The following is a 57671-nucleotide window of genomic DNA, read 5'->3' on the forward strand; positions in this document are numbered from 1 at the left end:
CGCGCGCAGCGTGTAGCGGTTGGAGACATTGTAGAAGCACAGCGCACTGATCGTCATGTGCAGCCCGAGCGGATCGACGCCCTCGCGGAACACCCCCTCCGCAACGCCGCGATCCAGCATCCGCTTCATCGCGTTCAGCACGCTGCGGTTGCGGTTCTTGATCCCTTCGACGCCCTCGATATGCGCGCCGTGCAGGATGTTCTCGTTCATCACCAGCCGCACGAAATCGGGGTGCGCCATGTGATAGTCGAACGTGTGCACGACCATTTCGCGCAGCGCGTCCTCGGCCGACATCGCGTCGAAATTCTGCGCCTCTTCGCGCTCGCGGATACCGCCATAGGATTGTTCGAGAACGGCCTGGTACAGGCCCTCCTTCCCGCCGAAATAATAATAGATCATCCGCTTCGACGAATTGGTCTTCTCGGCGATCTCGTCGATCCGCGCGCCGGCAAAGCCCTTGTCGGAGAATTCGCGGGTCGCGACGTCGATGATGTTGGCGCGGGTGTTCTCGGCCAATGCGGCGCGGAGGCTGGCCTTGGATTGCTGGACGGTCACGCTTCCCCCGCTGGTAAATCGATCAATACGCGACCTCGGCCTTGAAGCGGGATTGCGCCGCGAGGCGGATACCGGCGTTGGCCGCGCCATATCCTCCATAGCCGCGCCGTTCGACGATTTCAAAGAAGACGCGCTTTTCGAAGGCGCGGCTGTAGAACTGGAAATATTCGGCCTCCCCGTCGCGGTCGTACAGGATGCCGAGCGATGCCATCCGGTCGATCAGATCGGCGCCCAGCCCGAAGCGCGCGTCGAGATCGTCATAATAGTTGCGCGAGATCTCGAGCATCTCCAGCCCGTTCGCCCGCGCCCGTTCCGCCGCGGCGAACACGTCCGGGCAGGAAAAGGCGATATGCTGCACCCCCGCGCCCATATATTTGGTCAGGAAGCGCGAGGAGAGGGTCTGCTGCGCGACCGAGCTGTTGAGCGTGATGCGCAAGGACTTGTCGCGCGACTCCACCGCCTGGCTCTGCACCAGCCCGAGCGGATCGGGAATCTGCAGCTGCACCGTCTTGGTCACGTCGAACAGGGTGACGTAATAGAGGATCCAGCTCAGGAACTCCTCATAAAAGGTCGTCTGGGCGATATGGTCGATCGTCTCCAGCCCGATGCCCGCCCTGGCACTGTCCAGCGCCTCGAACTCGGTCGCCCAGACATCCTCCTCGCTGCCCTGCTCGATGAAATAGATCAGGCTGCCGCCGACGCCGCGCACCGAGGGGATCTGCATCTCGCCCGGCCCGACCGACTGTTCGAAGCGCGGGATCGACAATACCTCCGCCCGGGCCAGCGCCGCGGGTACATCGGGCACGCTCAGCCCGATCGCGCAGACCGACGCGCCGTGGACCATGTCGAAGCTGTGCGCGAACCCCTCCTGCTCGCGGTTGATGACGATGTTGATCGCACCCTGCCCCCAGCGCTCGACGGCCTTGCGGCGATGCCTGCCGACACAGGCGAACCCCAATGCGGTCAGGGTCCCGCGCAGCATCGCCGCTTCGGCCTCGTCAGCCGCGAACTCGATAAAGCTGACCCGGGTCGGCGACACGCGCGGTGGCATGGTCGGCGCGACGGGGGTCCGCGGCCGCCGGCCTACCTCGTCCTCCAGCGCGATCAGCGAGCGATAGCCGTCGAGCGCCACGACATGCGCCGACCCCGATCGGAACCGGTCGTTGAAGATCTCCAGCGACCAATAGCCCTGATAGCCGATCCGTAACAGCTCGGCGGCATATTCGCCGATCGGGAAGTCGCCCTGCCCGGGCATGTTGCGCAGGTGCCGCGCCCAGGACAGATAATCCATCTCGACGAACGGCGCGTCGGCGACCTGGACGATGAACAGCTTCGCCGGGTCGATATCGCCGATGCTCGACGAGGGGATGCGCCGGGCGAGCGAATGGAAGCTGTCGAGGATCAGCCCGAGCGCCGGATGGTTCACATCGCGCACCACGCTCCACGCGTCGCGGTGGTCGTTGACATGCCGCCCCCAGGCCAGCGCCTCATAGCCCACCCGCAACTGCCGCGCCGCCGCCCGCTCGGCCAGTTCGGCGAAGTCGTCGAGGATGCGGTCGCGGTCGGGCAGCGAGAGCGGCGAGCAGTTGGAGCAGACCAGGATCAGGTCGGTGCCCAGTTCGTGCATCAGGTCGAACTTGCGCTCGGCCCTGTCGAAAGTGCGGTCGCGCAATTCTGTCGGCATGCCCTCGAAATCGCGGAACGGCTGGAACAGCGTACAGGCCAGCCCGAGGTCGCGCAGCATCGCCCCGATCTCGCGCGGCGACGAGGCCGCGGCGAGCAGGTCGTTCTCGAAGATCTCGACCCCGTCATAGCCGGCATCGGCAATCGCGCGCAGCTTGTCCTCGAGCGTACCGCTGATCGAGACCGTGGCAATCGAGGTAAGCAAAGGGCGGCTCCGATGTTGTGTACTAACTGGTTACCACCAATGCGGGCCGGGTGTCGATAGCGCCGCCATCGACACCCTAGGCATCAGTCGCGCGGCGAGCCGGAACGCGGCGGCGCGGGCTGAGTCGCGACATTATGCGCCATCAGCCAGTCCTGCCGTTTGGGATCGAGCTTCACCAGCGACACCTGGTCGCCGAACATGATCTTGCGCTCGTCGCCCGGCTTCCAGGCCGGCCAGGGCATCGCCGGCGTGCTCGGGTTGCCGGTCGCGGCAAAGGCGATCAGCGCGCCCATCATCTGCTGCGACAGGGTGCGGTCCCATGCCGTCCAGTTCCGCGTCGGCCGCTGCCAATTGTATTTGTCCTGCGTGCCGAACCAGTAAGGGATGTCGGCGGTGTGATAGGCGCCGACCGTGGCGGTGTCCTGATCGGCAATGCGCACGCCCGGCACATAAGGATGAACGCGCGTATATTCGTCGATATAAGCCGGCTGCCCCACCGCGGCCTGCGCCCTCGCGCAGAAGCGCGCGCTGGATTGCAGTCCCGCCTCGGTCGCCGCGACCCGGGCCACGCCCGGCACTTCGGCATCGGTCTTCACCGGGTAGAATTTCAGGAAGGCATCGGCATCCGCCCCATAAAGCTTGCGCGCGCCTTCCTGGAATTCGGCGATCGTCTTTGCCGACAGGATCGGCTCCAGCCCGAAGCTCAGATCATTGGCATTATAGCTCGCGATGATCGGCACCTGGTTGAAATTGCCCGCCGCCAGCATCGTCGCCTTGGGCGCGGGCAGCACATAGCCGTCGACGATCGGCCCGCCGACCCGCACGCCCTCGACGCGCACGCCGAGTTGGTTCTCCGACTGAGTCGCCAGGATGCGGTCGGCCGGGATCTGGCGTAAAGCGTCGACGCTCGTGACCTTGAGCCGCTCCTGCAATTGCAGCCCGACCTTCTCGGCATCGGCGAGCGACGGGCCGTCGCCGCGGAAATTGCACCCGCTCGACATCACCGCCGCGCGGAACAGCCCCTTGGCCTGCGGGCTGAAGATCTGCGCGATGACGGAGCCGGCACCGGCGGACTGGCCCATGATCAGCACCTTGTCCGGATCGCCGCCGAACCGGGCGACATTGTCGCGGATCCAGCGCAGCGCCAGCGTCTGGTCCATGATGCCATAATTGCCCGAATGCCCGCCCTGCTCGCGCGTCAGTTCGGGGTGCGCGAGGAAGCCGAACGCGCCGACGCGGTAGTTGAAGTTGATGAACACCGCCCCGGCCCTGGCCATCGCCTCGCCGTCATAATTGGCCATGCCCGACGATCCGATGGTGAAGCCGCCGCCATAGAGGAACACGATTACCGGCAGTTTCGACGCCGGCGTCGCCTGGGCCGGCGTCCACAGGTTCATGTAGAGGCAGTCCTCGGACGAAGGCTCCTCCCCGAAATAATGGTTGATGTCGTGCGGGCGCAGCACCTGGATGCATTCGGGGCCCTTGCGGTCGGCATTCCACACGCCCTTCCAGGTCGCGGGCTGCGGCGGCGCCCAGCGCAGCGGCCCGACCGGCGGCGCGGCAAAGGGAATGCCGAGATAGGCACGGACACCCGAATCGAGCTGCGTGCCGGCGATGCGCCCGCTCGCCGTGACAACCGGATCGCTCGCAATCGGCGTCATCGAGCGGTCGACCGGCGCCATCCCCATCAGCGCCGACGCGCCCAGCAGCATGCCCAGAATCCTGTGTTTCGACCCGATCATCCATCCATCTCCCACTGAGCGCCTGTCGCGCCTGCTTGTTTATATGTACTAGTTCGTTACATAGCTGGCGGTCGCCGGCTTTGCAAACGGGATGTTCGAGATCCTGAGACTGCACGACGAGAGGATGAGGGCGGGAATGACGATCGGACGCACGAGCTTCTGGCTGACGATCGGCGGGCCGCTGGCCCTGCTCGCACCCGCCCCCGCGCCCGCCCAGCCGAAGGCCGAGCTGCTGCTGTGGCGGCTCGATTGCGGCTCGGTCGACGTACCCGATCTCGACTTCCTGTCGGACAGTTTCGCCTTTTCCGGCATGTCGAAGACAGTGTCGGTCAGCTGCTATCTGATCCGCGACGGCGACCGCTATCTGCTGTGGGACACCGGCCTGCCCTTGTCCCGGCTCGGTGCGGGACAGACCAGCGTCGGCGGCGGCCGCGCGCGGCTCGCCCGCTCGATCACTGACCAGTTGCGCGACATCGGCGTGCGCCCCGACCAGATCGGCCTCGTCGCGCTGAGCCATTACCATGCGGACCATGCCGGCCAGGTGGCGAGCTTCCCCAAGGCGACCTTGCTGATCGGTGCCGAGGACATGACCGTGGTGCGCGGCACGGGCAAGACCTTCAATCTCGACCGCGACCAGTTTGGGCCCTGGACCGGGGGCAGCGCGCCGATCGACCAGGTCTCGGGCGATCGCGACCTGTTCGGCGACGGACGGGTGATGATGCTGGCGACGCCCGGGCACACGCCCGGCCATCATTCGCTGCTGGTGCGCCTCGCCGGCGGCCCGGTCATCCTGACCGGCGACCTGTGGCATTTCGCCGAGCAAAAGGCCGCCAATGGCGTGCCGAAGATCAACACCGGCCGCGCGGATACCCTCGCCTCGATGGATCGCATAAACCGGGTGGCCGAGGTGCTGCATGCCCGTATCATCATCGGCCACGAGCCAGCGGATATCGGCCTGTTGCCGGCTTTTCCGCAGTCCGCCCGCTAACGGTATCCTCCCCGGAGCAACGCCATGACTGAAGCCCCGATCCTCACCCGCCGACAGGCAGCGCTTGGTGCCGTGCTGGCGGCGGCGCTGCCGCGATCCGCGTTTGCCGCGGCCGATAAGACCCCGGCAGCGCCGACGCTCGAATTCGTCTTCGAGGCCGTGATCCTGCTCGCGCCGCCGGTCGAGCTGGGCGTGGTCGACGGCTCCCGGCGGCGGCTGGTGCCGATCACCGGCGGCACGGTCAACGGCCCCCGGCTCAACGGCACGGTGTTGCCCGGCGGCGGCGACTGGCAGGCGATCGGCAAGGACCGTACCGTCATCCATGCGAAATACACGCTGGAGGCATCGGACGGCACGCGCATCGCCATCGACAACCCGGGCGTCAGGGTCGCCGCGCCCGACATCATCACCCGGCTGACCGCCGGCGAGGATCTCGACCCGGCGCTCTATTATTTCCGGACCACGCCGGTCTTCGAAGTCCAGGCCGGGCCGCATGACTGGATGACCCGCAGCGTCTTCGTCGGACAGGGCATCCGTCATCCGAGCAACGTCGTCATGCGCGTCTTCCGCGTCACGTGACGCTAGGCTGAGGCGTCAGGCCCGGCCGAAAACGCAATCGTCAGGATCATGGTCAGCAGCGCCAGCAGCGCGATCGCCACGGCGACCGGCAACGGGCTGTGCGGCGCGAGCGCGGCGACCAGCGAACTGACCGCGGCGTTGCCCAGCATCTGCAGCGCGCCAAAGGCGCTGACCGCAGTGCCGACCCGGTCGGGACTCCCGGCCAGCGCGGCGACGAACGCGTTGGGCACGACCAGCCCGCCGCCGAACGAGAAGACCGCCATCGGCACGATCATCGCGACGATCTCATGCCGCCCGAGCGCCGCGCCGACCAGGAATCCGATCGCTCCGGCCGCGGCGAGCGACGCTCCCAGCCGCATCAGGCTGCGCGAACCAAGGCGCCCCGCCAGCCGGTTCACCGACAGCGCGCCCGCCCCCGCGCCAAGCGCAACGGCGCCGTAATAGATGCCGAGCCCGTGCGGATCGGCCCCGTAGAAATCGACCAGCAGGAAGGGCGACGCACCAAGAAAGACATAGAGCCCGGCAGTGAACGAGGTGCCGAGCAGCAAATTGCGCAGGAAGACCCTGTTCGTCAGCACCTGCGCCCAGTTCGTCAACAGGCTCGTCCCGCCGGCGGGACGCGGAACGAAGGTCTCGGGCAGCCAGCGCATCGCGGCGATCCCGCACGCCAGACCGAGCAAGGTCAGCACCGCGAAGATCGCGCGCCATCCGCCGCTATCGGCCAGGACGCTGCCGAGCAGCGGCGCAATCATCGGCGACAGCATGACGATCGCGGTGAGCAGCGCCATGTCGCGCGCGCCGCGCCCCTCCGCCGTATCGCCGGTCATCGCGCGCCCGACGACCAGCCCCGCCGATGCGCCGAGCGCCTGGATCAGCCGCCCGGCGAGCAGCAGCCACACCGATCCCGCGGCCCAGCAGATCGCCGAGCCGAGCACGAAGATCGCGATCCCGCCGAGCAGCACCGGCCGGCGTCCGACATGATCGGCCAGCGGTCCGCTGACGATCTGGCCGGTACCCACGCCGACCAGATACAGCGTCAGGGTGAGCTGCATGACCGAGGGCGAGGCCTGCAGCATGACCGCAGCAATCGGCATGGCCGGCACGAACATATGGATCGCGAGCGAGCCGAGCGCGGTAATCGCGCCGAGCAGCATGACCTGCCGGTGCGGCGATGCTGAAGTCGCTGGTGGCAAGCCGGTCAGGGCCGGACGAGAATGTCGACGCGCCGCCGCGACGGCTCGGCCAGCCCATCCGCCGTATCGACATCGATCGCAGCCGCCTTGCCCTCCGCCCGCACGGTGATGATGTGCCGGTCCACCCCGAGCCTCACCAGCGATTCAGCGATCCGGTCGGCGCGGGCGCGGGCGATCGCCGGATCTTCGGCGATGCTGCGCCCCGAAACCGTCACCGGATCGGTCGCCGCGCGTCCCGTCACGACGATCGACCTGGGCTTTGCCGCGCGAATCCAAGTGATCGCCTGATCGAGCAGGTAATCGTCATATTGATAGATCAGGAAATCCCGATCGAAGTCATAATAGAGGTGGAACGTCGTCGGCGCATAGGGCCCCGGCGGGACGGCGCGCTCCGCCGACATCGGCGCGACGTTACGCTTGGGCAGCACGAACGGACGCCCTTTGTAGCTCTCGGCCGGCAGCATGTGCCGTGTGCACGCACCCGGCAGGATCGACGTACGCACTGGCTCCAGCACCACCCCACCGCACGGATCGCCCGGCGCAGCGCTTACCCTGCCCTCGACCAGCACTTCATGGTTCCAGTCGGGCTTGGACGGTGCCTGGCTGACGTCGAAGCGGCGCCCGTCCGCGTGATCGTCCGCCAGCCAGCAGCCGGATTTCTTGCCGCTGTCCGTATCGCGATAGACCGGGCAGGCAATGAAGCGGACCGTCTCGGGCGCGCTGCCCCCGGTCACCGCGGCCATGGCGAGCAGGGCAGCGACCGTCTTCACAGCGCGCTCATCAGGTTGACCAGGTCCTGCTTCTCCTGCTCGGTATAACCGATGGAATAGCGCCGCTCGTAGAAGTCGACGATGCCGCGCAGATCCTTCGCCAGCCCATTGGAGAAATAGGGCGCCCGCGCCGACAGGCCGCGCAGCGACTGCAGGGTGATCTTGCCCACATCGGCGCAGCGCCCGGTGGTCAGCGCATAGCCCGGATCATTGGTCAGGATGACGCGGCCATAATGCGGATGCGGCGGCCCCTTGCAGGTCACGCGGAACAGCGGCAGCCACGGCATCGGATCGGCAAAGGGCTGGTTGGTCGTGCCGAGATCGACCTGGCCCGGCGCGACATCATTCCCCATCTGCGACATGTTGTGGCAGAACGCACAGCCGTTGCGCACCGGGTTACCGAAGCCGACCGGCGAGTTGATCCCCGCGCTGTCGGTGATCAGGAACGTCTTGTCGCGAAAGATCTTCGCGCCGCGTGCGACCGACGCGCGGAACGCCGCCTGTTCCGGGCTGAGGCCCGGCGCCGGCTTCTCCCAGGCCTCGAACTCGCTCCACACCGGCTTGCCGATGCTGCCGAGCTGCCCCGGCTTCGACATGGCGAGCTTCTCCGCGCCGCCCTCGGCGCCCGCGACGTTCAGCGCGCCGCCCGTCCTGTCGACCTGCTGCGCGGTATAGACCCGGCTCTCGAAGTCGACGATCCGCGCCATGTCGACCGCGTCCATATGCTTGAGCAATTCTAGATGAGTCGCCGACGCGTCGGTCATCTGCGCGTTCAAGGTGCTCGCGCGGCCATCGGCCATCAGATTGCCCGACAGCGGCTTGCCAGTTTCGGGATCGAGCGGCAGCGGCATGCCCTGTTTGGGATCGTGGTAGAAACCGACCGCCAGCAGATATTTGAGGTTCGCGACCGGCCGCGGGCGGCGGTAGACCGAGACGCTGTCCTTCGCCGCATTGCACCCCGTCGGATCGCGCACGACCTCGAGCGTGAAATCGGGGGTCATCGCCTTGCCCGCCACATCCCTGGGTGGCCAGGGGCGCTGGATGCGGATCAGCCCATGGTCGAGCAGCAGCGAATGCGACGCGCGCTCACCCTGCGGAAGGGTCGGGCAGTTCGACCCGTCATAGGCAGCGAACAGCGGGTCCTTGCCCCCCGTCGCGTCCCAGCGCGCCTGTGCGGTCGCAGCGGACAGGCTCATCGCATCGGCCGGCTGATGGCAGGTGACGCAGGCGCGACCATGCGGCCCGGTCGCGGTGAAGAAGGGATGGCCCTTCGTCTCCATCGGCCCGCCGGTCAGCAGCACGCGCAGGCTGCCCGTGCTGTCGGCATAATCGACCTGCGCGGGGAAGGTCCGCCCGCTGTCCGGCGCCCACCAGGCATCGCCATAGTCGGCCTGCGCCGCGACGCCCGAGGCGAACGCGGCGAGGGAGAGGCACAGTGCGATCGGAGCGGCGCGGAGCTTCATCCGAACGTGTACCTGTTTTCAGCCCTTGTCCCTTCCCCGGCGAAGGCCGGGGTCCAGTTGGGATGGCCGGAGCAACTACGCGCAGCAGACATTTCCTTCTGCACTCCAACTGGACCCCGGCCTTCGCGGGGGAGGAAGGATGAGCAGTTGCCAATCATCCTCAGAACTTCGCCACCGCGCGGATGCCGTACGTCCGCGGCGCGCCATAGATGCTGCCGCCATCGGCGCTCGAGGAGTTCTGGATCTGCGAGGCGATGTACCGCGTGTCGGTGAAGTTCGCGACATAGCCTTCGAGCTTGTAGTTGCGGTTGATCTGCAGGGTAAGCCGCGCATCGAACACGTCGCGCTTCGGTACGATCGTGTTGAAGCTCGGGAACGGCGTCGCGACCTGTTCCGACAGATGCGACCATTGCACGCGCGGCGTCAGCGAGCGCTCGTCGCCGCCCAGCGGGATTTCGTACTGGACACCGGCATTGATCGTCCATTCGGGCGAGAAGGGCAGCACCCGGCCGTCCGGCACAAGCCGCAAATTGGTCGGGCAGCCGGCATCGGTGCCCGCCGAATTGGTGTCGGTGATGCAGGTGCTGCCGTCGAACCGGGCATGGAGATAGCCGCCGCCCGCGTTGAAGCTCAGCCCGCCGAACTGGCCGGTGACCTCGAGCTCCGCGCCATAGGATTTGCCGGCGGCCGCGTTCTGCGTGACCGGCAGGCCGTTCAGCAGGCTCGACAGCTGGATGTCGCTATATTCGGAATAGAAGACGTCGCCGTTCACGCGCAGGTGATTGTCGAGGAACTGAGTCTTGAATCCGGCCTCGTACACGCGGTTGGTTTCCGGCCCGAAATTGGGCGTGCCGATGGTCAGGTTGACGCCGCCCGCCTTGTAGCCCTGCGACGCCGTCACATAGAGCAGGTTGCGGCCGAGATGGTAGTTGATGCCGACCTTGCCGGTCACCTTGGTCGAATGCTGCGTCGCGACCAGGCTCGCCCCGGCCGGCACAGCGCCCGCCGGGATGAGGCGGTTGTAGATCTGGGTATCGTCGGAATAGCGCGCACCGGCGACGATCTCGAGCGGCGACGTCACGAACCAGTTGACCTGGCCGAACACCGATTTGGTGATGTTGTTCGCGCTCGTCTTGAAGGTCGAGGTCGACGAGATGAAGTCGGTCGTGTGGTTGTTGTCGCGCTGCGAGAAGGTGTCGACCGTCTCGTCGAGATAGAAGCCGCCGACCACCCAGTTGAAATTGCCCTTGCCGGTCGACAGCAGGTTCACTTCGCCGATGAAGGTATTGATATCGGTCGAGACCAGGCTGACGCGACCGACCGCATTGGCCGGTGGGCGCGGCAGAGCGGTCGCGGTGCGATCGCCGTCGGTCTGGTCGATCGTATGGAGATCCTGGTACGACACCATGGTGCGCAGATCGACGCCGTCGAGGATCTTGATCTTCACTTCGCCCGACAGCTTGCCGCCATGCTGGTTCTGGAAGGACCGCGCATCCTCCTCGATCACGAACGGGTTGGACGAGACCAGATCGTTGCGGCGCTTCACCGCATTATTGTCGGACTTGGAATCGAAATAGTCGACGCGAAGATTGGCACGCAGCACCTCGTCGGGCGAGCGCACCGCGAGGTTGAAGCGCCCGGCATAGAGGCTGCTATTGCCCGGGGTGCTCGGGCTCGGCCCGATATTGTCGGTGAAGCTGCCGCGCTCGTCATGAGTCGCCGCAACGCGGAACGCCACCTCGTCGCTGATCGGCACGTTGATCGCGCCGACCAGCTTGAACGTGTCGTAATTGCCATAGGTCGCATCGACGAAACCGGAATAGGCATCGAATTCGGGCTCGGGCGTGCGCACATAGATCGCGCCGCCGGTCGAATTCTGCCCGGTCAAGGTGCCCTGCGGGCCGCGCAGCACTTCGATCGACGCGATGTCGAAGAAGCTCTGCCCGATGAACTGCTCATGCGGGATCAGCTGGCCGTCGATATAGAAAGCGACGCCCGGGTTGGAGGTCGGCGCTGACTGCGCGATGCCGACGCCGCGGATGTTGATGAAGGTCGACCGGTTGAAGGTGTTGATCGCGATCGACGGCGCGACCTGCTGGATGTCGGCGAGGTTGTTGACGCCCTTGCGCGAGATATCGGCGGCGTTGAGCACGGTGGCCGAGATCGGCACGTCCTGCAGGCTCTGCGTCCGGCGCTCGGCGGTGACGACGATATCCTCGAGCCCGCCATTATCCTCCGCCTGGGGCTGGAGATCGGCGGCGGGTGCCGACGGGCTGGCAACCTGGTCCTGCGCGGCGGCGCTCTGCGCCTCGGCCGGCATCGCGGCCAGTGCGACGGCAAGGCTGGTCACGCTGGTGAGAAGAATCGCCTTTGAAAATGGGGTCACGGACATCCTCCTCGCTTGACCGCCGGCGCCCTTGCGTCGCCCTGGCTAAGGCCGCTTACTACCATTGTGGTGCGAAGCTGCAAGCGTTTTCATTATGGCATATAACTAATAGCGGACAGGGCCTTTGCGGCGTCGGGCGCCGTGTCGAGCGACCAGATCGCCGCCGCCAATGCCGACGCCGCGTCCGCCGTCAGCGCCTGGTGCGCCCGGCCCGCGCAATCGACGAACTTCGCCTCGAGCGCGGCATCGTCGATCGGGCGCGTGACATGGCCCGCAGCCATCTCGACCCAATGCTCCAGCCGGGTCCCGTCGTTCAGGATGATCGCCAGCCCGCCCGACGCGGCGCGCTCGCGGCCCCAGTCGGGATGCCGTTCGAAGCTCACCTTGGCTGCTTCGGCAAGCTTGCGCGGATCGGCGAGCGACGCGGCGCCATAGCTGTCGAGCGTGACCTCGTCGTCGATCAGCGCGGCGGCGATGGTGAAGGGAATCGAGAATTTCGCGTCGATCGCCGTCGCCGGCGCGCGCTTGCTGGCGGCGGGCTCGGCCAGCATCACCTGCACCTCGCCGCCCGTCGCCACGATCGAAGCGACATCCCCCGGCGCAAAGCCATGCGCGGCGCGCAGCGCTTGTACTGCCTCGATATAGGCATGCGTGCCCCGACAGGCCGGCCATTTCTTGAAGCTCAACTGCTCGATCCAGAACCGCTCGCCCAGCCCGTCAAGGAGATCCGACGGCTCATACAGTCCATCGGCGTAAAGGCGGAAGAACCCACCCTTGCCCTCGAACGGCGCGTCGAAACCGCGCACGCCGAGTGCCGCAAGCGCGGTCGCCCGCACCGCCGCCTCGGCCGGCAATGCCTCGCGCACCGCACGGATCACGGTGTCGCGGCTATATTTGATCTCGCCCGGGCAGCTTGCCTGGCACAAAGCCAGCGACAAGGCATCGAGCGTCTGGCGCGCGGACAATCCCCGCAACCGCGCCGCGGCCGCGGTCGCGCCGAACACACCGAGGATCGGCGGCGGATACCAGCCGCCCGCCTCCATCTCGCGGCGCAGGCTCAACCCCAGCCGGCAGACCAGGTCGCACCCGATCGCGATCGCGCCAAGCAGGTCGCGGCCGGACACCGGCGCGCCGGTCTGCAACACCGCGAGCACCGCCGGCAGCAGCGACGCATTGGGATGGCTCGGCGCCGCGTCGAACGCATCCTCGAAATCCAGCGCATGCGCCATCGCGCCATTGGCCAGCGCAGCGAGCGACGCATTGGTCGTCATCCCCCGCCCCAGGATACTCGCCGCGCCCGGCCCGCCGGCGCTGGCATAGCTGATGAAGGGCTCGACTTCTTGGCTTGTCCCGCTCGCCGCGAGCATCACACCAAGACCGTCGAGCAGCGCGCGCTTCGCTGCGTGAAGCGTCGCGTCGCTCAGCCGTCCGGCATCGAAGCCGGCGATGTGATCGGCGAGTCTTTCGCTCAGTGAGCCGGCCTGATCCACGGAAATCCTCCAATGTAAGCGCTTGCGTCGCCTTGCCGCATCGGCAATGAGCCTGTCGAGCACATAATGGCGATTCTGGCGGGAGCGGGACATATGGAAGCTGGATTGCAGGCGATGGCGGGCAAGATCCGGTGGCGGCTGATCCTGCCGACGATCCTGTTCATGCTGCTCAGCTCGATCGACCGAGTGAATGTCAGCTTCGCCGCGCTGCAGATGAATGCCGATCTCGGCTTCACCCCCAGCCAATATGGTTTCGGCGCGGGCATCCTGTTCGTCGGCTTCCTCGCCGGCCAATATCCCAGCGTGTTGCTGCAACAGCGTATCGGCATGCGGCGCTGGATGGCGGCCTGTGCCCTGTTGTGGGGCGCCTGTGCCGGCGGCATGGCCTTTATCGAGACTCATTGGCAATTCTACACGCTGCGCGTGCTGCTCGGCCTGGCCGAGGGCGGCCTCGCGCCCGGCATCGTGCTCTATCTCAGCCAGTTCGCCACGGAGCGCGAGCGCGCGACGACCTTCGCCATGCCGATGATCGCCATTCCCCTCTCGATCGTGATCGGCGGGCCCTTGTCGGGCTGGCTGATGAGCATGGACCCGCCCTTCGGTCTGGCTGGCTGGCGCTGGATGTTCCTGGGCGAGGCACTCCCGACCCTGGTGTTCGGTATCGCCGCCTATTTCTATTTCCCCGACCGCCCGGGCGACGCCACCTGGCTCGATGCGAAGGAAAAGGACTGGCTGTCGCGCAACGCCGCCAATCGCCGCGACACGGCGCAGGCGAACGACTGGAGCGTGCTGCGCAAGCCGCTGGTCTGGGCCTCGGCGCTGTTGTGGTTCTGCCTGTTGTCGGGTTCCTATGGCGTCATCTTCTGGCTGCCGCAGATCGTGAAGCAGATGACCAGCCTGACGCCGTTCGAGATCGGCCTGGTCAATGCTCTGCCCTGGATCGGCAATGTGCTGGGCATCTATTTCAACTCGAAACATTCGGACCGCACCGGGGAGCGTTTCTGGCACATCGCCATCCCGGCGACAGTGGCCGCGCTCGCGATTCTCAGCGCTGCCGCGGCGGGCGCGACGCCGCTCGGCCTGGTCGCGCTGTTTGTGGCGGGGACCGCGCTCGGCGCGGCGCAGGGCGCCTTCTGGGCATTGCCGACGCGGATGTTCACGCCCGCGACCTTTGCGGTAGGGGCGGTCGCGATCAACATCGCCGGCAGCTCGGGCGGGTTGATCGTGCCGCATCTGGTCGGGCTGGTGCGCGAGAAGACCGGCGCGTTCACCGCGCCGATCTGGCTGATCGCCGGCATATTGCTGCTCGCCGCGACGATCGTCCTGATCCTGCGCCGTTCGGCCGGCAATGAGGCAAAGGCCGCCGCGTGATGTCCGGTTTCGCCATCCTCGCGGTCGGTGATGTCGGGGCGAAGCGCGACGATCTCGCCTCGATGTTCGCGCCCCTTGCTGGCTTGCTCGAACAAGCACCGGTGGTGTTCGGCCAGCTAGAGACGACCGTGTCGGATCGCGGCGCGATCGTGCCCAATGCGAAGCTTGCGATGCGCGCGCCCTCGGTCCTCGCCCCCGCCCTGGCCGAAGCCGGCTTCACCATGATGTCCTTCGCCGGCAATCATTGCCTCGACTGGGGCTATGACGCGTTCGACGACACGCTGCGACACATGGCGGATGCCGGCGTACTGCTGGCCGGTGCCGGCGCCAGCCTGACCGAGGCGCGCGCGGCGGTGATCCAGGAGCATGACGGCGTCCGCATCGCGATGATCGCGGCCAGCTCGATCCTGCCGGAGGGGTATGCCGCCCGCACCGACAAACCCGGCTGCGCGCCGTTGCGCGCCCACACCTTCTACGAGCAGATCGAGCATGATCAGCCCGGCACCCCCGCCCGCATCCGCAGCCATGCCGACCGCGCCGATCTCGCCGCCCTGCTCGCCGCGATCCGGTCGGCCCGGGCCCGGGCCGATATCGTGCTGGTCTCGCTGCACTGGGGCATCCACATGGTGCGCGGCAGCCTCGCCGAATATCAGATCGAGGTCGCGCATGCCGCGATCGAGGCCGGCGCCGATGCGATTCTCGGCCATCACCCGCATCTGATGAAGGGCGTGGGCTTCCACCGCGGCAAGCCGATCTTCTACAGCCTGGGCAATTTCGCGATCGAGCAGCCGCATGTGTGGGACCCGGCGATCGTCGACACCGACTCCTTCCGCCACCTCGTCAGCCTCAATCCAAGCTGGACGATGGACGCGACATACATGCTGCCGGCGGAGACTCGGATCACAGGCATCGTCCGGCTGGTGGTGCGGGATCGGAGCGTGTCGGAAGTACGCTTTCGGCCATGCTGGATCGGAGACGACAGTGCGCCGCGGCCGCTAGCGGCGAGCGATCCCTTGTTTGCGCGGGTGTTTGACTATCTGGTGGAGGTGACGGCGGCCGAGGATTTGGCTACGAGCATCGCGATTGATGGCGACGAACTGTTGCTGGCGTGTCAGGATATTCCAGAGTGCGTGAAATCATTCCCCGCCGTTCGTCCTGAGTAGGGGCTGAGCGAAGTCGAAGCCCCGTATCGAAGGACATGGGTGAGGCCTGTCCTTCGATACGCCATTTCGACAAGCTCAATGGCTACTCAGGACGAACGGAGTGGCTCATGTACGTACACCCTACTTAAACGTCAACGGCACGCTCAGCGCCCCGATCTCCGGAAAGCGCGTCGGCACCACCTCGCCCGCCAGATCGAACCTCGGCAGCCGCGCCATCATCTCCTCCAGCGCCACGACCAGTTCCAGCCGCGCCAGCGCCGCACCGACGCACATATGCGTGCCGCGCCCGAAATGGACCGAATCCTTCATGTTCGGCCGGTCGATCCGGAAGCTCTCGGCGTCCTCGAAAACATCCTCGTCGCGATTGGCCGAGGCATAGACGAGCGCGATCGGCTCGCCCTCGGGAATGACACGCCCATGCAGCTCGATGTCGCGCGTCGCCGTCCGGGCAAAGCCACGATAGGGCGTGTAGAGCCGCAGGAACTCGTCCACCGCCGCCGGGATCAGCGCCGGCTCCGCGCGAAGCTTTGCCTGCAATGCCTGGTCGCGCGACAGATGCACCGCGATCGAGCCGATCATCACCGTCGGCGCGATGATGCCGACCACCAGCACCTGGCGGATCGTGCCGACGATCATTTCGTCGGGCAGCGGCTCGCCATCGACCCGCGTCGCCAGCAAGGCACTGGTCGCGTCGTCGGCCGGATCGAGCGGCGCGGCCTTGCGATCGGCGACGAGCTTGCGCGCCATCTCGTAGAGCAGCAGGCTGGTTTCCTTGGTCGCAATCATGTCGTTCGACTGGACCGCGATATTGTAGCGCCGGCCGACTTCGGCGAGCGAATCGATCTGCTCCTGCGGCAGGTTCATCCAGGTGGCGAACACCCGGATCGGCATGCGCGCGGAGAATTCCTCGCAGATATCGCCACCACCCTTCGCCGCCATCGCGTCGAGCAGGCTGATGCAGATCTCGCGGATCACCGGCTCGAGCGGCGCGACCTTGCGCTCGGTCAGCAACGGGCTGAGCGCGCGGCGATAGGGCGTGTGCTCGGGCGGATCGAGATGGAGCGGCGGCCGGCGGCCGGTAAAGGCGACCGCGGGCACGACATTCTGCTTCGAGGTGATGAAGGTGGCGCTGTCGGCCGCCGCCGCCGCGACATCGGCATGCTTCATCAGCGCCCAGAAGCCGCCCCAGGCGTCGCTGTGCGCCACGGGGCAGCGGTCGCGCAGGTCGCGATACACGGCCTGGGCGCTGTCGAACGTCTCGGGAAGCAGGGGATCGAAGTCTTGCATGGCTTCGCTTAAGCGATGATGAAAGCGCTTGCAACGGCTTTCGGCGCCAGTCTTTCCCGGTTAGCGTAGGAAAATGACCGACAGCCCCAAGATTCCGAAACTGGAGGATGTCGCGCAGATCGCCGGTGTTTCGTCGGCGACCGTATCCCGCTTCTTCAACAACCCGGCGATGGTCGCGACCGCGACCGCGGATCGCATCCGCGAAGCCGTCGCCGCCACCCATTATGTTCCGAACCTGATGGCCGGCGGCCTCGCATCGAGCCGCAGCCGGCTGGTCGCCCTGCTGGTGCCCGATGTCGCCCAGTCGATCTTCAACGCGACGGTCGAGGCAATGGTCGACGAATTGTCCGCCAGCGGCGACATCGTCATGCTCGGGCTGACCGGGGTCGACAATGTGCGCATGCCGAGCCTCATTTCGGCCGCGCTCGCGCGCCGCGCCGATGCGATCATCCTGACCGGCATCGTCTCCGATCCCGCCACGCGTGATCTGATGCGCCGGCGCGAGGCGACGGTGATCGAGACCTGGGGCCTGCCGACCGACCCGATCGACGTCGCGGTCGGTTTCTCACACCGCGCGGTCGGGCAGGATATCGCGCGCTTCGTCCATGGCCGCGGCTATCGCCGGCCGCATCTGCTGACCGCTTCGGGCACGCGCGCGATGGAGCGCCGCCAGGGTTTCATCGACGACTGGGCCTCCGCCGGCGGCGATACCCCGACCGAACAGATGTTCGCCAGCCAGACGCGCTTCGGCCATGGCCGCGCCGCCTTCCGCGCCCTGCGCGAGCTGGACAATCGCCCCGATGTCGTCGTGTGCAGCTCGGACTGGCTCGCCCAGGGGCTGCTGGTCGAGGCGATGGCGGCGGGCGTGCGCGTGCCGGACGAACTGGCCGTGGTCGGCTTCGGCAACCTCGCCGTCGCCGCCGAGATGCGCCCGACCATCACCACCATCGATATCGACGGCGCGCGCATCGGCCGCGAAGCGGTCAGCCTGCTCCGCCGCCGCACCGCCGGCGAGAAGATCGAGAACCGCCTCATCGATGTCGGCTTCCGCCTGATCGTCCGCGAAAGCGCCTGACAATGTTCAGGCGAGCCTGGACTCAACCGTCAGATACTCGGGGGTGAGAGCCCGGAGCAGATCCGGTGCATCGAAGGCAGCGCCCGGCGCCAGCACCCCGGCACCCTCGAACCGCCCGTCGAGGAGGCGCTCCACCGCTTCGCAGATCTGCGGCGCGAACGCGGTGAGGCGACGCCACTGCTACGACAGACGGCGCACAGCCTGATCGCTGGCGACCTGACGCCACCACCCCCAACCGTTCGTTTCGAGCGAAGTCGAGAAACCTTGCTCAGCACTTGAGGCCTGTTTCTCGACTTCGCTGGAAACGAACGGGGTATTGAGTGCAGGCTAAGGACCCGTCAGCCCTCCGCCCGGGCCTCGACCTTCGCGCGCGAGAAACGCGGCGCCACCGACAGCAATATGATCGCCGCCACCAGGATCGCCGCCCCGATCGTCTCGGCCGCGGTCGGTGCCTTCAGGCCCCAGAACCATGCCAGCAGATAGGCGGCGGCAATGCCCGCGAGCAGGCTCGATGCCCGCTCGAGCGGCACGCAATAACTGTTCTCCCGCGCATCGAGCAGGATCACCGCGGCAAAGATCGAAATGATCGTCAGCGTGGTGCCGATGCCGATCAGCCACCACACCACCGGATCGCCCCACACCGCGATGAAGCCCCAGCTCAGCTGCCCGGCCTGTGCGCCGATCCCGCTCCACGACAGAATGGCGAGCGCCGCCACCGACAGCGGCAGCGCGACCAGCTTCTCCTCGACGAAATAGCGCCGCACCAGCGCCGGATCGCCGCTCTTCGCCGTGCTCGTCATCACCGCGAGGCGGATGAAGTAACCGACCGTGTAGAGAATGACCGTCAGGATCGCGAGCGGCGGCAGATGGAATCCGCCGCGCTGCTGCACCACGAACGCGAGCGACACCGCGACCATGAACAGCGCGACCCAGCTCCACCAGCGCACCCGCCGCCCGAACATCAGGTCGACCAACGGCGCGATGATCAGGATGTCGCCGCGCATCAGCAGCTGAATGAACGGGATGCTCACCCCTTCGAAGGTGAAGGACAGGGGCACGGTGAACAGCACCAGCGCCGTGCCGATGCCCGACAGGAAGGTCGACCGCGTCCACACCGGCACGCGCAGCCCGCCGATCGCTTTGCCATGCGCATCGCGGTGCCAGCCCGACACGAAGATGAAGATATAGGTCAGCACCAGGCTGACGATCAGCGACGCGGGCAAGGTCTCCAGCCCCGTGGGCGGCTGCCCCAGCCCGGCATTGGGCGCGGTCGTGACCAGCTTGGTCATGATGATGTTGGGCAGATAGCTCAGGAAATAGAGCAGGGTGATCAGCTCGATCGGCAGGCGGCGGCTCATTGCGCCGGACCCGCGATGACGACATGGTCGCCAGCGGTCTCGTACCGCGCGTTGAGCCCGGCCTCGGCCGTGATTGCGGTCATGTAATCGATCACCTCGCCGAAGCGCGGATCCTCCGGCGGCACGATACGCGGCACCGCGTCGCGGTCGATCCACAAAGGCAGGAATCCCGTCTCCACGACCTTGCCTTCCCTCACCTCGATCCGCGCGATCATCGACATGCGCGCGGCGGGCGGGAAATTATACAGGCTGTCGAAATCGGGCACCCAGTCCTCGGCCAGCGCCTGGATCTCCTTGAAGCTCTTGCTCGCGGCATGTGCCGGATCCATGCGCAGGTCGCAGGCGAAATTGCACAGGCTGTAATAGACCGGCTTGCCCTGGATGAACTCGATGCCCTTCAGGATATGCGCGTGCCCGCCCAGGATCACATCGGCGCCGGCCGCGATCGCCGCCCTCGCCACGTCGCGCTGATAATCCGCGATCGAGGCGCGCACGAAATGAATGCCCCAATGCTGCGACACGATGACCACATCGGCCTGCTGCTTCGCGGCCCGGATATCGGCCTCCATCGCCGCGAGATCGTCGCGGTGCGGATAGCTGTGCACGCGCGGCGGGGTACCCGGCTGGTCATGCTCGATCTGCTCGTAAATGGTGTGCGCCCGCATCGGCGCGCAGCCGGGCCGCCGCTCATCGGCCCAGTATGACATGGGCAGGATCGAACAATAAGCCAGCGTCGCGATCCGCGTGCCATCGCTCAGGGTCGAGAAAACGGGCTTGCGCGCTTCGGCGATAGTGGCGCCGGCGCCCACCACCGTGATGCCCGCCGCGGCGAGGTTGCCCATCGTCTCGAACAGCGCCTCATTGCCCCAGTCGAGCACATGATTGCCCGCCATCGAGATGATATCGAAGCCGGCGCGCCCAACGGAGGCTGCAGCGTCCGGCCTGGTCAGCACGGCGTGCCGTGCCTGGGGCAAACGGGTGCCGCGCTCGGCAAAGCTGGTCTCCAGCTGGCCGAACACCAGGTCCGCCTCGCGCAGCACGTCGCGTGTCGCCGCGAAGCATTCGTCCGCATCGTCCCGGTCTGGGGCAATGTCACCGGTCGCCAGAATCAGGGGCATGCAGGATCCTCTCGCCTCCGCCGCTAAGGGATTATGCAAGCGCTTGCAATATCTCGTCGCCAGGCCATGAAATTTCGTTTCGTAATATAACCGTTGAACATATCCACTAAATATGGTCTTTGCTGCTCAGGCAGCGACGAGTCTCTCGGCAGAAGAGGCGTGGAATGCCGCGATGGAGGAGATGCCGGTGATCGGACAAGGCCCTGTGTCGGGACGTGCGCGGATCACCGCAGCGCTTGCTTGTATCTCCCTTCTGGCCACGCCGATGAGCGCGATCGCCGCATCCGAACCCGCCGCTGCAATGGCTTACAGCGATGTGACCCGCAGCTCGCTCTACGTGCCGGTGCGCGACGGCACGCGCCTCGCGGTCAATATCTATCGCCCGGTGGTCGACGGGAAGCCGGTCGAGACGCCGCTGCCGATCGTCTTCGCCTTCACCCCCTATCGCGCGCGTTATTTCGACAAGGACCACAAGCCGGTCGAGCTGGTCGATTCGCCGATCTTCGGCCTGCGCACGCTGGTGAAATCGGGCTATGTCGTCGCCACCGCCGACGTGCGGGGCAAGGGTGCCTCGTTCGGCGCGCGGCGCGGCTTCCTCGACCAGACCGAGGCGCATGACGGTTACGACCTGATTCAGTGGCTCGCGGGCAAGTCCTGGTCCACCGGCAAGGTCGGCATCACCGGCTGCTCCTATCTCGGTGGCACCTCGATGCTCGTGGCGGGCGCTTCGCCACCGGCGCTCCGTGCGGTGTTCGCCGCCGCGACCGACATCGACAAATACAGCTTCGTGCGCAACGGCGGCATCACCGGCCAGTTTAACACCCGCCCCGACGAGCCGCTCGATGTCGATCTCGCCAGCGTGCCGGTCGACGCGGACAGCGACGGCACAATGCTCAAGACCGCGGTCGCCGAGCACGCGGGCAACACGCCGATGGCGAAATTATGGGAGACCATGCCCTATCGCGACAGCGTGTCGCCGCTGACCGGCAACCGCTATTGGGAAGAGGTCGGGCCTTATACCCATCTCAAGGCGCTCAAGGACCCGAAGCTCGCCTGGCTGCTGTGGAGCAACTGGGAGGACGAGCCGACCGAGCAGATGATCCTCAACGCCGTCAACATCCCGTCGCGCATGCTGATCGGGCCGGGCAGCCATTGCGTCGGCCCGAAGCAGTTCGACATCGCCGGCGAGCAGCGCCGCTTCTTCGACCATTATCTCAAGGGCATCGACAACGGCTTCGAACGGGGCCCGCGCTACAGCTGGTATCACGAGGCCCCGGGCGGGACCGGCGCGATGGTCGCGTCGGCGACGGCACCCGGCATCGGCGTGGCCCGTTCACCGCTCTACCTCTCCGCGACGACGCAGGGCGACCTGTCGCCCGCCAGGCCAGGCAACGGCAAGCGCATCTTCACCGTCGATTACGATGTAGCGAAGGGCGAATATTTCGCCTTCTGGCCGCCCTCGCCCTTCGGCAAGGGCCCGAGCTTCACCAGTCCGCCGCTCGCCGCCGACGCCGCGATGACCGGCTATCCGATCGCGACCATCACCACCGCGCTCGACCGCCCGGACGCGAACCTGTTCGTCTATCTCGAGGACGTCGATCCGGCGGGCAAGGCCTATATGGTCTCATTCGGCCGGCTCGCCGCCTCGCACCGCAAGCTGTCCAGGGCGCCGTACGACCGGCTCGACCTGCCCTATCATTCGGGGCTGAAGGCGGACGCCTTGCCAATGGTGCCGGGCAAGCCGGCGACCCTGACCTTCTCGATGGTGCCGCGCGCCTATACCTTCGCCGCGGGCCACCGGCTGCGCGTCACCCTGGCCGGCGCCGATCCGCGCCAGCGTAATCTGGCCCAGATCCGCCAGGATCCGCCGCCGGTCTTCACCATCGTCAGCGGCGGCACGGACGCCTCGCGCATCGACATTCCATTCACGACGAAACCGACGTTCCGCTGAGCAAGGCGGGCGCACCAAGGGGAGAGACAGAATGAAGGCTCACACCGCTAAGATCTTTGCCCGATCGGGCGTCGCCCTGCTCGCACTGGCCTGGGCAACCGGCGTACAGGCACAGGAGGCGCCGACCACCGGCCAGCAGGAAGCCGCCGGCCCGACGACCACCACCGCCGAGGACGAAGTCGCCGGCGAAGTCGTCGTCACCGGCAGCCGCCTGCGCGGCGCGGCGCCGGTCGGCTCCTCGGTCATCGCGCTTGGCCGCGAGGACGTGATCGCTTCGGGCGCGGTCACCACCGACCGGCTGATCAAGCAGATCCCGCAGGTCTTCGATCTCGGGGTCAGCGAGAATTCGCGCGGCCAGTCGGGCGGCAATGGCAACATCACCTATGGCAACAGCGTCAATCTGCGCGGCATCGGCCCTTATGCGACCCTGATCCTGGTCGACGGCCACCGCGCGGTGAACAACAGCCGCGCCTTCGATCCCTCGGCCATCCCGACGCTCGGCCTGGAACGCGTCGAAGTCGTCGCCGACGGCGCGTCGGCGATCTACGGATCCGACGCGGTCGCCGGCGTGGTCAACCTCATCCCGCGCCGCACCCTCGACGGCGTCGAGGCAAGCGCGCGCTACGGCGTCGGCGGGCGCGGCGATTTCTCCGAATATCAGCTCGGCATCGCGGCCGGAAAGGTCTGGGACACGGGCCAGGCAATGCTCGCTTATGAGCATGTCTATCGCTCCGCCCTCAACGGCGACGACCGTGATTTCTTCCGCTCGGACCAGCGCGCCTTCGGCGGCAACGACTATAGCGTCACGCGGTGCGCGCCCGGCACCATCACCGCCGGCGGCGTCAACTATGCGATCCCCAAGGCCGGCGTGACCCAGGCGAGCGCGGCCAGTCTCGTCGCGGGCACCACCAACCGTTGCGACGACCTGATCGGGCAGGATCTGTTCCCGCAACAGACCTATGACTCGGTCAACGGCACCTTCACGCAGGAGATCACTCCCTGGCTGACGGTCTTCGCCGACGGCTTCTATTCGAAGCGCAAATTCCTGCGCTATCCGGCGGAGTCGAGCGCGACGCTGACGGTCCCCCAAACCAATGCCTTTTTCGTGCGCCCGGCCGGCTTCGCCGGCACCAGCTACACCATCGCCTATAATTTCATGAACGACCTGCCGCGCAACGCCAATCCGGGGTCGGCCGAGAATTGGGAGATCACGCCGGGTGTCCGCATCAAGCTGCCCGGTGACTGGCAGGTGGAAGGCATCTTCACCTATGGCCGCGGCAACGACCAGGCGGACCAGACGCGCGGCCTGAACAACGCGGCCCTGAACGCGGCACTCGCCAGCAGCAATCCCGCCACGGCCTTCGACCCCTATGGTCTCGGCCGCACCAGCGAGGCGACGTTGCTGGCCATCAGCAACTTCGTGTCCTTCTCCCCCACGCTCAACAAGTTCAACGGCTATGAGGCGCGGGTGAACGGCACGCTGTTCCGCCTACCCGGCGGCGGGGTGAAGGTCGCGGCGGGCTATGAAGGACAGGAGATCACCGTCGATCTCGGCTCGGCGCGCGGCGTGCCCACCACGCCCATCGTCTTCCGGCATTTCACCCGCCGCGTGGACTCGGGTTATGCCGAACTGCTCGTGCCGATATTCGGTGCGGACAATGCGATCCCGTTCTTCCGCAAGCTCGAGATCGACGCCGCCATCCGCTACGACAAATATAGCGATGTCGGGTCGACCACCAATCCGAAGTTCGGCGTCAACTGGTCGCCGGTTACCGGCCTCACCCTGCGCGGCAGCTACGGCACCTCGTTCCGCGCCCCGCTGATCTCGCAGATCTACGGCAACAGCAACGCGCTGTTCATTCAGAACTACCAGAACCCGGCCGGCGGCGCGCCGCTGGTCGGCGTGGCCTATTCCGGCCCCAATCTCAATCTGCAGCCGGAAGAAGCGACCACCTGGTCGGTCGGCGGCGACTGGGACATCACGCCGGGCCTCCGGCTCAGCGCCACCTATTTCAACGTCGAATATATCAACCAGGTCGACACCTATCTCTCCGATCTGGCGATCCTGACGCGCGAGGCGCAGTTTGCGGGGACCGGCATCATCCTGCGCGGAACCCAGGCGCGCGACCGCGTGCTCGCCCTGCTCGCGCAGGGCGTGGGCATCGGCGGCGGCGTCTTCCCCGGCGGCGATCCCAACAACGTCACCCTGTTCGTCGACGGACGGAACAACAATCTCGGCCGCTCCAACACCGAGGGCATCGACGTGACCGCCAACTGGCGGCTGGCGACGGCATCCGCCGGCACGTTCAATGTCAACGCCAGCGGGACCTATCTGACCCGGTTCGAGGCAGCGATCTCGCCCGCGGGCACGCCGATCAACCGGCTCAACACCATCTTCTTCCCGCTGAAGTTCAAGGCCCGCGGCAGCGTCGCCTGGGACATCGATCCGTTCCGGGTGCAGCTCACCGCGACTCATGTCGGGGGGTACACCAACAACGCGGTCACCCCGAACCAGAAGGTGGCGAGCTACACGCCCGTCGATCTCAGCCTCGCCTGGACGGTCGGCGGCGCGGACAAGGGCCCGTTCGGCGGCAAACTCACCGTCGGCCTGGAGGTCCGCAACCTGTTCGACGCCGATCCGCCTTATGTGAACCTGACGCCGTCGGGCAATGGCAGCGGCGGTTATGACGCCTCCGCGTCGAACCCGATCGGCCGGCTGTTCGCGGCATCGGCCCGCATGAAGTTCTGAGGTCAAAGGGGGCGGAGCGCGCGCTTCCGCAAGGGAGCGCGCGCTCTGGTTACTCCTTCGCGCGGTAATAGGCCGCGAGCACGTCGAACGCCTGTTTGCGCTGCCCGGTCTCGGAGATCAGCCCCTTGCGGTTCCAGCCCTGCTGGAAGTCGGGATTCTGCCGGCGCGGCGAGCGGAAGTCCTTGAGGATCCAAGGCGACATGCCGCGCAAGGTCGGCACCGAATCCGCCATCTTGAGCGTCGCGCGGTAATAATCCGCCTGATATTCCTCGGAGAATTTCTGCGGACCGGTCAGGTCGTGGAACCCGGCCCGCGCGTCGGCGCCGAATTCGGAGAAGACCAGCGGCTTGTCGGCGGGCACTTTCCAGACGCTGCCGGGCAGGTCGGTCAGCCGGTCGTTGGTGTACCAGCCATTATAGGTGTTGATCGCCAGCACATCCAGGACCTCGGCGAGCGGATCGGCCATGGTCATGGTCGGCGTCTTCGCGTCCTTCGAGCGCTCGACCAGCAAGGCCGCGCTGACCAGCCGCGTATCGTCGAGGCCGCGGACATCGCCGACCAGCGTGCGCAGGAAGATGTTGCGCGCCTCGCTGACGGGCGTCTCGTTGGCGACGCTCCAGATCGCGATCGAGGCGCGGTTGCGGTCGCGCAGGATATTCTCGGCCAGCATGTTGCGCGCGGTCGCCAGGGTATCCGGGTTGGACCAGGCCACCAGCCAATAGACCGGCACTTCGCTCCACACGAGCAGGCCGAGCTCGTCGGCGGTGCGCGTCATCATTTCGGAATGCGGGTAATGCGCCAGGCGGACGAAATTGCCGTGCAGCCCGTGCTTGATCTCGCCGAGCAGGGCGCGCGCCGCCGCCGGGCTGATCGCGCGGGTCGGCTCGCTGCCCAGCTCCTCCTCGTGCAGCGAGATGCCGCGCAGGAAGATCGGCTTGCCGTTGAGCAGGATGTCGGCCCCATGCACCTCGATGGTGCGGAAACCGATGCGGTCGCGCCACTGGTCGTCGCCGCTCGCGATCGTCACCTCATAGAGTTTGGGACGCTCGGGCGACCAGCGGTCCAGCGCGCGCGGCGCGGCCATGGTCGCGCGCCAGTTGCCGGCGGCGTCGGTCGTGCCCGCCTGGTCGAGGCCGAGCTCGGCGACGCGCAGCCGGACCGCGCGATTGGCCGCCTGCGGCCCGTCCAGATGCACGTCGACCGCCATGCGCCCGTCGCGGGTCAGGCGGACCCAGGCATCGTCGACATAGGTGTCGGGCGTCGAGATCAGCCGTACCGGCCGGGTGATGCCGCCATAATTCTCCCAGTCGGTGACGGGCGGCGGCACGGTCGCCGCGGTCGCCTGCGAATCCACGCCGACGGTGATCTGGTTGTCGCCGTCACGCAACAGGCGCGTCACCTCGAAGGCGAAGGGGGTGAAGCCGCCTTCGTGGCGCCCGACCGGCTGGCCGTTGAGATAGACGACGGTGGCGTAGTTGGCCGCGCCGAAGCGCAGGAACATCCGCCCCTTGCGCTGCGCGGGGACCGGGAAGCTGCGCTGATACCACATCAGCCCCTGATAATAACGCAGCTCGGGCGCCTCGGTCAGCCAGGACGACGGCAGGGTCGTGACCGGCGACCGGGCAAGGTCGAACTCGTACAGGACCCGGCTGTCCTGCGCCATTTCCTTGCGCACATCGACATCGCGGTAACGCTGCTGGCCCTTGTCGGGCGTCTCGCCATGGAAGCCGGCCAGGCCGGAGCGGTACGGATCGATCGAATAATGCCAGGCGCCGGACAGATCGGTGCCCTGCCGCATGTCGGCGGAAACCAGCAATGGTGAGGTCTGGGCCGTCGCCTTCGGCAGGGCGGGGGCGGCGGCTTGCTGCGCGGCGCCCGGAGCGGCCCATAACATGGCGGCGGTGAGCCATGCTGCCTTCATTCGGTTAAGCACATCCGTCTCCCATCGCCGTTCGTCATGATATTCCGGAGGTCGCGTGCGCGATCCCGCGTTCGAGCCCGCGCAGTTCCGCCAACCCGCGCATGCGGCCGAGCAGCGAATAGCCGGGGTTGGTGACCTTGGTCAGGTCGTCGAGCATCTGATGGCCATGGTCCGGGCGCATCGGGATCGAGCGGCCGCTTCGCTGCTGCAGGCGGTGGACCGCCGCCACGATGTCGACCATCCCGGCATCACCCTCGAGATGCGCTGCCTCGTGAAAGGCGGTGTTCGGTTCGCGCTGCACGGAGCGCAGGTGGAAGAAGCCGATCCGGTCGCCCAACCGATCGACCATGCCGGGCAGATCGTTGTCGGCGCGCACGCCGAACGATCCGGCGCAGAAGCACAGGCCGTTGGAGGGGTTGGGCACGCGCGCGAACAGCAAGGCGACATCGGCCTCGGTGCTCACCACGCGCGGCAGGCCGAAGATCGGGAAGGGCGGATCGTCGGGGTGGACGACCAGCCGCAGGCCCAGCGCATCGGCGACGGGGCAGACCGCGGCCAGGAAGTCGGCATGGTTCGCGCGCAGGCGCTCCGCATCCACATCGGCATAGGTCTCGATCGCGGCGAGCAGCGCGGTGGAGGTGAAACTCTCCTCGCTGCCCGGCAAGCCGGCGATGATCGTCCGCTCCAGCCTGTCGCGCGTCGCCTCGTCCATGGCATGGAAGCGCCGCGTCGCGCCTTCGACCATGGCCGGCGTATAGGAAGCGTCGGCGCCGGGCCGGCGCAGGATGTGGAGATCATAAGCCGCGACCATCTCCAGCTCGAAGCGCAGTGCCAGCGCGCCATCGGCAAGCGGCCAGGCCAGATCGGTCCGTGTCCAGTCGAGGATCGGCATGAAATTATAGGTCACGGTGGTGATGCCGCACGCCGCGAGGTTGCGCAGGCTTGTGCAATAGCGCTCGACCAGTCGGTCCCATCCGGGCCCGCGGGTCTTGATCTCCTCGTGCACCGGAAGGCTTTCGACCACGGTCCAGCCAAGCGCCGCCTGCTCGATCTCACCCTTGCGCGCCGCGATCGCCTCGCGAGTCCAGACCTCGCCGTTCGCGACCTCGTGCAGCGCGGTCACGACCTCGGCCGCGCCTGCCTGGCGGATGTCGCGCAGCGACACCGGATCGGACGGCCCGAACCAGCGCATCGTCTGCGTCATCAACATACGCCTTTACTCCCTGGCCGGCGCGCGCACCGCGCGAGGCCGGCTGTTTTACGCGTCACGTCTAGGACGCAGGCTTGAACTCGAGCGACATGCCCGAGGCTTTGTTCGGCTGGAACCCCTTCCACAAAGTGGCGGCGGGAGGCCCGGGGCTGAAGCCGGCATAGCGGCCTGGCGGCGCGCTGGCCCAGACCCCCTCGTTCGAATTGGGCACGAGACCATCGATATAGGCTGCCCTGGTCATGTCACCCTTCACATAGCGATCGAGAAAGGCGGTGATGAAATGCGCCTCGATCGCCATCAGCCGGTCCTTGCGCCACACCGAATCCTCGAACCAGTCCTGGTCCCAATAGCTCTTCCGCATTTCCGGCGGCGCGCCGATCAGGGCGATGCTGTGCCCCGCCTCGCGAAACGTCAGCAGATAGCGCGCCGCGTGCACCTCGTCGTCGAACAGCGTGCGCACGCCGGGATCATAACCGACGGTACGATCCTGGCTGCCGGCGATGAACAGGGTGGGTGCCTGAATCGCGGCGACGCCGGGTGCCGCCCACATGGCGGCGCCGCGCACCGCACGCGGCGGCGAGATCGCGACCACTGCCTTCAGGCCGGCAACCTTCAACTCGCCCGCCTTCGGTCCGCCCGCGACATAGGGCGCGAGCACGTCGCGCGTGGCCCCGGCCAGCGCGGGATCGAGCGGAGCGCCCGCGGCCGTGAGCACGCCGTACCCGCCCATCGAATAGCCGATCAGCGCGGTACGACCGGCATCGGCGACGGCGAACGGCCCCTGCCCGGCGCGCGCGCGCCGCTGCGCCTCGGCGGCGACGAACGCGATGTCGAGCGGCCGCCGCGCGATCGGGCCAGCGGCGGCGGCAGCAGTACGGATGGTGATCGGCGGATCGCGAAAGGCCGGGGCGACGACGACATAGCCCTTGCTGGCCAGATTCTCGCCAAGCCACGATAGAACCTCTGGCGTGTTGCTGTATCCATGCGCGAGGATCACGAGCGGGAACCGGCCCCGGGCGGCACGCGCGTCCGGTGTGGCGATGCCGGGAACGGTGAAGGCGATGTCGGTGCCTTTCTCCCCGGGCAGCGCCGACCGGTAGACCGTGCCGCGCCCCGGCATGGCCGCAGGATACCAGATTCTGAGCGGCAGGTGACGGTCGACGATCGCCGGCCTGTCCTGGCCCTGGAGCGGGTCGGCCTGGCCGGGCTGGACGATTTCGATCGCGGCGACGCCGACCGGATAGGACCCGAGCGCGGCAAGCTCCGGCGCGTCGATGGCGGGGTTCGCCGGCGCGTCCGCTGCCGGCGCGCTCGCCGACAACAGTGCAACGGCACCCGCCATCGCCACCGGCAGCGCAACACGAAACATCATTTGCTCCCGATCCGTTGGAGAACAGCGGGGGCGGCGTGCGCCCCCGCTGCCTTCAGAAATTCACGCCGACCCGGACACCGCCATAGCGGCGGAAGTCGCGTGGCAGCAGTGCCTGCGTTGCCAGCTTGTTGCCGAAATTGCCTGCCGTGTTGACCAGGGAGGGAAAATATTGCTTGTCGAACAGGTTGTTGACGAAAGCGACCACCTCCCATTTATGGTCCTCGGCGCGTACGCCGAGCCCGCCATTGACGATGCCATAGGCCGGCTGGAACGTCTGGGGATCCTCCGCCACATAATAGACGCTGCTCTGATATTGCCAGCTGGCCTGGACGATGCCGCGCAGATCGCCGCCCAGCGACGGCGAATAATCGGCGTTGACCGAGAATTTCCACTCCGGCGCCTGCACCGCGCGCTGGTCGGTCAGGACCTGATAAGCGGGCTGGGCCGGTACTGGCGGCGCCGCCGGCACCGCCGGCACGCATCCCTGTGCCGGCGTCTGCAGGGGATAACATTGCGCACGCGGGAATGACGTGTATTTCGCGTCGAGATAGGCGACCGACGCGCCAAGATTGAGGTCGTTGCCGATCCGTGCGGAGGTGTCGAGTTCCACGCCCTTGGTGTTCAGTCCGCCGACATTGGTCAGACGGAAATTGCTGGTCCCGTCCGTCAGCGTCTCGATCGTCTGCGCCTGCAGATCCTCATAATCGGTGTTGAACAAGGTGAGGTTGGCCGTCACGCGCCGGTCGAGGAACTGCATGCGTGCGCCGAGCTCCCAGTCGCGCGACCGTTCCGGCCTGATCGGGCCGGCGTTGGCGCGGTTGGCGTTGAAGCCAGTGGTCAGATCATAGGTCTGGCCCTTGTAGCCGGTCGAATAGGTCGCGAAGACCATCATGTCGGGCGTGACTTCGTAGCGCCCGCTGATGCGATAGGTGCCCGCGGTATCCTCGGCACGGCCGCTGAAGAGAGACGGCGCGCCGACGGCCGCGAGATTGTCCTTGAAGGTATAGGCAATCTTCTCGTTCTGGACGCGGCCGCCGCCGGTCAGGGTCAGATGCGGCACGATCTCCCAGTCGATCTGCGCGAAGGCCGCGATCTGCTCCGATTTCGACGTCGCGAACCAGTTGGCGAGCGAGAAAGCCGGGCCGCGCAGGAAAGGCCGGTCGAACTTCACATTCGCATAATAGGCGCCCACCGTATAACGGAACGGCTTGTCGCCGGGCGAGAGCAGGCGGATTTCCTGCGTGAACAATGTCGAGTGGAACGTGCCGACCTGGATGTTGCTGCCGCTGGGAGTCGTGGACGACGTATCGTCCTGATCGAGAAAGTCGTTGAGGCGGAACTTGTCGTACGAGCTGATCGACACCAGGGTCATGTCGCCCAGCCCGACTTCCGCGCGGAGCGACCCGCCGCCGCCTTCATATTTGGTGCGCGCGTCGTAATTGTTGCTGACGTTCTGATTGTCCTCGTTGATCGTCACGCCGGGCATCGCCACCGCCGCGGTCTGGCCTGCGATACCGCGGAACAAGGCGGTCGGGTCCATGCGGATGAACGGCCGGCCGACGCTGGTATTGCCGTTGAGATAATTGCCCGACAGGGTGACGGTGACGTTGTCGGTCGGTTCCCAGCGGAGCTTGGCGCGGGTGTTGAATGCCTCGCGCCCGTTCACTTTCTTGCCGTTGAACAGGTTGCGGACATTGCCGTCCCAGTTGGAATAGCTGGCCGACAGGACATAGCCCAGTTCCGGGCTGATCGGGCCCGACACGCTGAAATTGCCGCCATATTCGCTGTCGGTGGTCGCCAGCGCATTGGCGCGGAAATGGAAGCTGTCGGTCGGCTGGCGCGTGATGATGTTGATCAGGCCGGCCGAGGCCGACTTGCCGTACAAGGTGCTCTGCGGCCCGCGCAGCACTTCGATCCGCTCGACATCGGGCAGGTCGGTGAAGGCGCGTGCCTGGAAGGCGAGCGGCACTTCGTCGACCAGCACCGCGACGCTCGGCTCGACGCCGATGCCGAAGGCGAAGGTGCCGACGCCGCGCAGCGACACATTGGCGTTGACCGGATGTTCGGCCGGACGCACCGTCAACGACGGCGCGATACGGCCCAGGTCGGAGAACTGGCGCACACCAGAGGCCTGGAGCTGCGCCGACGACAGCACGGACACGGCGAGCGGCACATTCTGCACATTCTCGGCGCGCTTGTTCGCGGTAACGATGATGTCGTTGGGTTCGAGCCCGGTCTGCGCTGCTTCGGCCGGCGCGCTTTGCGGTGCCGCGGCCGAATCGGCTTGAGGCGTGGCGGCGGGGTCGGCCTTGGCCATCGCCGGCGTCGCGCCCAGCGCCAGCGACGCGGCAAGCGCCTTCAGGCAAACGGTCTGGTGGAATTTTCCCATCTTGATCCTCCCCTTGGCGTCGGATCACGAATGCCCGCGCCCGTTTCTTTGTAGTCGGTGGCTATCAAATGGCCTGACCAGTTGCAAGCCCTGCCTGACAATGACTTTCGCACCACCCGTGGTGGCTTTCGCCCTGTTGCCCGATTGTCACGGGGCTGGTATAGGCCAGTTCAGCTATGCCATTGAAGAAATTGATCAGACCAGTTGGCGACCCGGCGACGGCCACGCTGCAAGCGGACGGGCGGAAACTCTACCAGCAAGTCGCCGCCGCGGTGGCGGAGGCGATCCAGCGCGGCGATTTTGCCCCCGGACAGCGCATTCCGTCCGAACGCGAACTGGCCGACGAGTATAAGGTCAGCCGGCCGACCATCCGCGAGGCGATGATCGCGCTCGAGGTGATCGGCATCGTCCGGTCGCGTCACGGCGCGGGCATCTTCGTCACCGACAATCCGCCGCTGGACGCGCCGACCATCGGGCTCGATATCGGCGCGTTCGAGCTGACCGAGGCGCGCCGGTTGTTCGAGGCGGAGGCGGCGGCGCTAGCCGCGGTGTCCATCAGCGATGCCGAGATCGCGACGCTCGAGACGCTGATCGGCGAGATGGAACGCGAGAATCTGGAGAATATCAGCGGCGAACATGCCGATCGCGAATTCCACCTGACCATCGCACGCGCGACGCGCAACTCGGCCGTGGTCGATGTCGTCGAATCCCTGTGGGACGCGCGTTACCGCTCGCCGCTCTGCGCGCACATGCTCGAACGCGCGCGCAGCGTCGGCGTCCAGCCGCGCATCGACGAACATCAGGTCATCCTGGCGGCACTGCGCGACCGCAACCCCAAGGCGGCCCGCACGGCGATGCGCAATCACCTCGCCCGTGTGATCGACGGCCTGTTGCAGGCAACCGAGAACGACGCGGTCAACCGCGCCCGCGCCGAAGTGGAGGCCAAGCGCACTGACCTGGCGAAGCGCGTGGCGGTGTAACGCCGGTCGCCGTCAGACCCTGATGACCACGCCGCGCCGGCCCTCATGCTTGACGGCATCGCCAATCCCGCCATTCACGATCAGTTCGCGCTCCTCCCCCGGCGGCAACAGGAGCGTGATCCTGTCGTCGCCAAAGGTCCCCGGCCCCTCGCGCCGCACCTCCAGGACGATTCGTGCCGCATCCGCAGTGCCGGTAATGCACCACTGGTCGATCGCCCCTGCCCCGTCGCCGGCATCCTCGAGGGCGGACCAGGCAAAGGCGCCCTGGCGTGGCGGGAACAGCCAGACGCCGCGGCGATAGGGCCCGGGCCGCCACCCGCCTTCAGCGAGATCGACCAGCATCGCCGATCCCGCTCGCGCGAGCAGCGGCGGCGGGCCGTCGAGCGGTGCGTCGAGCACCGCCGTCACGCCGCCAGCAACGCGGTCGCCGGTCCACACGTCCAGCCACTCCGCCCCGGCCGGTGGCCGGACGGTGCGCGTATCGGCACCCGCCTCCATGACGGTGGCGACCAGCAGGTCAGGCCCGAGCAGATGCTCGTCATTTTCCGCCCAGGCCGCCGCGTCGCCGGGAAAATCGAGCCAGGTCGGCCGCACCATCGGCTCATACGCCTGATGGTATCGATGCAGCAGATCGTAGAAGAACGGCAACAATGTCTGCCGCAACGCAATCAGGCGCCGGATCGCGGGCAGCGATTCGGGGTACATCCAGGGCTCGTTGACGCTGCGATCGTCGTTCCAGCTATGGATGCTGAAGCGCGGCATCAGCACGCCCGCCTGCACCCAGCGGACCAGCAATTCCGGCGACGGCGCCGGCCCGGCGAACCCGCCGACGTCATGCCCGCTGTTCGACACACCGGACAGCGCCAGGCCGATCGCCATGCGGGCATTGTAGCGCAACGTCTTCCACTCGGTGCGATTGTCGCCGCTCCACGTCTGGGCATAGCGTTGCAGCCCCGCCATGCCCGACCGGGTGACGACATAGGGGCGGTTGGCCGGCGCGGCCTCGGTCTGGGCGCGGCGTGAGGCCCGCGACATCAGCAGGGGCTGGACGGGGCGCCAATCGGCCGCCGCGCGAGGCGTGCCGAAGCCCGCAAACCGCGCCCGCCTGTCCCAGATCTCATATTCGTTATTGTCGTTCCAGGTCGCGACGATGCCCTGGTCGAGCAGAGCGCTGCCGACCTGCGCCCGCCACCACTGCGCCGCGGCGGGATTGGTGAAGTCGATATAGCTGCCGACTTCGTCCCAGAACTGCGCTTCCACCGGCACACCCTCCGCATCGGCCACGAACAGCCCCTCGGCGGCGACCTCGTCATAGCGCGGATGGCTGCGCAGTAGCGCCGGCTTGATGTTCGGAACGAGCTGGATCCCCGCCGCCGCATAGCTTTGGACGAAGTGGGCGGGCTCCGGGAATTTCTCCCGATTCCAGTGGAACACATATCTCTTGTCGCCGATCGAGGTGTAGCCCGAGGACAGATGAAACGAGGTGCAGCCGATATCGTGCTCCGCCAGCTTCTCGATGAACCCGGCCATCTGCACCGCGGCGTCGGGCGCGTCGGTATAGGTCATGGTCGATCCCGAATAACCGAGCGACCAGCGCGGCATCAGCGCCGGCCGGCCGGTCAGCCACGTGAAGCGGCGCGTCACCGCCAGCGGATCGGGCCCGGCGATCATCCACAGGTCGAGATCGCCGGCCTCCGCCACCATGTGGCGATACAGGCCGTGATAATTGTCCAGCTCGCGGCCGAAATCGAACGCCGTGTCGGCAAGCGTGTCGTAAAAGGCGCCGTGGCAGTGCCCGGCCGCGTCGGCGACCAAGATATAGGGGATCGACTTGTACAGCGGATCGCCATTCTCGGCGTCATAGCCCATCGGATCGAGATTGGTCAGGCGGAAGCTGCGCCCCGCGCGGTCCGTATCGCCCGAACGGTCGCCCAGGCCGTAGAAGCGCTCGCCCGGTCGCCGCGCGCAATAATGGTGCACGCGGCCGTCCCACCAGCCAAAGTCATAGGCCTGGGTCGGCCGGTCCTCCGCCATCAGGCGCCACTCGGCGCCGTCATGCTGTTCCCAGATGCAGTGCAGCCCGTGCAGGCGAATCCGCACGCGCAGCCGGGCCGTTGCGACCGTCACTACCCCATCCAGAGTCTCGACGTGGAAATCCGGACAGGTGAAGCCGTCCAGATCCATCCGGTCGCGCCCCGGCTCGGCGATATCTGCAGCGCCCGGCGCGATCGCCCAGCTCGGCGGGCTCGTCACGGCGCCATCGGCGAGCAGGAGCAGCCGCGCGATATCCTCCTCCAGCACGAACAGATGCGCCGTCGCCCCGGTATCGGCCACCAGCGTCAGCCGGCCCCGCGCCTGTTCATGCACCGCGAACAGCGGCGGGTTGGACAAGGTGGCGCGCTTCATCGGCGGGACTCCGCGGGAACGAGGTGGCGAATGCTGACGACCAGGACCGCGGCACCGATCAGGTCGAACACCGACAAGGCCGCGAACAGCGGCGCATAGCCGATCGTATCGGCGAGCTGGCCGATCAGCAGCGAGAACAGCAGCCCGCCGATCCAGCCCGCCTGGCCGATAAAGCCGTTGGCGGTGGCGACCTCCTCGGCGGTGAAGACATCGGCCGACAGGGTGTTGATCAGCACCGAGATCATCTGGTGCGCGAAGCCGCCGACGCAGAACAGCGCGATCGCGGTATAGGGGCTTGCGGCTAGGCCGATGCATCCCGGCGCGATCATCAGCACCGCCGCCAGGACGATGCCGGCGACGCGCGACGTGATCAGCGACAGGCGCAGCCGCCCCATCAGGAACGGCGACAGATAGCCGCCGAGCACGCCACCGAGATCGGCCGCGAGGAAGGGCAGCCAGGCGAACAGGGCGATCTGCTTCAGGTCCATGCCGCGCTCGGTGGCAAGATAGAGCGGGATCCAGAAGCTGAAGGTCTGCCAGGCCGGCTCGGCGAGGAAGCGCGGCACCGCGATCACCCAGAATTTCGGCGTGCCGAGGATCTCGCGCGCCGTCGCGCGGCGACCGGTCAGGGGCGGCCGGTCGGCCTGGATCAGCGCCAGCTCGTCGGGCGTGATCGCCGGATGCTCGGCCGGGCTGCGGTAGAAGCCATACCACGCCGCCGCCCATACCAGCCCGACCGCGCCGGTGACGACAAAGGCCAGGCGCCAGTCGGCCCATAACGACACCGCCACGACCACCGGCGGGGCGATCAGCGCGCCGAGCGAGGTGCCCGCGTTGAACCAGCCGACCGCGACGGAGCGTTCCCGCGCGGGGAACCAGGTCGCGATCGCCTTGATCCCGGCCGGCACCGCCGCCGCCTCCGCCATGCCGAGCAGACCGCGGAAGAACATCAGGCCAAGCCAGCCGGCGGCGAGCGCATGCAGCATGTTGGCGATGGACCAGGCAACGCCGAACAGGGCGAAGCCGCTGCGCAGTCCGATCCGGTCGACGACGAAACCGGCCACCGGCTGCATCACGGTATAGGCCAGCTGGAAGGCGCCGACGACATAGCTGTATTGCTGAGTCGTCATGCCGAGACTGGTCTTGAGCTCGGGCGCCAGCACGCCGAGCGAATTGCGCGCGAGATAATTGGCGATCGTGCCGAAGCAGATCAGCGCGACGATCCACCAGCGCAGATATGGTATTCGCCTCAACCCTTCCCTCCCGCCAGGCCACCGGCCCGTTTCTCTTATGCCGTCGGACTATCCCACCCGTCACCCTTTGTCGATATTGGTCAGGCCAGAAAGTCGCGTAGAGCCTCGATGGCCTGACAATTTTGCGCGCGACAGGTTGACGAAGCTGCTTGGGCGGCGTCTTATCGCCGGTAATTCGCGGCGCGGGCAACGTCCCGCAGACCGTTTCAGCAGAGGAGAGAGTGGATGAAGGCGGCCAAATCGCGCGGTGGGATAGCCCTGAAGCTGACCGCCGCCAGCGTCCTGATTGGCTTGACCAGTAGCGCCGCCTACGCTCAGCGCGAGCTTGCCTGGATGAGTCCGTCCGTCGTTTCCAGCCAGGCCGCGGCAACGACCGATACCGCCAGGGAGAAGATCGCGCGGCGTCGCGCGCATCAGCTGATCGCCGCGATGACCCTGGCGCAGAAGATGCAGCAGCTCACCGGCAGCATGCCGGCGCTGCTGCCCGAATTGCCGAACTGCTATGGCGCGCGCCATGTGACGGGTAACCCCGCTCTCGCCATTCCGACCTTCCGCATCACCAACGGCCCGGTCGGCGTCGGCCAGAATGACTGTGTCGACAAGAGCGTGCAGGCCGAAGCTGCCGCCGGGGGCAATGCGATCTACGCCGCCTATTCGCATCCCAGCTCGGCGCAGGCGACGGCGCTTCCCTCCGGCATGGCGATCGCCGCGTCGTTCGACCCGCGCGTCGCCGCGGCTTTCGGCGGCGTCATCGCCACCGAGATGACCAATCTCGCGCTCCACGTCTTCGAGGCGCCGGGCGTGAACCTGGCGCGCCTGCCGATCCTCGGCCGCAACTTCGAATATTTCGGGGAGGATCCCTTGCTGTCGGGCACGATGGCCGTGGCCGAGACCAGGGCAGTGCAGTCGCACGGCATCATCGCGATGGCGAAGCACTTCGTCGCGAACGAGCAGGAAACCAACCGCATGACCATCCAGGAGACGGTGGACGAGCAGGTGCTGCGCGAACTTTACCTGATTCCGTTCGAAATGGCGGTGAAGGACGGCCGCGTCGCGAGCATCATGTGCTCGTATAATTATGTGAACGGCCTCCATTCCTGCGAGAACGAACCCCTGCTGAACGGCGTGCTGCGCCGCGACTGGGGCTTTACCGGCTATGTCCAGTCCGATTTCTTCGCGATGAAAAGCACGGCGCCGACGCTGGCGGGCGGCATGGACCATGAGATGCCGACCCCGATCCACTGGACTCCCGCCAAGCTGAACGCCGCGCTGGCAAGCGGTGCGATCACCACCGTTCAGATCGATACCGCGCTGGAACGCCGCTATACGCAGATGTTCAAGGCCGGCATCTTCGACCGGCCGCTGGTCCAGACGCCGATCGACTTCCAGGCAGGTGGACGCAAGGCGCGCGAGATCGGCGCCCGGTCCGCGGTGCTGCTGCAGAACAACGGCGCCCTGCCGATCGTGCGCAACGCGCGGGTGATCGCCCTGGTCGGCAAGGCGTCGCAGGTCTATGCGCAACAGGCCGTGGCCGGCGGATCGGTCCTGGGCCGCTCGATGGGGGCGGGCGGCGGCAGTTCCGACGTCGTCCCGCATTATACCGTGTCGCCGATCGACGGCATCCGCACCGCACTGCGCGAGATGGGCCAGGCCGGTACCCAGGTGAGGATGGTGCTGGTCGACGACGCCAACGCATCGGCGACGGTCGACGGCAAGCCATCGTCTTTTGCCGCCGCGCTCGATCAGGTCGCGGCGGCGGATGCCGTGGTCGTCATGGCAGGCACGAACGCCGAAGAAGGCGCGGATCGCGCGACGTTCAGGGACGCGACCGGGCGGGAACTGGCCGCAAGCGCGGCGGCGGGCAGCTCGCTCGACTGGTATGTCGCCAGGCCCAATCTGATCGCGACGAAGGACACGGGCGCCAACACCGCCCGGTCGAGCCAGACGGTCGCGATGTTGGCCGGGATCATGGCGGCCCGGTCGACCACCGGGCGTCCGATGTCGCAGAAGACCGTGCTCGTGCTGAAGGACAATGCCGGCGTCGCGATCGACCCCGGCCTGCTCGGTCCGCAGGGCCCTTCGATCCTGGAGGTGTGGTTTCCGGGCCAGGAAGACGGCAACATCGTCGCGGATCTGCTGTTCGGCCGGGCCAACCCGTCAGGCAAGCTGCCGGTCACCTTTCCGCTTACCGGCAAGGGCTTTCTCGACTCGGTCACGCCGCAGCAATTTCCCGGCGTTCCGGGCAGCGACGGCAAGTCACCATCGGTCACCTATAGCGAGAAGCTCGACATCGGCTATCGCTGGTACGACGCCAATGCCGGCGGCCACTGCGCCGAGACGGCAGGCAGCAACCCATGCATCGCCTTCCCGTTCGGCCATGGCCTGTCCTATACGAGCTTCGCCACCTCGAGCCCCAGGCTGGTGCCGGACCGGCGGACAGGCAGCTACCGCGTGACGATGACCGTGAAAAACACCGGGAAGCGCGCCGGCGCGCAGGTCGTGCAGGCCTATCTGTCGCTGCCGGCCAGCGCCAATGCGCTCGGCGCCGCGCAGCCCCCCAAAAGGCTGGTCGGCTTCGAACGCGTCGAGCTGGAACCCGGCGCGTCCCGCCAGGTCGCCATCACGATCGATCCGGCGAGCAGCCATCATCCGCTGGGCGTGTGGAACAAGACCGCCGGGCGCTGGGTCATTCCGTCGGGGCGATATGAGGTCAAGGTCGGCACCTCGTCCTCGCCGCGCGACCTTGTCCCGGCAGGCTCTTTCACTCGCTAGCGCATTTTCGAGTTCTAATGATCCCCCACCTCCGTTCGGCCCCGGACTTGATCCGGGGTTGTCGAAGCCCTGCCCTTCTCTTCCAAGGAAGAAAGAACAGCCCTTCGACAAGCTCAGGGCGAACGGGAGAGGTGATTCCAGCCAACTAAGTTTTGCTTGAGGCCTACCCCAATTTCGCCCGCCGCGCGTCACTCGCCGCACCCGCAGGCCCCTCCAGGAACGCCGCCACCCGCGCGTCGACATCCGCCTCGGCGGCCTCGTCGCGCGAGAAATTGTCCATGCCCAGCTCCAGCACCGCGATCCCCGCATCGCGCAGCGCGCGCAGCACCAGCGGATCGGCATCCGACAGCGCCACCGCGCCGTCGCACTGGTGCAGCCGCGCTTCCTTGGCGTGCCACGCCCCCGCCCAGGTCGGCATGCGCAGCTCGTCGCCCATCGTCACGAAACGCGCGGCCAGCGCCCGGAGCGGATCGCGCCCGCGATCGTGGCGGCGGATATAGCCGTCGGCCGCCAGGCTCAGATACATCGAACAGACGAACACCGCGCCATGGCTCTCTTCCCAGCGCTGGTAGAATTGCATGTCGCTCCACAGCCCGCGGCCGACGAACATCAGCCGGATGCGCTCGTTCGGGCACGCCGCCTCGCCCGCCCGCACCCGCTCGGCGACCTCGTCATGGAAATCGCGCGCCGCATCGCGCGCCCATTCGGTCCCGCGATGCCATTGCGGCACCATCGTCGCGGGCATGGTGTCGACGATGCCGACCGGCACCGGCACGGTCCGCGCGATCAGGTCGCGCGTTTCGCGATAATGGTCCTCCTGCTCGTTGACGAGCGTCATCACCTCTTCGAGCCGCGCGGGATCGAACCGCGCGCCCGACACGTCTTCCAGCTCGGCGATCGCCAGCTTCAGCTCCGCCTCGAACAGGTCGAGCCGCTCGGGCTCGATGAAATCGTCCCAGCGATCCGCCAGCCCGTCCCACCAGTCGATCAGGATATCCCAGCGACATTCGACGCTGCGCTGGAACCGCTGCAACCGCGCGCCCGTCGCCGCCTGCCACGCCTCGAACAGATGCATGGTCGCGTCAGTGCTCGCCACCATGCCCAGCACGTCCGGACGCGGTAGCCCGCCCCAGGGCGCCAGCGCCGGATCGTCGTCGAACGCCGCCGCCACCCCCTGCGCGCTATAGGCTTCCACCGCCGGCGGCAGGTCGTTGGCCGCGAGCAGCCCGGCGTACCGCGCCGATTGCTGCTTGGCCGCGACGATCGAGGCCCACCATTGATTGACCACGAAGGGAATGCCGATCGCGCGCAGCATCTCCTGCGGCGCATTGGCGTTGACCGCGGCGAAGGTCCTGCCCGACAGCGCCGCAGCGCGCACCTCGGCGAACCATTCGCGCTGATAGGCGCCGAACCGCGCCACCGCCGCCAGCGACTTGCGGCTGCGCGGCGCGCGCGGACGGGGCGCTGGAGCGGCCTCCTCTGGTTCCGGCACGACACTCGCCGCAGCCGCATGGCCATCGGCGATAAAGCCCGCGATCGAGTCGCTGTCCGGTGCCGCGTCGAGCATCGGCACGCCGCTCGCCTCGATCGCGCGGCGCAGGGCAGCGACCTCCCAGGGTGCGCTGTCGTCGCGGCTGAGATGCAACACCCGCTCGGGCCGAAGCCGCGCGACCGCAGCGCCAAGACCCGCAGCCCGGTCCGTCGTGCCGGAAAACACGCCCCATAATGGCGTCAGCGAGGACCGTGCCAGCGCCGCGATCGGATCGCCATCGCGCGCCATCCCCCGATGCACCCGCGCCGCGCCCCAGCAATGATCCTCGCCGACCACCAGCGCCCCCAGCGCCTCGATCCGCGCGATCGTGGCGATGTCCTCGATATCGCTCCCACTCAGCAGCGTGCGAGTCCCCGAACGCACCGGCAGTTCAGCCTTCCCGGCCTCGATCGCCGCCAGCAGATCGGCAAATTCATCCACTGGCAGGATCGACGCCGCCGCGACAAGGGTGTGCGCCTCGACCCCGCTCAGCCGGCCCTCGGCCCGCAGCCCGAGCACCGATACCACCGCCTCCCGCTGCGCCTCGCGCCGACCGATCGCTCCGCCCAGGTCGCCCGTTCCGCCCAGCCAGGCCACCGCCTGCTCGACCCGGATGCGGTTATAGCGCTCGGTCGCAGGCCGATCGATCGTCAGCAGGTCGAGGAAATGCACCTCGGGCCTGGCAATTGCCCCGGTCCGCGCCAGCTCGCGCAACGTCGCGAAGATCTGCGGCTGCTCGGTATCCGCATGCGAGATCAGCAGCGCATCCCCGGCCGGCAGCGCGATGATCTCCGCCAGCAGCGATCGCCCGCGCTCGCCCAGGGTCTCGGCGCTGACCATCGCATCGATCGCGCTGCGGTCGACCCGCGCATCGGGCACCAGCCGGATCGGATGGAACCCCGCTGCATCGACCAGCGCATAGGGCAGATCGCTGCCCAGCATCCACACCACCCGCCGCCCCGCCGCGCGCACCTCCGCCGCCACCGCACGCGGATCGGCGCACGCCCCGGCCAGCCGGGCAAGCGCCGCGGCCGCGGTCATGCGACCACACCGTCCCGGGTCAGCTCGGCGATGGTCGCCGCGTCATACCCCAGCAACTCGCCATAGACGCTGTCATTATGCTCGCCGATCATGACCGGCAGGACCGGGTCGAAGCCCGATCGCGACGCGGAGAACTGGATCGGAATGCCCGCAGTGCGCAGCTCGACGACCGAGGCGTAGTCGGGATGCGACACCGCATTGGTCTCCTCGCGCGCCACCACGCGCGGATCGGTCAGCGCCTCTTCCGGGTGACGCACCGGCGCGACCGGCACGCCCTCCGCCTCCAGCGCGGCGACGGCCTGCGCCACCGTCAGCGCCTTCGACCATGCGGTGATCGTCGCCTCGAGCACGGGCGCGTTGGCGACCCGGTTGTCGCGCGTCGCGAAACGCGGATCCTCCAGCAGTTCGGGCTGCCCCATCGCCGCGAACAGCCCGGCCGCAAGCTTGTGGTGCACCGCGACCAGCGCGATATAGCCGTCGGCGCATTCGAACACGCCGAACGGCGACAGCCGCTGCACCGTCAGCCCGGTCCGCGCCGGCATGTCGACCGCGCGCATCGCCGCCCAATTCTCGATCGCGACGAACGAGGTGAGCGCGCCGAGCATCGAGATGTCGACATGCTGCCCCTCCCCGGTCCGCTCGCGCTGATGAATCGCGGACAGAATGCCGATCACCGCGAACACCGGCGCAAGCATGTCGGCGATCGGCACGCCCATGCGCACCGGCGGATGATCGGTATCGCCGCTGGTGTACATCGCGCCGGACAAGGCCTGGATGATCACGTCCATTGCCTTGCCGCCCTCGGGCGCGTCGGCACCGAAGCCGCTGAGCGAGCAATAGACGATGCGCGGATTGGCCTCGCGCGCCGCCCCGTACCCCACGCCGAGCCGGTCGGCGGTGCCCGCGGTGAAATTCTCGACCACGATGTCGGCAGTCTTCACCAGATCACGGAACACGTCGCGCGCGCGCGGATGTTTGAGGTTCAGCGCCACGCCGCGCTTGCCCCGGGCGCGCGTCAGATGGGAGATCGAGATGTCGTCCTCATGCCGCCGCTCGATGACGACGCCGTCGCGCCCCACATAGGGGCTGTTCTCGCGCGCCAGGTCGCCACCCTTGGGATCCTCCACCTTGATCACTTCGGCGCCGAGCCCGGCCAGCAACAAGGTGGCGTAAGGCCCGGCCAAAGCGCGGGTCAGGTCGATCACGCGCAGCCCTTCCAGCGGGCGCGGCAGATCAGCATCGGTCATGTCGAAAACCCCAATTCGGTCAATATGGTCTCGGTATCGGCGCCCGCGAGCCGCGCCGGGCGCGGCGGGACGGCGGGCGTGTCGGACAGGTTGATCGGCGATCCGATATGGCGGATCGTGCCGCTCTCGCTCTCCACCGCGATCGACATGCCGCGCGCGATATTGTGCGGATCGGCTAACGCTTCCTCGACGGAATTCACCGCCGCGAACTGCGTGTCAGCCGCGGCCAGCAGCGCCAGCCAATGATCGAGCGGCCGGGCCAGGAACGCGGCATTCAGCCAGGCGATGATCTCCGCCCGGCGCGTTTTGTCATTCTGTGCCGCGATGAAGTCCGGACAGCCCATCGCCGTGCAGAACCGCTCCCAGTATCGCGGCTCCATGTCGGTCACGACGATGAAGCGCCCGTCGCTCGTCTCGTAGATGCCGCTATCGGCACGGTGGCGCCCGCGTCCCGGCGCGCGCGACAGATCGGGATTGCGCGAGATCACCGGCGCGATCAGGGCCATCGCGCTGTCCGACATGGCGATGTCGACGCGCTGCCCGCGCCCGGTCGTATGGCGCGCCTGAAGGGCGGCGAGAATGCCGATCACCGCATTCGATCCGCTCAGCAGATCGGCGACCGGCACGCCCGCCGATCCCGGCTTGCCCGGATCCTCGCCGATCCGCGACAGCGCGCCCGACACGGCGAGCGCGACCGGATCATGCCCGGGCTTGTCGCGATACGGCCCGGTCTGGCCGCACAAGGTGACCGAGCAATAGATCAGCCTCGGGTTGATCGCCGCGACCGCCTCGTAGCTGAAGCCCATCGAATCGAGCACGCCCGGCCGGTAATCCTCGACCAGCACATCGGCGCTGCGCAGCAACGCCTCGATCGGCGCGCGCGATTCCGCCGCGCCCGGATCGATCAACAGGCTGCGCTTGTTGCGCGCGAAGATGTCCTGCCCGCGAATGCGCGCGCGCTCGGCCTCGGGCAGCTTGTCCCAGCCGAACACTTTCGCCTGTTTCGCCAGCTCGCGCGGATGCTCGATCCGCACCACGTCCGCGCCCAGATCGGCCAGCATCCAGGTGCAATAGGGGCCCGGCAGGAACTTCGAGAAATCGACGACCCGGATGCCCTGCAACGGGCCGGCCATGGCGCTGTCCGTCATGCCGCGCTCCATTGGTAAAGCGGCCCGGGCACACGCACCGCATGCCCGTCGACCTTGTCGTCACGCCACAGGCCACGCGCGGCGAGATGCGGACTCGCGATCACATCGGCCGCCTCGTCGATCGCCGACAGCCCCATGCCATGCTTGTTGGACATCGCGCTCAGCTCGGCCCTTGTGTGAGTCATCAGCCATGCGCCGATCTCGCTTTCCCATGCCTGCAGCGTTTCCTGCGGCATGTCCGCGACCAGGATCGCCTCCCAGTCGATCGCTGCCAGCGCGCCCGCCATGCCGTCCTCGGCCATGCGCGCGACGGTCGCGCGCATCATCGGCGGATTGTCGACCAGTGCCCAGGTGATGAACCCGTCGGCGCAGGACCAGATCTGCTTCACGCCCGATTTGCCGCGCACGAGCAGATTGCCCGTGCGCTGCCCGACCTTGCCCGCCCATTGCCAGCTCACCGGCTCGCGATAATTGGCGAGCACGGCGGATCGATAGGCCGAGACGATCACCCGCTCGCCCAGCCCGCTCGCCGCGCGCGCATTGAGCGCGGTCAGCGCCGCGATCGCACCATGAATACCGGCCAGCGCCCAGGCCTGCCGCCCGGGCAAGGCCATGGGCGGCCGGTCCGGATCGCCGACGATGGCCAGCAGGCCGGAGCGCGCCATGATCGTCAGGTCGGTCGCCGGGCGGCCTGCATTCCGCCCCTCGGGGTCGAAGGCGAGGATCGCCACATCGATCAGCCGCGTGTTGGCCGCGCCCAACCCGTCCGGCATCGCCTCCGGCCCACGCAGCAGCACGTCCGCTTCGTCGACCAGAGCGCGCAGCGCCGGATCGTCCAGCGCCATGCGCTCGATCCTTTTGCCCCGCCGCGCCATCGCGATCTCGGCTGCATCGCCGATGGGATCGGCCCATTCGACCTGCACCACATCCGCGCCCAGTTCCGCCAGCATCACGCCGGCATAACCACCCAGATCGCGGGTCAGATCGACCACTTTCAGATGACCGAGCATCGTCACGCCAGCACCCCTTCATCGGCCAGCGCCGCGATCTCGTCCGCATCCATGCCGAGCATCTCGACGAACACCCGGACATTGTCCCCACCCAGCATCGGCGGCGGCCCGATTATCACTTCGGACCGGGAGAAATCCGCCGGCGGCCCCGGCATGTCGCAGTGGCCGAGCACGGGGTGATCGATCGCGACATAATGGCTGCTCTCGATCAGTTCGGGGTCAGTGAACACTTCACGCCCGTCCTGCACTGCCTCGGCCGGGATGCCTGCTGCGGCCAGCTGCTCGGCGATCAGATGCTTGTCCCGCCCGCGCGTCCAGTCGGCGAGTGCGGCACTTACCTCCGGCGCGCCGCGCGCCGCCAGGTCGAGCGCCGGGTCGGCCCCGATGATCCCCGCCAGCGCCCGCCAGTCGGCATCGTCGCGGACCGCGATCGCGCAATATTGGTCGAACCCGCGCGCCGGGAAGATGCCGTGCGGCGCCATGCCCGGCGCGGCATTGACCGGCTTCTCGAACGCCTCGCCCTCGATCTGCCGGCGGATCAGCACGTCGCTCAGCACATGCACCAGCGGCTCGACCTGCGAGACGTCGATATGCTGCCCTTCGCCCGTCTGCCTCTTGTGCTCGAGCGCCGCGAGCACCGCCATCGTGCCGAACATCGGCGCGACGACGTCGCCATAGGCGAAGGGCGGCATATGCGGCCCGCGATCGGGCCAGCCCGACAGCGCCGCCAGTCCGGACAAGGCGGCAGCCGAATTGCCATAGCCGCGCAGGTCCGACATCGGCCCCACCCGTCCCGCGACACTCACCGACAGGATGATCAGGTCCGGCTTGATCGCCCGCAGCACGTCCGCGCCCAGCCCGATCCGCTCCATGAAACCCTTGCCGAAATTCTCCACCACCACGTCCGCCCAGGCGACCAGTCGCTTCGCCACCTCGATCCCGCGCGGATCGCCCAGGTTGATCGTCACGCCGAGCTTGCTGGTATTGGTGATCGCGAAGAAGGACGATCCGTCCGGGTTGCGCTTGCCGTCCTTGAACGGCGGGCTCATTCGCCCGAGATCGAGCCGCTTGCGGCTTTCGATCTTCACCACGGTCGCGCCGTGATCGGCCAGGTCCTTGGTCGCGCGCGGCCCCGCCCCGACCCAGCTGAAATCGGCGATCTTCACGCCGGTCAGTGCCTGAGTGTTTTGGGCCTGAGTGTTTTGGGCTTGCGTCATTTCACCGTCCCACAATCGAGCGGCCGGCCCGCGGTGCGCTGGGCGACCAGCGCCGTCGCATGCTCCGCGATCTCCCGCCCCGGAATGCCCATCCGGCCGAGCGACGCGCCGAGCTTCGTCGCATTGGCGCGGTACAGCGTGTCGAACTCGGCCTGCGCGCCCGGCGCCGGATCGACGAAGGTCAACCCGGCCTCCTTCGCATAATCGGTCGAGACGGCGACGGACTTGTCGAGCTCGGCGATCATCGCCGCTTCCCACACGGTTTCCGCCCGAGTGAACAGCGCCTGGTCGGCCGGGCTCAGCCGCTGCCAGACCTTGTCGCCCATCGCCCGCGCGGGATAGGCGCCCCGCGGCACGCGCAGCGTCGTGTAATAGCGCGCGACATCGGCGAGATGCATCGCCCGGAGCGCATCGATCGGGGTCACCACGCCGTCGATCACGCCCTTGGCCATCGACGGATAGACTTCCGCCATCGACATGTTGACCGGGTCGGCGCCCAACGCGCGCAGCACGTTCGCGGTGTCCTCCTGCGCCCGTAGCCTCAGGCCCTTCAGGTCAGCGAGCGTCCGCACCGGCCGGTTGCGCGTCAGGATGCCGGGGAAGTTGCCGCCCTGCACCGCCAGCACATGCAGCCCGCGCACCTCGGCATTGAACGCCGGATAGGTCTGGGCGAGGCAACGATAGACCGCGACCTGGTCGGCCATGGTGCCGACCCCGCTATAGAAGCTCGGCTGGATGCGCTGGAGATGCGCGCTGCGCGCATACATCGGCGTGATCATCCCGATATCGGCGACGCCGTGGCGGATCTCGAGCATATTCTCGTTCGAGGAGAGCAGCGCCCCGCCCCAATAGGGCTTGATCCGGATCCGGCCCTTCGATTGCTGCGCGATATAATCCATCCAGGCCTGGTCAGCCCGGCTGAACGTGTGCGTTGCCGGATAGGGGCTGGCATAGGTCAGCACGATCGTGCCGTCGGGCGCCGGCGCGCGGCCGCACCCGCTCAGCAGGCCGAACAACAGGGCGAAGAGAAGCGTCAGCCGGGCCATCTCAATGCGCCAATATCGTCGGCAACCACATCACGGTCGCGGGGATGAAGATCAGCATCGCGAGATGGACGAAGTCGCTCGCCAGGAACGGGATGATGCCGCGGAAGATCGTGCCGAGCGAGATGTCGCGCGCCAGCGAATGGATGACATAGACGTTGAACCCCAGCGGCGGATGGACGAAGCCGATCTCCATCGTGCGCACCAGGAAGATGCCGAACCAGATCGGGCTCAGCCCCAGGCTCTCAATCACCGGCAGGAACAGGGGCGCGGTCAGCAGCATCAGCGCCAGCCCGTCGAGGAACGAGCCGAGCACCAGCAGCACCACCGCCATCGCGATCACCGCGAGTATCGGGCTTGCGCCGAGACCCTGCACCAGGCTCGTCATATGCTCGGGGATGCCGGTCACGCTGACGAAGGTGGAAAAGATGATCGCGCCGATGATGATGGTGTAGATCATGCCGGTGGTGCGCAGGGTCGAGCCGAGCGCCTCGGACACCGCCGCCCGGGTCAGCTTGCCACGCAACGCACAGACGCCCAGAGCGCCGACACAGCCGATCGATGCCGCCTCGGTCGGCGTGAACCAGCCGATGATCAGGCCGCCGACCACGAACAGCACCAAAGCCGCAATGTCGATCACCCGCACCAGCGACGCGCGGCGCTCCGCCCAGGAGGCGCGCGGACCGGCCGGGCCGAGCGTCGGGTTGAACCGGCACAGCAGCACGATCACCGCGACATAGAACAGCGCCTGAGTCGCCACCGGCACGATCGCCGCGGCGAACAGCTTGCCGATCGATTGCTCGGCGATGATGCCATAGACGATCAGCGCCCCGCTCGGCGGCGTCAGCGATCCGAGCGTCCCGCCCGCCGCCAGCGCCCCGGTCGCGAAGCCCGGCTTGTAGCCCTGCGCGCGCATCTCGGGCAGCGCGACCGCGCTGATCGTCGCGACCGTCGCCAGGCTCGATCCGCTGATCGCCCCGAAGCCCGCGCACCCGCCGATCGACGCGATCGCCAGCCCACCACGGCGATGCCCGAAAAAGCTCGACGCCATGCCGAAGAAATCCCGGCTCGCCCCCGCCGCGAAGCACAGCTGCGCCATCAGCATGAACAGCGGCAGCACGCCCAGCTCGTAGCGCGACAGCGTGTCGAACGAGGCGACGCCCGCCTTGATCAGCCCGGCCTCGGGCGAGATGATCACCGCCAGCCCGACCATGCCGACCAGCGCCAGCGCCGCGCCGATCGGAATGCCGACCAGCAGGATCGCGAGCAGCGCGACGAACCCGATCAGGCCGACCCATTCCGGCGTCATCGGCGGAAGCTCCGCACCAGGCTGCGCAGGAACAGCAACGTCACCGCACCGGCCGCAAGGATCCACACCAGCCGGAACCAGCGCAACGGAATGCCGAGCAGCTCGGTCATTTCATGCGTGTCCCACAGGTCCGCCGCGACCCACACCGACCCGGCACAGAGCAGGGCGAAGGACAGAGCCCCCGCCGCCAGCCCCGCCCGGTCGAGCCACAGCTTGGTCGGCGGCGAAACATATTCGGTCAGGATATGCACGGCGGCATGGCGCTGCGACAGCGTCGCCAGCACGATCGCGACACTGGTCGCGACGACGGCGAAGATCTGGAACAGCTCGATCGCGCCGAGAAAGGAGAAACCGGCATGGCGCCCGATCACCGCGATCGCGTCGGTCGCCATGGCCATCAGCAACGCCCCGGCACCGACCGCCTGGAGCAAACGATGCCCGCGCCCTGTCGAAGCATTCTCTTCCGGCGAAGCGTCCACGCATCCTCCCTCGGCCGGGTTATGATTCCCGCCTCAAAACAAGTTTGCAGATATAACCGTAGATGTCATCAACTATTTTGCTTTTGTGCGGTTTTGCTTTTATCGCCTCTTGCGATCTGTATAGCCTGCCCATGGACGGCAGGGAGTTTGAGCCATCGGCGAACGCAGGAAATCCGGTGACGACGTATCGCTCGGGCGGCTGAGCAGCTTTCTCGGCTTTCGCCTGCGCCGCGTCCAGAACCAGCTGTCACGCGATTTCTCCGCCCGGACGCGCGAATGGGGCCTGCGCCAGGGCATGTTCAGCGCGCTCGAGGTCATCGCCGCCAATCCCGACATCTCCCAGACCAATCTCAGCCGCGAGGTCGGGCTCGACAAGTCGGTGATGGTCGCGATGGTCGACGATCTGGAGGCACGCGGCTGGGTCAAGCGCACCCGCTCCACCAATGACCGCCGGCGCTACAAGCTGGCCATCACCCCCGAGGGCCGCGACACGCTCGACGCGCTCTTCGCCGAGCTGGAAACGACCGAGGAACTCGGCCTCGCCGCCCTGACCGAGGAGGAGCGGACCGTCGTCAACGACGCGCTCGACAAGGTCTACCGGGCCTATGTCCGGCCGCAGAAAGCAGCGCGGGCCAAGGAATAGCTCGAAACTTAGTTAGCTGCACTCACCTCTCCCCGTTCGCCCTGAGCTTGTCGAAGGGCTGTTCTTTCTTCCTGGGAAGAGAAGAGCAGGGCTTCGACAAGCTCAGCCCGAACGGAGGTGGTGGAATCCAGCTCGAACGCTCGGCCGCCCGGCAGATCGATTCAAATCGGCAGGGAAATGGTGCAACACCCCCGAGCCGAGGCCCCGGGCCCCGCCCGCTGTTTCTCATGTGAAGATCATAATCCCGGGGCGCGAGATCCTTTCCCTGTTCCGCGCGATGCGTTCGCTGTTTTCGCGCGCCCGTTCGCTGTTATCGGATAACAGGGAACGCCGAGGTAAACGATTGAGATAGCGATCGAAAGTGGCGCCAGAAGGCACGCGCGGGAGGCAAGATAAATATCTTCCCTGTTATTTCGCTGTTCCGGGCGGATAACAGCGAACGCCTACACCGTCCCCCACACATCCCGCGCGACATCGATCACCAGCTTCAGCTTGTCGCGCTGCTGCCCGACTTCGATGTCGTTGCCATGCACGGTGGACGAGAAGCCGCATTGCGGGCTCAGCGCCATCTGGTCGATCGGCATGAACGCCGCCGCCTCGTCGATCCGCCGCTTGACGTCGTCGGGCTTTTCCAGCTCGCCCAGCTTGGTCGTCACCAGCCCCAGCACCACCGTCTTGCCCTTGGGCACATGGCGCAGCGGCGCGAAATCGCCCGAGCGCGGGTCGTCATATTCCAGGAAATAGCCGTCGACCGCGAGCTCGTTGAACAACACTTCGGCGACGGGTTCGTATCCGCCCTCCGCCGCCCAGCTCGACCGGTAATTGCCGCGGCACAGATGCACGCACGCCGCCATGTCCGCCGGCCGGTCGCGGATCGCGGCGTTGATCAGCCGGGCATAGGCGCGCGGCAGTTCGTCGGGGTCCATGCCGCGCCGCCGCGCATTCTCGCGCTGAGTCTCGTCGCACAGATAAGCGAGATTCGTGTCGTCGAGCTGGATATAGCGGCACCCGGCCTCGGCCAGGCTGGCGATCTCGGCGCGATAGGCCGCGGCCACATCCTCGTAGAATTCTTCCAGGTCGGGATAGGCCTCGGCATCGATCGCTTCGCGCCCGCCGCGGAAATGCAGCATCGTCGGCGACGGGATCGTCACCTTGGGCGTCGCCGAGGTGACCGAGGCGAGGAATTCGAAATCGCGCCGCTGGATGTCGTGCGCATGGGCGATCCTGCCCGCCACCTTCATCACCGGCGGGGCATATTCCAGCTCCTTGCCGCCATGCTGGTGGAACTTCACCTGAGTGCCGCCCGCCTCCTCGACCCCGTCGAGCTGCAACAGGAAATCGGTGTGGAAATAGGTCCGCCGGAACTCGCCGTCGGTGATGCCCTTGAGCCCCAGATCCTCCTGGAAGCGCACCACGTCGCGGATCGCGTCATCCTCGACCGCGCGCAATTCGGCCGGCCCGATTTCGCCCGCACGATGCGCGGCGCGCGCCTCGATCAGCGCCCTGGGGCGAAGGAAACTGCCGACATGGTCGGCGCGGAAGGGGGGCTTGCCCGGCATCGAATCACTCTCCTTGCAACATCCGTTCGAGTCGGATTATCTGTACGTGTTACGTACAATATCATGATGCGGTCAAGCGCGTCGTCAGGAGAGCCCATGACCTTCATCCGCAATCGCTGGTACGTCGCGGCCTGGGACAGCGAGGTCGACCGCACGCCCATCGCCCGCACGATCTGCGGCGAGGCGGTGATGCTCTACCGCAAGCTCGATCGCGGGATCGTGGCGATGCGCGACGCCTGCCCGCACCGCCTGTTGCCACTGTCGATGGGCATCAAGGAGGGCGACTCGATCCGCTGCCGCTATCACGGCCTGAAGATCGGCCCGGACGGCTGCGCTGAGGAAATGCCGGTCAAGGCCGAGCGGGTGAACAGATCGGTCTGCGCGACGCTCTATCCCGTCGCCGAACGCCACCGCTATGTCTGGATCTGGATCGGCGAAGCGGCGCTGGCCGACCCGGCGCTGATCCCCGATTACTGGCCGTGCAGCGCCCCGGGCTGGACCTTCGACGGCGGCTATTACCGCATCGCCTGCGATTATCGCCTCGTGATCGACAATCTCATGGACCTGAGCCACGAGACCTATGTCCATGCGGGATCGATCGGCCAGCTCGAGATCAACGAAACCCCGATCGAGACCGAAACGCGCGGCGACGAGGTGATCGTCCGGCGCTGGATGCCGGGCATCGAGCCCCCGCCCTTCTGGCGTGACGCACTGAAGCAGGACGGTCTGGTCGATCGCTGGCAGATTTGCCACTTCCTCCCGCCGTCCTCGGTGCTGATCGATGTCGGTGTGGCCCCGGTCGAAGCGGGCGCGACGCCCGAGCAGCATGATCAGGGCGTGCGCGGCATGGTGGTCGATGCGATCACCCCGGAGACCGAGACGAGCTGCCATTATTTCTGGGGCATGGCGCGCAATTTCGATATCGCCGATACGGGCTTCACCGCCCGCTTCAAGGCGCAGCAGGGCGCCGTGTTCCTGGAGGATGTCGAGATACTGGAAGCGCAGCAACGGTCGATCGCGGCCAACCCCGACATGAAGCTCAGGGCCTATGCCATCGATCAGGGCGGCGTCCGTGCGCGCCGGATCATCGACCGGTTGGCCCGCGCGGAGGCCGGCCTTGGCGGATGACATCGGCGCGCTCGACGCGATCCTCGGCTTCCACATCCGCCTCGCCCACGGCGCGGTGCAGCGCCATTTCGCGGATCATTTCGCCGATCTCGACCTGACCCAGAAACAGGTCTCGGTCCTGTGGCTCGCCCACGACCAGCCCGGCATCGCCCAGACCGATCTGTCGCGCCGCCTCCAGATGGACCGCGCGACCACCATGGCGATCGTCCACGCGCTCGAACGCCGCGGCCTGCTCGCCCGAGGCCCGGCCGAAACCGACCGCCGCCGCATCGCGCTGTCGCTGACGCCGGAAGGACAGACCATGCTCGCCGAGGCGCGCAAGGCGATCGAGACGCATGAGGCCTGGCTGAAAGGACGGTTTACCCGGGCGGAGACCGCACAGCTCATCGCTTTGCTGCGCCGGATCCATGACTAATGGGGGCAGCGACATGCTCCGCCCCCTCCGTCATGCCGGACTTGTTCCGGCATCCATGTTTCCGCAAATTATGCAGGCGTTGCTTCTGCGGCACGATGGACCCCGGAACAAGTCCGGGGTGACGTCGGATTTCGGTGCATATTTGCCGTTGCAGCCAAATAGGTACGTCTCAAGAATTGTTGCATAACATAGCAAAATCCGGCAACCTTCCGCACATAACGACAAGAGGGGATGAGATGGCCACCGATCCGCGCACGATCCTCGACCGCGAGCCGATGTCGCCGTTCCAATGGGGCGTCGTGGCGGTCATGGTCGGGCTCAACGCGCTCGACGGGTTCGACGTGCTCTCGATCAGCTTCGCCTCGCCCGGCATCGCCAGGGCCTGGGGCGTGGATCGCGCCGCGCTCGGCCTCGTCCTGTCGATGGAGCTGATCGGCATGGCCGCCGGCTCGCTGGTGCTCGGCCGCGTCGCCGACCGGATCGGCCGCCGCGCGATGATCCTCGCCTGCCTCGTCGTGATGGCCGCCGGCATGTTCGGTGCCTCCACCGCGCACGACATCGTCACCCTGTCCGGCTGGCGACTGTTCACCGGGCTCGGTATCGGCGGCATGCTGGCGGCGACTAACGCCGCCGTCGCCGAGGCCTCCAACGCTGCCCGCCGCCCGCTCGCCGTCGTGCTGATGGCCGGCGGCTATCCCATCGGCACTGTCGTCGGCGGATCGGTCTCCGCGGTGCTGCTGCGTAGCCATGACTGGCAGACAGTGTTCGTGTTCGGCGGGATCGTCACGCTGTGCTTCATTCCCATCGTGCTGTGGCGCGCGCCGGAGTCGATCGCCTTCCTGATGCAGAAGCGCCCTGCGAACGCGCTGGAGCGGATCAACCGCACGCTTGCACGCATGGGCCATGGGCCGATCGACGCGCTGCCGCCGGTCGCGGACGAGCCGCCCGCCTTGCCGGTATCGGCGCTGTTCTCACCCGTGCTCGCCCGGGTCACCGTCCTGCTGACGCTTGCCTATCTCGCGCACATCATGACCTTCTATTTCATCCTGAAATGGATCCCCAAGATCGTCGTGGACATGGGCTTCGCACCCTCGTCTGCTGCGGGCGTGCTGGTCTGGGCCAGCCTGGGCGGCGCCGCCGGCTCGCTGATCCTCGGCCTGCTTACCGCCCGCGTCAGATTGCTCACGCTCACCATCGTCGCGATGCTGCTCTCGTCGGGCTTCGTCATTGCCTTCGGCCAGCCTCAGTCCGGCCTGCACGGCCTGTCGGTCGTCGCCGCGCTGGCGGGTTTCGTCACCAATGCCGGCGTGGTCGGCCTCTATGCGCTGCTCGCCCAGTCCTTCCCGACCTCGCTGCGCGCCACCGCGACCGGCTTCGTCATCGGCATCGGGCGGGGCGGCTCGGCGCTCGCCCCGGCACTCGCCGGGTTCCTGTTCGCCGCCGGCTTCGGCCTCGCGACCGTCGCGGTGCTGATGGCGATGGGGTCGCTGGTCGCAGCGCTCGCGCTGTTCGGGCTGCGCCGGAACGCCGCGGCGACGGCGGCTTGAGGCGGCGCGTGACTCGACCTATGCCAGGTGCCGACCAGGAGAAGCTGTTTGCCGATTGCGTCCGTGCCCATGGAAGATGACGACGCCGCGCTCGGCGCGCTGGAAAGCCTTGCCGGCTATCATCTCCGCCGCGCCTCCAGTGCCTTTTCCAACGATTTCGCCCGCGCGATCGAGGGCACCGGCATGCGCCAGGTGCTGTTCGGCATCCTTTCCGTGGTCGGCGCCAATCAGGACATCAACCAGGGCGAGGTCGGCCGCCTGCTCGGCATCCAGCGCGCCAATATGGTGGCGCTGATCAACCAGCTGGTCGATGCCGGCCTGGTCGACCGCCAGACCGCTAGCTACGATCGCCGCGCCTTCGCGCTCAACCTGACGCCGGCCGGCGACGCGATGCTCAAGGATTGCCTCGCCCGGATCGAGCAGCATGAGCAGCGCATGCTCGCCGGCTTCACCGCGGCGGAACGCCGCACCCTGATCGCCCTGCTCACCCGGATCGAAGCGCAGGAGCGCTGACCCCCCACTCCAGGAGACGAGCCTCAAGCCCGGCCGATCACCCCGCCGGATCAGTCAGGATCAGCGCGTCGAGCGCCACCGCGCCCTGTCCGTCGGGATAGACCACCACCGGGTTGAGATCGATCTCGCGGATCGCCGGCGTGCCCGCCAGCAGCCGGCCCAACCCCAGGATGACGTCCGCCACCGCGCCCACGTCGAGCGCGGGCGATCCGCGATAGCCGTCGAGCAGCGCTCCGCTCTTCAGCCGGCGCAGCTCGGCGATGATCGCGTCGCGCGTCAGGTCGGGCGGCAGCAGGCGGAAATCGTGCAGCAACTCGGCCTGTACGCCACCGAAGCCGACCAGGATCGTCGCGCCCCATTCGGGGTCGCCCCGCGCGCCCACGATCAGCTCGGTGCCGCGCGCGCCCATCGCCTCGACCAGCGCCCCGTCGAGCGCCACGCCCGGCGCATGCGCCGCGACATTGGCATAGAGCTGAGACCAGGCCGCGTCGAGCGCCGCATCATCGGCGATGTTGAGAATCACCCCACCCGCATCGCTCTTGTGCGATAGCGCGGCGGCCTGCGCCTTCAGCACCACCGGATAACCGATCTCCGCCGCGACCGCCTTCGCTTCCGCCGCATTGCGCGCGAACCCGCCCTTGGGAAAGGGCACGCCGAGCGGCGCGAGTAGCTGCTTGGCAAGATATTCGGGGATCACCCCGCCACCGACCGGCAGCTCGGCCGACACCGGCGGCGCATCCGCGCGGGTGAAGTCGCGGGCAGCCAGTCGGGCGAGCTGCGCCACGGCGCGGAAGGCGCGATCGGGCGAGGGGAAATAGGACACGCCCAGCGCGCGCAGATCGCGAACATAGTCCGCCGGCACATTCGCGCCGTCGTCCAGCCCGGCAAAGATCACCGGCTTGCCCGGCTTCAGGCTGCGGATCGCATCGATGATCGGCAGGAACTTCATCCGCGACGTCGCTTCGTCGGTCTGGATGATGCCCATGATCACGCTGCCATAGGTCGGATCGTCGAGCAGCGGCTCCAGGGTGCGGCGATACAGATCCGGATCGACCAGTGCCTGCGCGGTCAGGTCCATCGGGTTGCTCACCGGGATGAAGTCGGGGATCGCCGCGCGCATCCGCGCCGCAGTCGCTGCCTCCATCGCCGGCAGATCGAGCGCCAGCGCTTCGCACAGGTCGAGCGCCAGCGCCTTGAACGCACCCGATTCAGTCAGCACCGCGGTACCGCCCGCCGGGATATGCCCGCTGCGCAGCGCAAGGTCGAGCACGTCGCCCAGCTCTTCCAGGCTGTCGACCAGCACCACGCCGGCGCGCTCCACCTTGGCCCGCATCACCGCATAGTCGCCGGCCATCGCGCCGGTATGCGTCGCCGCGGATTCGCGCGCGGCGCTGCTCTTGCCCGGATGGAGCAGCACGATCGGCTTGCCCGCCGTGCGTGCCTTCGCCGCCAGCGCCAGGAAGCGCGCGGGTTTGCGGAACTGCTCGACGATCATGCCGATCACCTGGGTGTTCGGGTCGTCGAGCAGATAGTCGACATAATCCTCGACCCCGCTCGCCGCTTCGTTGCCGGTCGAGACCGAAATCGAAATGCCGAGCTCCTTCGACATCAGCGTGGTGCCCAGCACTACCGCCATCGCGCCCGACTGCGAGACGATGCCGATGCCCGGCTTCCCGTCGAGGCGCTGCGCCGGGGTCTCGACGAAGGTCAGTGGAATGCCGTCGACATAATTGACCATGCCCAGGCAGTTCGGCCCTTCGATCACCATGCCGTGCTCGGCCGCGATCCGCGCGACCTCGCGCTGCGCCTCGAGCCCTTCCTCGCCCCCTTCGGCAAACCCCGCCGAGAAGATCACCGCCGCGCCCACGCCGCGCGCGGCCAGCGCCCGCACCGTATCGAGCACTGCCGCGCCGGGAATCGCCAGCACCGCCGCGTCGACGCCCATCGGCAGCGCGTCGACGGATTTAAGGCAGGGTCGGCCCGCGATCTCGTCGCGCTTCGGGTTGATCAGGTGGATCTCGCCCGCAAAGCCGTGCCGCTGCAGGTTGAGCAGCACCGAATTGCCCAGCGCGCCACGCGTCGGCGAAGCGCCCACGATCGCCACCGACCGCGCCTTGAGCAGCCGGTCGAGCGAAGGGGTGGCGAGCTTGGTGTCGGTGGTCACTTCAGTCTCCGGTAGTTCAGGCCGCCAACGCTGCTGTCGTCACCCCGGACTTGTTCCGGGGTCCATCGTCCCGCGAACGCAACAATGGTGGCGTGTGCGGAAGCATGGATGCCGGAACAAGTCCGGCATGACGGGAAAGGGAAGGCCGAAAGCTTCAGGCCTTCTGCTTCGACGTGTCGTACGCCCCAAGCCCCGGCTTGAACGTCTTGTCGTCGATGAACTGCTTGATGCCTTCCTTGCGGCCTTCA

The 57671-nt window shown here is 67.2% G+C and carries 42 protein-coding genes (2 of these 42 cut by a window edge); 14 read left to right on the top strand and 28 right to left on the bottom strand.

Going from position 1 to position 57671, the window contains the following annotated elements; all coding sequences use genetic code 11:
* The 3 genes from AC1DX5_RS01315 to AC1DX5_RS01325 all read right to left on the bottom strand — a co-directional run.
* On the bottom strand, nt 1–555 hold the 5' portion of the coding sequence (locus tag AC1DX5_RS01315; protein WP_478013839.1) for a TetR/AcrR family transcriptional regulator. 90 nt of this gene lie to the left of the window's left edge; only the first 555 of its 645 coding nucleotides appear in the window; its start codon is at nt 553–555; its stop codon lies beyond the left edge, outside the window.
* Between the two features lie 22 nt (nt 556–577).
* Entirely contained in the window at nt 578–2443 is a 1866-nt protein-coding gene (locus AC1DX5_RS01320) for a bifunctional sugar phosphate isomerase/epimerase/4-hydroxyphenylpyruvate dioxygenase family protein (RefSeq protein WP_478013840.1), read from the bottom strand.
* A gap of 83 nt (nt 2444–2526) precedes the next feature.
* Nucleotides 2527–4185 carry a carboxylesterase/lipase family protein gene (locus AC1DX5_RS01325; RefSeq protein ID WP_478013841.1) on the bottom strand — a complete coding sequence of 553 codons (1659 nt, stop codon included), beginning with the start codon at nt 4183–4185 and terminating at the stop codon, nt 2527–2529.
* 136 nt (nt 4186–4321) lie between these two features.
* Here AC1DX5_RS01325 and AC1DX5_RS01330 point away from each other — a divergent pair, with 136 nt between their 5' ends.
* Both AC1DX5_RS01330 and AC1DX5_RS01335 read left to right on the top strand, forming a co-directional pair.
* Nucleotides 4322–5173, top strand: coding sequence for an N-acyl homoserine lactonase family protein (locus AC1DX5_RS01330; protein ID WP_478013842.1), 852 nt, complete (start codon nt 4322–4324; stop codon nt 5171–5173).
* A gap of 24 nt (nt 5174–5197) precedes the next feature.
* Nucleotides 5198–5752, top strand: coding sequence for a DUF3237 domain-containing protein (locus AC1DX5_RS01335; protein ID WP_478013843.1), 555 nt, complete (start codon nt 5198–5200; stop codon nt 5750–5752).
* 2 nt (nt 5753–5754) lie between these two features.
* Here the strand turns inward: AC1DX5_RS01335 and AC1DX5_RS01340 are convergent, their stop codons facing one another.
* The 5 genes from AC1DX5_RS01340 to AC1DX5_RS01360 form a co-directional block, all read right to left on the bottom strand.
* Nucleotides 5755–6906 (bottom strand): multidrug effflux MFS transporter, encoded by a 1152-nt coding sequence (locus AC1DX5_RS01340; protein WP_478013844.1) that lies wholly within the window; start codon nt 6904–6906, stop codon nt 5755–5757.
* A 44-nt stretch (nt 6907–6950) separates the two neighbouring features.
* A complete protein-coding gene (locus AC1DX5_RS01345; RefSeq protein ID WP_478013845.1) occupies nt 6951–7715 on the bottom strand; it encodes an OmpA family protein in 765 nt (254 codons plus the stop codon).
* A complete protein-coding gene (locus AC1DX5_RS01350; protein WP_478013846.1) occupies nt 7712–9178 on the bottom strand; it encodes a hypothetical protein in 1467 nt (488 codons plus the stop codon). Before AC1DX5_RS01350 ends, AC1DX5_RS01345 begins: the two co-directional genes overlap by 4 nt.
* 160 nt (nt 9179–9338) lie before the next feature.
* Nucleotides 9339–11570 carry a TonB-dependent receptor gene (locus AC1DX5_RS01355; protein ID WP_478013847.1) on the bottom strand — a complete coding sequence of 744 codons (2232 nt, stop codon included), beginning with the start codon at nt 11568–11570 and terminating at the stop codon, nt 9339–9341.
* 86 nt (nt 11571–11656) lie between these two features.
* Nucleotides 11657–13054 (bottom strand): MmgE/PrpD family protein, encoded by a 1398-nt coding sequence (locus tag AC1DX5_RS01360; protein ID WP_478013848.1) that lies wholly within the window; start codon nt 13052–13054, stop codon nt 11657–11659.
* A gap of 93 nt (nt 13055–13147) precedes the next feature.
* On the opposite strand from AC1DX5_RS01360, the gene AC1DX5_RS01365 reads away from it, so the two are divergent.
* Together AC1DX5_RS01365 and AC1DX5_RS01370 are read left to right on the top strand one after the other, a co-directional pair.
* Nucleotides 13148–14425 carry an MFS transporter gene (locus tag AC1DX5_RS01365; RefSeq protein ID WP_478013849.1) on the top strand — a complete coding sequence of 426 codons (1278 nt, stop codon included), beginning with the start codon at nt 13148–13150 and terminating at the stop codon, nt 14423–14425.
* On the top strand, nt 14425–15588 hold the full coding sequence (locus AC1DX5_RS01370) for a CapA family protein (RefSeq protein ID WP_478013850.1): 1164 nt from the start codon (nt 14425–14427) through the stop codon (nt 15586–15588). The genes AC1DX5_RS01365 and AC1DX5_RS01370 overlap by 1 nt, the downstream gene beginning before the upstream one ends.
* Before the next feature lie 120 nt (nt 15589–15708).
* Here AC1DX5_RS01370 and AC1DX5_RS01375 read toward each other — a convergent pair whose 3' ends face one another.
* Nucleotides 15709–16875 (bottom strand): cytochrome P450, encoded by a 1167-nt coding sequence (locus AC1DX5_RS01375; RefSeq protein ID WP_478013851.1) that lies wholly within the window; start codon nt 16873–16875, stop codon nt 15709–15711.
* A 73-nt stretch (nt 16876–16948) separates the two neighbouring features.
* On the opposite strand from AC1DX5_RS01375, the gene AC1DX5_RS01380 reads away from it, so the two are divergent.
* Nucleotides 16949–17950, top strand: coding sequence for a LacI family DNA-binding transcriptional regulator (locus AC1DX5_RS01380; RefSeq protein ID WP_478013852.1), 1002 nt, complete (start codon nt 16949–16951; stop codon nt 17948–17950).
* Nucleotides 17951–18288: 338 nt separating this feature from the next.
* On the opposite strand, the gene AC1DX5_RS01385 is transcribed toward AC1DX5_RS01380, so the two are convergent.
* Both AC1DX5_RS01385 and AC1DX5_RS01390 read right to left on the bottom strand, forming a co-directional pair.
* Entirely contained in the window at nt 18289–19308 is a 1020-nt protein-coding gene (locus AC1DX5_RS01385; RefSeq protein ID WP_478013853.1) for a hypothetical protein, read from the bottom strand.
* A complete protein-coding gene (locus tag AC1DX5_RS01390) occupies nt 19305–20426 on the bottom strand; it encodes a CapA family protein (protein WP_478013854.1) in 1122 nt (373 codons plus the stop codon). The genes AC1DX5_RS01385 and AC1DX5_RS01390 overlap by 4 nt, the downstream gene beginning before the upstream one ends.
* 112 nt (nt 20427–20538) lie before the next feature.
* Here AC1DX5_RS01390 and AC1DX5_RS01395 point away from each other — a divergent pair, with 112 nt between their 5' ends.
* Both AC1DX5_RS01395 and AC1DX5_RS01400 read left to right on the top strand, forming a co-directional pair.
* A complete protein-coding gene (locus tag AC1DX5_RS01395) occupies nt 20539–22377 on the top strand; it encodes a CocE/NonD family hydrolase (RefSeq protein ID WP_478013855.1) in 1839 nt (612 codons plus the stop codon).
* A 31-nt stretch (nt 22378–22408) separates the two neighbouring features.
* Entirely contained in the window at nt 22409–25126 is a 2718-nt protein-coding gene (locus AC1DX5_RS01400) for a TonB-dependent receptor domain-containing protein (RefSeq protein ID WP_478013856.1), read from the top strand.
* Between the two features lie 49 nt (nt 25127–25175).
* On the opposite strand, the gene AC1DX5_RS01405 is transcribed toward AC1DX5_RS01400, so the two are convergent.
* The 4 genes from AC1DX5_RS01405 to AC1DX5_RS01420 form a co-directional block, all read right to left on the bottom strand.
* Complete coding sequence (locus AC1DX5_RS01405) at nt 25176–27047, bottom strand: glycoside hydrolase family 2 protein (protein ID WP_478013857.1); 1872 nt, start codon at nt 27045–27047, stop codon at nt 25176–25178.
* A gap of 34 nt (nt 27048–27081) precedes the next feature.
* The gene (gene uxuA / locus AC1DX5_RS01410) at nt 27082–28251 is read right to left on the bottom strand and encodes a mannonate dehydratase (protein ID WP_478013858.1); all 1170 of its coding nucleotides are present in this window, start codon (nt 28249–28251) and stop codon (nt 27082–27084) included.
* A 67-nt stretch (nt 28252–28318) separates the two neighbouring features.
* Nucleotides 28319–29629, bottom strand: a complete 1311-nt coding sequence (locus AC1DX5_RS01415; protein WP_478013859.1) for an alpha/beta hydrolase family protein — start codon at nt 29627–29629, stop codon at nt 28319–28321.
* A gap of 52 nt (nt 29630–29681) precedes the next feature.
* A complete protein-coding gene (locus tag AC1DX5_RS01420; RefSeq protein ID WP_465175721.1) occupies nt 29682–32018 on the bottom strand; it encodes a TonB-dependent receptor in 2337 nt (778 codons plus the stop codon).
* A gap of 191 nt (nt 32019–32209) precedes the next feature.
* On the opposite strand from AC1DX5_RS01420, the gene AC1DX5_RS01425 reads away from it, so the two are divergent.
* Nucleotides 32210–32998, top strand: coding sequence for a FadR/GntR family transcriptional regulator (locus AC1DX5_RS01425; RefSeq protein WP_465171885.1), 789 nt, complete (start codon nt 32210–32212; stop codon nt 32996–32998).
* A gap of 12 nt (nt 32999–33010) precedes the next feature.
* On the opposite strand, the gene AC1DX5_RS01430 is transcribed toward AC1DX5_RS01425, so the two are convergent.
* Together AC1DX5_RS01430 and AC1DX5_RS01435 are read right to left on the bottom strand one after the other, a co-directional pair.
* Nucleotides 33011–35404, bottom strand: coding sequence for a glycoside hydrolase family 31 protein (locus tag AC1DX5_RS01430; RefSeq protein ID WP_465175720.1), 2394 nt, complete (start codon nt 35402–35404; stop codon nt 33011–33013).
* Nucleotides 35401–36657, bottom strand: coding sequence for an MFS transporter (locus AC1DX5_RS01435; protein WP_465175719.1), 1257 nt, complete (start codon nt 36655–36657; stop codon nt 35401–35403). The genes AC1DX5_RS01430 and AC1DX5_RS01435 overlap by 4 nt, the downstream gene beginning before the upstream one ends.
* 225 nt (nt 36658–36882) lie before the next feature.
* On the opposite strand from AC1DX5_RS01435, the gene AC1DX5_RS01440 reads away from it, so the two are divergent.
* Nucleotides 36883–39429, top strand: coding sequence for a beta-glucosidase (locus AC1DX5_RS01440; protein ID WP_478013860.1), 2547 nt, complete (start codon nt 36883–36885; stop codon nt 39427–39429).
* Nucleotides 39430–39592: 163 nt separating this feature from the next.
* Here the strand turns inward: AC1DX5_RS01440 and AC1DX5_RS01445 are convergent, their stop codons facing one another.
* Genes AC1DX5_RS01445 through AC1DX5_RS01480 form a run of 8 tightly spaced genes read right to left on the bottom strand, consistent with a single transcriptional unit; the run spans nt 39593 to nt 49454 of the window.
* The gene (locus AC1DX5_RS01445) at nt 39593–42001 is read right to left on the bottom strand and encodes a 2-hydroxyacyl-CoA dehydratase (protein ID WP_478013861.1); all 2409 of its coding nucleotides are present in this window, start codon (nt 41999–42001) and stop codon (nt 39593–39595) included.
* Nucleotides 41998–43248 carry a CaiB/BaiF CoA transferase family protein gene (locus AC1DX5_RS01450; protein WP_465171879.1) on the bottom strand — a complete coding sequence of 417 codons (1251 nt, stop codon included), beginning with the start codon at nt 43246–43248 and terminating at the stop codon, nt 41998–42000. Before AC1DX5_RS01450 ends, AC1DX5_RS01445 begins: the two co-directional genes overlap by 4 nt.
* The gene (locus AC1DX5_RS01455) at nt 43245–44396 is read right to left on the bottom strand and encodes a CaiB/BaiF CoA transferase family protein (RefSeq protein WP_478013862.1); all 1152 of its coding nucleotides are present in this window, start codon (nt 44394–44396) and stop codon (nt 43245–43247) included. Before AC1DX5_RS01455 ends, AC1DX5_RS01450 begins: the two co-directional genes overlap by 4 nt.
* Nucleotides 44393–45406, bottom strand: a complete 1014-nt coding sequence (locus AC1DX5_RS01460; RefSeq protein WP_478014029.1) for a CoA transferase — start codon at nt 45404–45406, stop codon at nt 44393–44395. Before AC1DX5_RS01460 ends, AC1DX5_RS01455 begins: the two co-directional genes overlap by 4 nt.
* Nucleotides 45407–45408: 2 nt before the next feature.
* Nucleotides 45409–46623, bottom strand: coding sequence for a CaiB/BaiF CoA transferase family protein (locus AC1DX5_RS01465; RefSeq protein WP_478013863.1), 1215 nt, complete (start codon nt 46621–46623; stop codon nt 45409–45411).
* A complete protein-coding gene (gene dctP, locus AC1DX5_RS01470; protein ID WP_478013864.1) occupies nt 46620–47669 on the bottom strand; it encodes a TRAP transporter substrate-binding protein DctP in 1050 nt (349 codons plus the stop codon). The genes AC1DX5_RS01465 and dctP overlap by 4 nt, the downstream gene beginning before the upstream one ends.
* Nucleotide 47670: 1 nt before the next feature.
* A complete protein-coding gene (locus tag AC1DX5_RS01475) occupies nt 47671–48975 on the bottom strand; it encodes a TRAP transporter large permease (RefSeq protein ID WP_478013865.1) in 1305 nt (434 codons plus the stop codon).
* A complete protein-coding gene (locus AC1DX5_RS01480) occupies nt 48972–49454 on the bottom strand; it encodes a TRAP transporter small permease subunit (RefSeq protein ID WP_478013866.1) in 483 nt (160 codons plus the stop codon). The genes AC1DX5_RS01475 and AC1DX5_RS01480 overlap by 4 nt, the downstream gene beginning before the upstream one ends.
* A gap of 295 nt (nt 49455–49749) precedes the next feature.
* On the opposite strand from AC1DX5_RS01480, the gene AC1DX5_RS01485 reads away from it, so the two are divergent.
* Nucleotides 49750–50097 carry a MarR family winged helix-turn-helix transcriptional regulator gene (locus AC1DX5_RS01485; RefSeq protein ID WP_465175711.1) on the top strand — a complete coding sequence of 116 codons (348 nt, stop codon included), beginning with the start codon at nt 49750–49752 and terminating at the stop codon, nt 50095–50097.
* Nucleotides 50098–50540: 443 nt separating this feature from the next.
* On the opposite strand, the gene AC1DX5_RS01490 is transcribed toward AC1DX5_RS01485, so the two are convergent.
* On the bottom strand, nt 50541–51656 hold the full coding sequence (locus AC1DX5_RS01490) for a 5-methyltetrahydropteroyltriglutamate--homocysteine S-methyltransferase (protein WP_478013867.1): 1116 nt from the start codon (nt 51654–51656) through the stop codon (nt 50541–50543).
* A 96-nt stretch (nt 51657–51752) separates the two neighbouring features.
* On the opposite strand from AC1DX5_RS01490, the gene AC1DX5_RS01495 reads away from it, so the two are divergent.
* The 4 genes from AC1DX5_RS01495 (at nt 51753) to AC1DX5_RS01510 (ending at nt 55259) form a co-directional block, all read left to right on the top strand.
* On the top strand, nt 51753–52784 hold the full coding sequence (locus tag AC1DX5_RS01495; RefSeq protein ID WP_478013868.1) for a Rieske 2Fe-2S domain-containing protein: 1032 nt from the start codon (nt 51753–51755) through the stop codon (nt 52782–52784).
* The gene (locus AC1DX5_RS01500) at nt 52774–53199 is read left to right on the top strand and encodes a MarR family winged helix-turn-helix transcriptional regulator (protein WP_478013869.1); all 426 of its coding nucleotides are present in this window, start codon (nt 52774–52776) and stop codon (nt 53197–53199) included. The genes AC1DX5_RS01495 and AC1DX5_RS01500 overlap by 11 nt, the downstream gene beginning before the upstream one ends.
* A 236-nt stretch (nt 53200–53435) precedes the next feature.
* Nucleotides 53436–54746 carry an MFS transporter gene (locus AC1DX5_RS01505; RefSeq protein ID WP_478013870.1) on the top strand — a complete coding sequence of 437 codons (1311 nt, stop codon included), beginning with the start codon at nt 53436–53438 and terminating at the stop codon, nt 54744–54746.
* 69 nt (nt 54747–54815) lie between these two features.
* A complete protein-coding gene (locus tag AC1DX5_RS01510; RefSeq protein ID WP_465175707.1) occupies nt 54816–55259 on the top strand; it encodes a MarR family winged helix-turn-helix transcriptional regulator in 444 nt (147 codons plus the stop codon).
* A gap of 37 nt (nt 55260–55296) precedes the next feature.
* Here the strand turns inward: AC1DX5_RS01510 and AC1DX5_RS01515 are convergent, their stop codons facing one another.
* Both AC1DX5_RS01515 and AC1DX5_RS01520 read right to left on the bottom strand, forming a co-directional pair.
* Nucleotides 55297–57423, bottom strand: coding sequence for an acetate--CoA ligase family protein (locus AC1DX5_RS01515; protein ID WP_478013871.1), 2127 nt, complete (start codon nt 57421–57423; stop codon nt 55297–55299).
* 154 nt (nt 57424–57577) lie between these two features.
* Nucleotides 57578–57671, bottom strand: partial view of a p-hydroxycinnamoyl CoA hydratase/lyase gene (locus AC1DX5_RS01520; RefSeq protein ID WP_478013872.1) — the final stretch only. Its footprint extends 743 nt past the window's final position; 94 of the gene's 837 nt are visible here — the last part of the coding sequence; the start codon falls outside the window, past its right edge; it ends in the stop codon at nt 57578–57580.

Source organism: Sphingomonas sp. P2_B6 (assembly GCF_056404755.1).

Bases quoted from the DNA above. Each gene is read 5' to 3' on its own strand.
- AC1DX5_RS01350 (WP_478013846.1), bottom strand. From the start codon at position 9,178: ATGAAGCTCCGCGCCGCTCCGATCGCACTGTGCCTCTCCCTCGCCGCG.
- AC1DX5_RS01335 (WP_478013843.1), top strand. From the start codon at position 5,198: ATGACTGAAGCCCCGATCCTCACCCGCCGACAGGCAGCGCTTGGTGCC.
- AC1DX5_RS01340 (WP_478013844.1), bottom strand. From the start codon at position 6,906: ATGCTGCTCGGCGCGATTACCGCGCTCGGCTCGCTCGCGATCCATATG.
- AC1DX5_RS01475 (WP_478013865.1), bottom strand. From the start codon at position 48,975: ATGACGCCGGAATGGGTCGGCCTGATCGGGTTCGTCGCGCTGCTCGCG.
- AC1DX5_RS01385 (WP_478013853.1), bottom strand. From the start codon at position 19,308: ATGAGCCGCCGCCTGCCGATCGAGCTGATCACCCTGCTCTATTTCCTG.
- AC1DX5_RS01370 (WP_478013850.1), top strand. From the start codon at position 14,425: ATGTCCGGTTTCGCCATCCTCGCGGTCGGTGATGTCGGGGCGAAGCGC.
- AC1DX5_RS01400 (WP_478013856.1), top strand. From the start codon at position 22,409: ATGAAGGCTCACACCGCTAAGATCTTTGCCCGATCGGGCGTCGCCCTG.
- AC1DX5_RS01325 (WP_478013841.1), bottom strand. From the start codon at position 4,185: ATGATCGGGTCGAAACACAGGATTCTGGGCATGCTGCTGGGCGCGTCG.
- AC1DX5_RS01460 (WP_478014029.1), bottom strand. From the start codon at position 45,406: ATGCTCGGTCATCTGAAAGTGGTCGATCTGACCCGCGATCTGGGTGGT.
- AC1DX5_RS01510 (WP_465175707.1), top strand. From the start codon at position 54,816: ATGGAAGATGACGACGCCGCGCTCGGCGCGCTGGAAAGCCTTGCCGGC.
- AC1DX5_RS01380 (WP_478013852.1), top strand. From the start codon at position 16,949: ATGACCGACAGCCCCAAGATTCCGAAACTGGAGGATGTCGCGCAGATC.
- AC1DX5_RS01485 (WP_465175711.1), top strand. From the start codon at position 49,750: ATGTTCAGCGCGCTCGAGGTCATCGCCGCCAATCCCGACATCTCCCAG.
- AC1DX5_RS01440 (WP_478013860.1), top strand. From the start codon at position 36,883: ATGAAGGCGGCCAAATCGCGCGGTGGGATAGCCCTGAAGCTGACCGCC.
- AC1DX5_RS01405 (WP_478013857.1), bottom strand. From the start codon at position 27,047: ATGAAGGCAGCATGGCTCACCGCCGCCATGTTATGGGCCGCTCCGGGC.
- AC1DX5_RS01505 (WP_478013870.1), top strand. From the start codon at position 53,436: ATGGCCACCGATCCGCGCACGATCCTCGACCGCGAGCCGATGTCGCCG.
- uxuA (WP_478013858.1), bottom strand. From the start codon at position 28,251: ATGACGCAGACGATGCGCTGGTTCGGGCCGTCCGATCCGGTGTCGCTG.
- AC1DX5_RS01355 (WP_478013847.1), bottom strand. From the start codon at position 11,570: ATGTCCGTGACCCCATTTTCAAAGGCGATTCTTCTCACCAGCGTGACC.
- AC1DX5_RS01450 (WP_465171879.1), bottom strand. From the start codon at position 43,248: ATGACCGATGCTGATCTGCCGCGCCCGCTGGAAGGGCTGCGCGTGATC.
- AC1DX5_RS01465 (WP_478013863.1), bottom strand. From the start codon at position 46,623: ATGACGCAAGCCCAAAACACTCAGGCCCAAAACACTCAGGCACTGACC.
- AC1DX5_RS01375 (WP_478013851.1), bottom strand. From the start codon at position 16,875: ATGCAAGACTTCGATCCCCTGCTTCCCGAGACGTTCGACAGCGCCCAG.
- AC1DX5_RS01495 (WP_478013868.1), top strand. From the start codon at position 51,753: ATGACCTTCATCCGCAATCGCTGGTACGTCGCGGCCTGGGACAGCGAG.
- dctP (WP_478013864.1), bottom strand. From the start codon at position 47,669: ATGGCCCGGCTGACGCTTCTCTTCGCCCTGTTGTTCGGCCTGCTGAGC.
- AC1DX5_RS01445 (WP_478013861.1), bottom strand. From the start codon at position 42,001: ATGACCGCGGCCGCGGCGCTTGCCCGGCTGGCCGGGGCGTGCGCCGAT.
- AC1DX5_RS01395 (WP_478013855.1), top strand. From the start codon at position 20,539: ATGGTCTTTGCTGCTCAGGCAGCGACGAGTCTCTCGGCAGAAGAGGCG.
- AC1DX5_RS01490 (WP_478013867.1), bottom strand. From the start codon at position 51,656: ATGCCGGGCAAGCCCCCCTTCCGCGCCGACCATGTCGGCAGTTTCCTT.
- AC1DX5_RS01365 (WP_478013849.1), top strand. From the start codon at position 13,148: ATGGAAGCTGGATTGCAGGCGATGGCGGGCAAGATCCGGTGGCGGCTG.
- AC1DX5_RS01430 (WP_465175720.1), bottom strand. From the start codon at position 35,404: ATGAAGCGCGCCACCTTGTCCAACCCGCCGCTGTTCGCGGTGCATGAA.
- AC1DX5_RS01390 (WP_478013854.1), bottom strand. From the start codon at position 20,426: ATGCCCCTGATTCTGGCGACCGGTGACATTGCCCCAGACCGGGACGAT.
- AC1DX5_RS01420 (WP_465175721.1), bottom strand. From the start codon at position 32,018: ATGGGAAAATTCCACCAGACCGTTTGCCTGAAGGCGCTTGCCGCGTCG.
- AC1DX5_RS01415 (WP_478013859.1), bottom strand. From the start codon at position 29,629: ATGATGTTTCGTGTTGCGCTGCCGGTGGCGATGGCGGGTGCCGTTGCA.
- AC1DX5_RS01455 (WP_478013862.1), bottom strand. From the start codon at position 44,396: ATGACGGACAGCGCCATGGCCGGCCCGTTGCAGGGCATCCGGGTCGTC.
- AC1DX5_RS01330 (WP_478013842.1), top strand. From the start codon at position 4,322: ATGACGATCGGACGCACGAGCTTCTGGCTGACGATCGGCGGGCCGCTG.